The following is a 57,671-nucleotide window of genomic DNA, read 5'->3' as shown; positions in this document are numbered from 1 at the left end:
TGCTGCCCGGGATTTAGCAGGGTACTGGCGCGACAGTCGGTGAGTACCTAGATGTGCGCCTTGAGTACCGCTTCCGTCACCATCATCGACGCCAGTCTCGATCTCAACGCCTGGTCGCGGAAAGCGGTTCAGGAAGGCTTCATATCCATTTCATTTGTAAGCCGGTTTTTCCCGATAAGACTACTTCGCAATATTGCCGCATGCTAAACCATCGGTATGTAAAACCATATTCCCAGCCAAGCCATGACGAGTTGTGCCGAAGTTGAACCTAGCAAAGGAAGTCACCACTTCACCTGCGACCCTGCGCCATGATCTGACCCTTGTCGCAACACCGTTTTCGATCGTCGTGCTGATCGTGGCGGCCATTGCATTCGCCCTGATGGCCATCGGCCGCGGGCAGGACAAGGAAACGCACCAGGCCATCCTGACGGAGTTGCGCGGGCTGGATCTCAACAACGCGTCCCTGCAGCGCGACGTATTGCGCGCGCGCGCCGGGCTTCTGGAAAACTACGATCCGCTGGTTGATTCCGTTGTTGCCTTGCACCGGAACGTCGCGGCACTGCATTCCCTGTTTTCAATGCCGGAAACGGTCAAGGCCGATAATATCGAGAAGCAACTGAACGAGGTCCAGCAGTCGATCGACACGGACGAGACGGCCGTCGAGACGTTCAAGACCCAGAACGCCTTGCTGCAGAACTCACTGAATATCTTCAGCCATGCCCTGACCAACCTGCATCTGAACGATACCGGCGAGGCCCGCCTGGCGTTGGACGGGCTGGATGATCTCGGCAACCTGATGCTGCAATATACGCTGCAATATAATCCCGCCATCGCGGATCAGATTTCATCGGAACTCGACACGCTCGCAAGCAGGGGCAGCGCATCCTCGCCCTATGTCCGCCTGCTGGAGATCCACGGCCGGTTGATCCTGTCCGTTCTTCCCGAGGTGAGGGCAACCGTCGGCGACGTCCAGGCCTCCGATACGATCAGCCGCGCCCAACGCCTTCAGCACGATTACCTGGATGCCTATGGCACCGCCAATGTCCGCTCCCAGTGGAGCCGCGTCTTCCTTGGCTCGGTCTCGATCTTTCTCTGCGCCTATGTGGTGGTCCTCGTCGATCGGCTGCGACGCCAGACGGAACGGCTGAGGCGGCGCCTGGATTTCGAACGGATGCGGCGCGACGTCGAAGGCTGCTTCGCCGAGAGTGCGGCAACGCAGGAAAGCCGCGCCATCTCCATGGAAAATGCCGTGCAGATCATCAGGGTCTTCTTCGAGGGCAGCCGCTGTGGCTTCGCCCTGATCGACACGAACACGATGACCGTGGAAATGGCGTTCGGCGACGATTTCGAACTGCTGAGCGATCCCGCGCGCATTGCCGAAGTGCTCAGCGAGACCGATAGCGCGACCTACCGAAACCTGCAGAAGCCGGACGCGATGAACTTTGCCATCGATGCAGCCTATTCCGGAAGTGCTCTGGGCCTGCGCACCTCCGACAGGCTTGCGGCCCTCTGTATCGTCGAGTTCTCCCATCCGCGGCTACGGCCAAGCAGCGATGAGATATCCCTGTTGGAGGCCGCCGTCCGGCTGCTTTTTCAGACATTCGACTATCACCGAAAGCAGGACGAGCGCGAGACGCTGGAGAGGCGCCTCGAGCATGCCGAAAGGCTGCAATCGGTTGGCACGCTGGCAAGCGGCATCGCGCATGAGTTCAACAACATTCTCGTCGCCATCCTGGGCTATGCCGAGATGATCCTCGACCTGCTGCGCAGGCGTTCGACGACGCGCCAGTATGTCGAGGAAATCGTCAAAGCCGCCCAGCGGGCCCGGCTGGTCATAGACCAGATCCTGGCTCTCAGCCGGACGAGGGATTATATCAGCAAGCCGATCGATCTCGTCGATATCATCGAGGACATCGCACCTCTGTTGCAGGTCTCGCTACCCAACGGCGTCGAGCTGCAGATCCAGGACATGACCTCCGACAACGTCGTCGAAGGCAATGCCGTCGATATCCAGCATATCCTGATGAACCTCTGCAAAAATGCTGCCGAAGCGATGAACGGCTCGGGCGGCGTGATATCGATCGCATTGCAGCGGGTAACGATTTCATCTCAACAGGTAATCTCGCACGGGCTTCTGCCCGCCGGGCAATACGTCGTTCTTACCGTCGCGGACACGGGCAGAGGCATTCCGCCGTCCGTGCTTCCCAAGATCTTCGAGCCCTTCTACACGACCCGCGCCAAATCCGGCGGAACCGGCCTCGGATTGGCAGCAGTACACGGCAATGTCGAAGCGCTCGGTGGGCGCATCAATGTCACCAGCGTTCCCGGCGTGGGCACCAAGTTCGAAATTTACATGCCGCGCTCGGTGTCCAAGCCGGTTCCACTCAGTCAGATTTTCGAGCAGGAGCAGGTTCCCCTCGGCCGCGGCGAGATCGTCGCCGTCGTCGTCGACGACGACAATACGGGGCTCGCATTTCTTGAAGATCAGGTTGCCGCACTCGGCTACGAGCCCGTTGGTTTCACAAGTTGGGACGAACTGACGAAATGGCTTTCCGCCGCCAATCACACGGCCGACCTGGTGCTGATCGACGAGGCTATCAAGACCGACGAATTGAGCCATGGCGATATCGAACGTTTCCTCCGGTCGACCCCTTACCTGTTCATGTCCGAGCAAACCGAAGACCGCGGCCTTGAACCCCACAAGACCATGATCTTGCGAAAGCCGGTTGCCTCCACAACGATGGCTTTGGCGATCCGGTCCGGAATGCAGAATGGGCGGAACCGACAGGCGCTGATGTTGAACGCGAGTGAATTGTGACTGCGGTAGCACGAGGGGCAGAAAACGTGAAAGGAAAACGTATCGCCACCGCCCAGACGGCTCGCCAAGGCGGTGCGCCGGAGATTGCCGCGACTGGAGAGCGTGGGACAAGCAACGCGCCCGCCGCTTCATCCCTCGTCCACAAGCCCAAGCCGCTGGATCTGCGGCTCATTCTGCTGACATCGCTGGGCGGAGCAATGGAATTTTACGATTTCACGCTGTTCGCATTCCTGTCCACGACGTTGGCAAAGGCGTTCATCCCACCTGTGGCCCCGACATGGCTCGGAACCTTCGAGGCCCTCGGTGTCTTCGCCGCCGCCTATCTCGCCAGGCCGCTCGGTGGCCTAGTGCTCGCCAATTTCGGCGACATTTTCGGCCGGAGGCATATTTTCCTGTTCTCGATCGGCCTAATGACCTTCGCGACGTTCTGCGTCGCCTGCATGCCGACTTACGAGACGATCGGTATGGCGGCCCCCATTCTGCTGATGCTCCTCCGTTGCCTTCAGGGTATAGCCATCGGCGGCGAAGTTCCCGGCAGTTGGACCTTCATCTCGGAGCATGTGCCCCCGAACGTCGTGGCCTGGCGTGTGGCATCATATGTTCGGGCCTTTCATTCGGCATTTTGCTCGGCTGCAGCACTGCCTTGTTGTTCGAGACCTTCATGGATTCCGGATGGTTCGACAGGGAAGGCTGGAGATATCCCTTCATCCTCGGAGGCGCTCTCGGCCTTATTGCCATGGCGGCGCGGCGGTCTCTCCTGGAGACACCGGTATTTCATGAGGCGCGGGGAAAAGCCGCGCTTATCCCGCATCTGCCGCTGGAGATCGTCCTGCGCGATTTCCGGCTGAACATGACCATCTGCATCGCATTGATGTGGCTGCTCTCCGCCACCTTGGTAATGACTACGGTGCTCAATGTCAGTTACCTCCACCGATTTGTCGGATATTCGACCTTTGACGCGCTGCTCGCCACGGGCTGCTGCGCGCTCGCGCTGACGATTGCTACCTGTCCGGTAGGCCTTCTCGTCGACCGCTATGGTCCCGGTCCGGTGATCATGATCGGAAGCACCATCCTTGCCGTCTCCGCCATGCTGTTTTATGGCCATGCGCCTCTTTCCCGAACGCATTTACTACTGCTGAACAGCCTTCTTGGCGCCAGTGTCGGCGTCTGCGGAGCGATACCCTACGTGCTCGTCACCGCTTTCCCGACGCAGGTTCGCTATACCGGCGTATCACTGTGCTACAATATCCCGCTCGCCGTCTTCGGCGGCTTGACGCCATTCGGGGTCAACTGGCTGATGCAATTCGAACCGATGAGCTACGCCTATTATCTCACAGCCCTTTGCGGCATAGCATTCCTGGCTGGGCTCTACGTTTTTCTTTATGGGATCAAGGCAGAGATGCCGGCAATCAGGAAATAGTTTCGCAAGTTCGACATCGCCACAAGCATAATCCTGACATCGTCCATCCCTCAGTTCGCGCCTACTCAGACCCGCATGATGCAGGGGAAGGATTGGCCCCTTATTTACATAAATACGGGGCCAATTGAGCGACGGGCAGCATGTGGATTTTGCCTTTATGTGGCCCATCAATTCGGCGGGGCAAGAAGCTTCATGACGGGAACGGTCGGCGTCTCCGAAGGGCCGAAAGGACCGGCCACCTCATGCTTGGTGGGCGGCAGCGAGCGCAGATAGTCGGCGATCGCGTAGGCGTCCTGCCTGGTCAGGTTGGCAAAGGCCCGCCACGGCATGAGCGGCGACAGTTCTCTCCCTTCCGGAGTAACGCCGGTCTGCAGTGCCGTGACGATCTCGTCCCGGCTCCACTTTCCCAACCCCGTCTCTGGATCGGGCGTAAGGTTCGGTCCGACGAACGCCCCGAGCCCGGGAATGAAGAAGCCGACGTCGGAACCGCCCAGGAAGCGCTCCATATCCGGCTTGCCCACGAAGTACCCGGGTGTATGACAGTCATTGCAGCCGCCTAGGTTTACCAGGTAGCGGCCCCGCTCGACGGAGCCTCCGGCAGCAGATTGGCCGGCGAGAGCCAGGGATACAATGCCGGCATATAGACATAGGATGCTGGATTTCTGCAATGTCGGGCGAAAGGGCATGAATGGTTCCTCATATTGATGACCATTCAGTGCTACGAGGCACGCACTTGCCGATGATTACAATTTATCCGCTAGATTGGTTGCAAATGAATTGCTTTTGTATCCGGGATACCTTTCTGAACCGATCGAAAGCCAAATCGTCCAAATGGGCAGCATCGTAGCAAACGCAGTCTATCGATCGCCACGCTAGGCCGTGAGGAAATTGCTGATTGATCGCGAACAAGCCTAAAGCCTGTCCCAAAGTTTTCTCATCCCACGCGGCGATCAGAAATGCCGACAGAGTATCAGGAACAACTATCCGAACTGCAACTTACGCGCTATTATGATAGACTCGTTACCGGTAGGCGTTTATTTCACTTGTAGTCAAAATTCCCTGTTCCGTAACAGTTGCGCATGACACTGAGCCTAGCGGTTTCGCCTCGTTGCAGAGGAAACGACAAGGGCAAGATTTTGAAACACGTACTTATTGTAGACGATGATAATGCCATTCGCGGCCTGTTGACTGATTACCTCAGCCAGTTCGCCATGCGGGTCACCGCGGTTGCCAGCAGCGTGGAAGTAACGCGCGTCATGTCGACTGAAACCGTCGACCTGGTTGTGGTCGACCTCAATCTCGGGCACGAGGACGGCCTGGAAATCGTTCGTGGCCTGGCGAGCAAATCGGACGCGCCGATCATCATCATCAGCGGCGACAGGCTCGATGAGGCCGACAAGGTTGTCGGGCTTGAACTCGGCGCTGTCGACTACATCACCAAGCCATTCGGTATGCGCGAATTCCTCGCACGCGTGCGCGCGGGCCTGCGCGACCGCCCCAAACGCGTTGTCGACAAGGACCGTAAGGCCTATCTTTTCAACGGCTGGAGACTGAGCCTCAAGCATCGCAGGCTCGGCACCCCGGAAGGCGAGGAAATCAAGCTGACCGCGGGGGAGTTCAATCTTCTGGTCGCATTCCTGCGCTCCCCGAAGCAGGTACTGAGCCGCGAGCAGCTCCTGTCGGCAAGCCGCGTGCACGACGAGGAAGTGTTCGACCGCAGCATCGACGTTCTCATTCTGCGCCTGCGACGAAAGCTCGAAACGGATTCTGTCCAAGCCTGACCTGATCAAGACCGAACGCGGCGTCGGATATTTCTTCAATGCCGAAGTGGACGTCGAAGTGAATCGGCGAAACGGTACCCAGTAATGTCACTACCCAAAGCGGCCAGCGTTTTTGCTATCATCTTCATGGCCGTATTCGCCCTGATGTTCAGCGTCAGACTGACAACCGGGCTGACGATCGTGCATGCCGACGAACGGCCGCAAAACAAGATAACGCCGCTTGAGGAGAGCCCCGAACTGGATCCGAGGAAACTCGACCTCGGCGGCAGGCTGTTTACCGACACGATCATGTCGGGCAAGGGCAAGCTTGCTTGTGCCACCTGCCATGATTTGCAGACGAGCGGCACGATCGGCCTCAAGCGAACGATTGGATATGACGGACGGGTCCATCGCTTCAATGCGCCGACCATTTTCAACGTCGCCAACAATTACAGGCTTGGCTGGAGAGGCAATTTCACGTCTCTGACGTTCCAGAACGAGCAGATCCTTCTCGACGCCAACATCATGGCAAACAGCTGGGACGGTCTTCTCCAGCGGCTGAAGATGTCGCCAAACTACAATCGCGACTTCCTCGCCATTTATGGACAGGAACCGAACAAGGACAATGTGCTCGATGTCCTGACCACATTCCAGCAATCACTGGCGACCACCGGATCCCGTTTCGACCAGTATCTGGAGGGCTCTCTCGAGGTTCTTTCGGCAACCGAGAAACGTGGCTATCGGCTGTTTCAGGACTACGGTTGCATATCCTGCCACCAGGGCTCGAATATAGGGGAAACCTGTTCCAGAAGTTCGGGGTGTTTTCCTCCCCGCCGGGAGGAGATCCGAGCAATGACGGGAATCTCGGCCGTTTCACGACGACCCGCAACGACAAGGACCGGGGATACTTCCGAGTACCGAGCCTGCGCAATGTCGCCGTAACCGCCCCCTACTTCCATGACGGCCGGGCGGCGACACTGGAGGAGGCCGTCAGGGTGATGGCCCAGACCCAGGTCGGCCAGGACATGCCGAAGGAGGATATCGACGCCATCGTGCAGTTCCTCTCCTCGCTGACCGGCAATTACAAAGGCCAGGCGCTGCAGACCAACCCCGCAAAGTCCGAAATGAGCCTTGGAGATTGAAAGTCCGGCTCAAGGCGATGCAGCGATACGATGGCGCCCCAGCGGAAGCATCATCGGTCGGCCCGAGGTCGGGTCGGTGACGATCCGGCTGTCGAGCCCGAAGACCTCCCGAACATTGTCCTCGGTCAGCACCTCTTCCGGCTCCCCGCCCTGTGCACGCGGCCATCGAGCAACGTCACCAGATAATCCGCATAGCGTGCCGCCAGGTTAAGGTCGTGCAGCACCATCACGACAGTCGTGCCGCGCGTATGGTTGAGGTCGGTCAGGAGATCGAGAACCTCGATCTGATGGTTGATGTCCAGAAATGTCGTTGGTTCGTCGAGCAGGAGGATGTCGGTCTCCTGGGCAAGCGCCATGGCGATCCAGACCCTCTGGCGCTGCCCGCCGGACAGTTCGTCGACCGAGCGCTCTGCAAGATCGGCGGTCTTGGTCGCGTCGAGCGCCGCCTCGACGGCCTCCTCGTCCTTGCGCGTCCAGCGGGAGAACAGGCTCTGGTGTGGGTGGCGGCCGCGGCTGACGAGATCGGCCACCGTGATGCCTTCCGGCGCGATCGGCGACTGCGGCAAAAGCCCCATCGTGCGGGCGAGTTCCCGCGGCGGCATACGGTGAATCGACCTGCCGTCGAGCAGCACTTCGCCATGTTTCGGCGAAAGCAACCGCGACATGGTGCGCAACAGGGTAGATTTGCCGCAGGCATTGGCGCCGACGATCACGGTGATCCTGCCCTGCGGCACCTGAAGGTCGAGATCGCGAAGGATATCGGTGTCGCCATAGCCGGCCGACAGATGCTTGATATCCAGGGAATGGCTGGTCATAGCGAACCTCCGGCCCGGTTGACCCTGATGATCAGGTAGATGAGATAGGGAGCGCCGAGCGCGCCGGTGACGACGCCGACGGGATAGCGGGTCGTCAGCAGGAACTGGCCGACATAGTCACCGGCCACGACAAGAACCGCCCCGACGAGTGCCGAAGGAATGAGAAGCGATCCCCTGTTGCCGATGAGCCGCGCCGCGATCGGACCGGACAAGAAGGCGACAAAGGCGATCGGACCCGTCACCGCAGTGGCGCAGGCAATCATGCCGACGGTGGCGATGATGACGATCACCCGGGTTGCCGATACTCGGACGCCCAGGGCCGCTGCCATGTCGTCGCCGAGCCGCAGCGCTTCCAGATCCCGCGACCGACTGAGCAGCAGGCCGCCGAAGACGACGAGCGAAAGCAGCAGCGAAAGGGACTGATTAAGTTGCGCGCCGTTGACGCTACCCGTCAGCCAGCGCATCGCCTCCTGCAGCGTATAGGCTGGGGCCTGGGAGAGGATATAGGCGACGACGCTTTCGAGCATGGCCGAGACAACGATCCCGACCAGGATCAGCCGCGTGCCTGCCACGCCATTGCGGAAGGACAGGCCGTAGACCAGCACCGAAACGCCGAGGCCGGAAACCACCGCCATAACGGAAACGATCGGCCCCTTCAGCGACAAGACGACGATAGCGAACACGGCGGCAGCACTGGCGCCTGAGCTGATGCCGATAATGTCCGGGCTCGCCAGCGGATTGCGCAGCATGATCTGGAAAGCCACGCCGCCCAGCCCGAAGCTCAGGCCGGCGAGAATGGCAAGGACAACACGCGGCAGCCGTAGTGTTCCGACGGTGAAGCTCGCGCCCGGAACGTCATGGCCGAGCAGCACGCGGATCACGTCTCCGGGCGGCGTGAAGGACTGGCCGAGCGACAGGGTCAGCGCGAAGACGCCGATGACGAGAAGCAGCAATATGGCGATCGCCAGGCGATAGCCGCGCTGGCGGCGGCGGCGGTCGGTGACGATCCGGTCGAGGGTGGAGGATGGCATAGTCACAGTTCGCGCACCCTCTGACGCCTGACGATCCAGATGAAGAAGGGCGCGCCGACCAGCGCAGTGACGATGCCGACATCGAGCTCGGCCGGCCGCGCGGCAATGCGCCCGACGACATCGGCGGCGAGCAGGAGACAGGCGCCGCCGAGCGCCGAGAAAGGCAAGAGCCAGCGATGATCGACGCCTACGAGCAGGCGGCAGACATGCGGCACGACGAGGCCGAGAAAGCCGATCGGGCCACAGACCGCGGTCGTTGCACCACAGAGCAGGATGGCGCCGAGCGAGGCCGTCGCGCGCGCAAACGCGACGCGTTCGCCAAGCCCGGCCGCGAGATCATCCCCGAGCGCCAGCGAATTCAGCTTGCGCGCAGACAGGAGGCTGATGAGAAAGCCGACCGCGAGAAAGGGCAGAACCGGCACGATGCGCTCGAACGTCGCGCCGCCGATCCCACCGATCTGCCAGGAGCGGATGCCGCCGGCAATGTCGGCGCGTGGCAGCACGACGGCGATGACCATGGAGGAAAAGGCGACGGAGGTCGCGGCACCGGCAAGCGCGAGTTTCAGGGGTGTCGCCCCTCCCCGCCCGAGCGAGCCGATGGTGTAGACGAAGACGGCGGCGATACCGGCGCCTGTGATCGCGGTCCAGATATAGGCCTCGGCGGAGGTCATGCCGTACCAGGCAACGCCCACGACGACGGCAAGCGAGGCGCCCATGTTGACGCCGAGAATGCCGGGATCGGCAAGCGGATTGCGTGTCACGCCCTGCATGATGGCACCTGCAAGCCCGAGGGCTGCACCGGCGAGCAGGCCGAGCACGGTGCGCGGAATGCGCAGCGCCACTGCCGCCTGGCCGATGCTGTCGACATGGCCCTGGAGCGCCGCCCCGATGTCAGCCCACGCCACGTCGCGCGTGCCTATCGTTACCGAGGCGAAGCACAGGAGCCCCAGAAGCGCGATAACGCCCAGCAGCCAGAAGCTTCGTGTGCGGTTCGATCGATTGCGCATCGGCGGCGGAGCGGCCTTGCGTGAGCCCGCGCGGGAAGATGTTATGCTGTCGGATGTCATTGGGCTTTCTTGACGGCGTTGGCCAGCAGCTCAACGTAGTCTTTCAGTACCCAGGAAATCGAAAGCGGCGTCGGATTGGCGGCCGTCCCCAGTGTACCGCCCGGGAGCGTCACCAGCGCGCCGCGCTGAACTGCCGGCATTCTCGCCGTCAGTGGATTGGCCAGCAAGGCGTGAAGCAGTCTCTCGTCGCCATAGGTCACGACGATATCGACATCGTCGAAATCGTCGATCCGCTCGGCGCTGACGGAACCGGCGAACTTGCCGGGCTGCGAGGCCTTCAGCACGCTCTTGGGAGAATTCAGGCCGAGATCGGCGAAATATTTCACCCGCGTGTCGTTGGTCGTGTAGAAATTGATGGTGCTCAGATCGGACGCGTTGAGATGGGTGATGAACATCGCCGACTTGCCGCGCAGTTCCGGATGTCCGGCGACCGTTTCGGCAATCTCCGCCTCCAGCTTTGCGATCAGTGCGTCCCCTTCGGCGGGCATGCCAAGGCCGAGACTGTTCATCTTGATCATCGTGCGCCAGTCGGTCGACCAGGGCGCCTCGGGATAGGCTACGACCGGCGCGATCTGGCTGAGCGTCTCGTAGTCCTGTTTGCTGATGCCCGAATAGGCGGCAAGAATGACGTCCGGACGCGCAGCCGCCATCGCCTCGAAATCGACGCCGTCGCCTTCATCGAAGAGCACCGGCGTTTCGGCATTGAGCTCGGTCAGCCGCTGCTTCACCCAGGGCAGCAGCCCATCGCCGTCCTCATCGCCGAAATTGGCCTTGGCGAAACCGACGGGAACGATGCCGAGCGCCAGAGGGACCTCGTAATTCGCCCAGTCGACCGTTGCCACGCGTACCGGTTTCTTCTCGATCACCGTGGTGCCGAAGGCATGCTTGATGGTGATCGGATAGGTTACCCCTCTTCCGCCCTGGCAAATCCGGCCGAAGCGAAAAGAATGAACAGGACAATCGCGCGCAGCACAGCGCGAAACGAAGAAAACATGGCGAAGCCTCCGCCTGACATGACGATAAGTGGACTTCCAGTTTCAGGTTAATCAGATTCAGTCAACCGCAGCACCGATGGGTACCAAAAAGTTTTATTATCTTTCCGTTGAATCCTACAAAACTCCAAAAAATTACAATACTGGATAAAAGCGGTCAGGTTATTGGCCACATTGGGGACACAAATATGAAGCGTTCGGTTCATCCGGATCGAGGAAACCTCGATCGCTGGGCCAGCCTTATGCATCCATGTTTTTCCCCGCCAGATATCGATTGCGGGCCTGACTCCCACGGGCCTGTCGTCGTCGGATCAACGTTGGAAGATGAACATGGACATGGAAACCACCGGCGGAACCACGAAACGATCCCTTAAGCGTTACCGCAAAGCGATCCTTCTCGGCTGCACCGCGCTCGTCGCGCTCGCGCCTCGTTTTGCAATCGGCCAGGAGGCCGAAGCCGCGAACTCGGATACGACGCTCGCACCGATCGTCATCCAGGGTACCGGTAATGTCCTCGATACCAGCAACGATTCAAATTCCATCGTTGCGACCCAGACGACTGTTGGTAGCGGCATCCCGACCGATATTCTCGTGACGCCTGCCTCCGTCTCCATCGTCACCGCAAAGGAAATCCAGGAACGGGCCGCGCAGGATCTCGAGCAGATTCTCCAGTATACGCCAGGCGTCACCACCGACTTTTACGGCACTGACGACCGCTTCGATTATGTCAGGATCCGTGGGTTCGATGCCTTCGTCTATCGGGATGGCATTGCCGTCGGCGACCCCTTCGGAGGAATTCGAGAAGAGCCCTATGCCTATGAACGTGTCGAAGTGCTGAAGGGCGCCAATTCGACGATCTTCGGCGTCGCAGATCCCGGCGGCTCCATAAACTACGTCTCCAAGCGGCCTAAGAGCGAGCGCTTCGGTGAGGTATATGCGACTGGTGGATCGTTCAGCCACAAAGAGGCAGGTTTTGATTTCGGCGACAACATCACCGAAGATGATACGCTTTCCTATCGCCTGACCGGGAAGGTCCGCGATGCCGACACTGAATATGACTATGGTCAGAACAACGAGAAGTTCTTCATGGGTGGCCTCACCTGGCGCCCGACCGACGTCACCAGCCTGACGGTGACCTATGACCACCTGAACAAGGATGGCTCCCCCGGCGCAGGCGGACATCCCGTCAACAGGGACTTGGACCGGGAACTGTTCCTCGGCGAGCCCGACTATAATTACGACGACACGAACCGAAACACGGTCAGCGTGATGTTCGACCACGACTTTGGCAATGGCCTGAGCTTCGGCTCCACAGCCCGTTACAGCAAGTCCAACACGGGCTTCGGCTACGCTTATATTTCCGGAGACCCGGTTATCAGCGATACGCTCGCCAACCGGGATTATTATGGAAACAGAAGTTCGGAAGAGCGTTTCATCATCAACAGCCATCTGAAGTATGACTTCAGCGCCGACCAATTCGACAGCACGACGCTCGCAGGCTTCGAGTACAGCAAGACAGATTCCGACGGTGTCACCTACTACATGCCTGCGGATCCCATCAATTGGGCAGATCCGGTCTATTTCGGTGCTCCCGACTATCCTGGCCCCTACTCCACCGAACGGGTGAAGCAGAACACCAAGGCGATCTACGCTCAGCAGAATTTCACCTTTGATGAAAGGCTGACCGTTTCGCTTGGGGCCCGCAATGACTGGATGGATATTTCGCGGGACGATTGGAACGCGTTTACCGGAGCATCGGCCAGCGAGACAGATCTCAGCGAGTTTACCAAGCGCGTCGGCGTCTCCTACAAGGTCACCGATGAGATCGCGCCCTATGCCAGCTATTCCGAATCCGTCGCTCCTCCGACAAACGGCAACAAGCCGGAACGCGGCAGGCAGTACGAGATCGGCGTGAAATATCAGCCGGAGGCATTTCCTGCGCTGTTCACGGCCTCGGTGTTCGATCTTACCAAGAACGACATCAGCTACACGAACCCCAATCCGCCGTTCACCGAAACAACGACGGGTGAAGTTCGCGTCAGAGGCTTCGAGCTGGAAGCCAAAGCGGAAATCACAAACAATATCAGCCTGACGGCGGCCTATGCCTATCTGGACGGAGAAATCGTCGAGAACGCGGGCGTAAACGAAGGCAATACTCCCGAACGCATCCCCGAGCATCAGGCATCCGCCTGGGTCAACTACACCGTACCGGCCAACGGCTTCCTGGGTGATATGACCTTCGGTTTCGGCGGCCGATACATGAGCTCGTACTACTTCAGCGACGCCAACACTTCGAAGACGGACTCCAGCGTGATCTTTGACGCAGCCTTCAGCTACAAGATCCGCGAGAACACCACGTTCCAGCTGAATGCCACCAATCTCTTCGACGAAAAGCACGTCGCGCAGGGCGGCTTCGGATCGGAATATTACAATCCTGGCCGGGCTATCTACGCAACGCTGCGTCAGACCTGGTAAACAAGATCAAGGCCCGCTCGTTAAACCGAGCGGGCCTTTCTCGTAAGAGAACGTCAAGAATTGCAGGAATGGTGCGCGCCACTCGTTCTCAGTGGGCGATCTGTATCCGCCGCCATGCGGCCGGCGTATCTCCCACGACCTGTCTGAATGCCTTGGTCAGGTGGGCCTGATCGGTGAAGCCGAGCTGCACCGCGATCTCCGCAACGGAGAGATCCCTTTCCAGCAACAGTTTCTGGGCCAGCTCTATACGCTTGGCCAATTGCCACTGAAGCGGGCTCTTGCCGGTGGTCTGCTTGAAGACATTTGCAAACCAGCTTTCCGACAGTCCGACAGTCTTCGCCATTTCGGAAATCGTCAGCTTGTAGTCGCCGCAGGCATCGACGCGGGACATCAGCTTGTTCATCTGCGCCTGGGTCAGCCGGCCATTCTGTGGCTTGTCGTCCTCGGACGGGATATTGAGCAGCCCGGCGACAATGCTGCCGACCAGATTTTCGGCATAGACGGCGTGGCGCGACGGGGCGGCGATCTCGTCCACGAGCAGACCTGCCAGGGTCTCGATCGGGCCGATATCCTGGATCTCGACCGGGCGGCGAAGGGCCGTCAGCGCAGCGGATCGCCCGACCGAAGGCGACAGGAAACGCAACAGCCTGTCCCGGTGCATATGAAGATTGAGATGCGAGAAGCGGTGCATGCAACGGCTGGTCGTCCACATGGGCACGCCGGCCGGTATGTATATCGCGCGTGTCATCGGCCGGTAATTGCGTGAAAAATCTCCGTTTTCGTTGGAAATCCGCACGCGCGAAGACACGTCATTGAAGAAGATCATGATGCGCGGGTCTTCGGCGAGATAGTAGCCCTTCGCGCCGAGCTGGCTTTCCGCCTGCCAATGGACCGTGACGAGACCGTCAAAGCAGCGCCACTTCGGCGGGGCAACCACCTGAATGCCCTCCGTGCTCCATTCCATGGAATGCCAATAGCTCAATTCGTCATCTACCCGCCGTCACGACACGATCTCAGGCCCTCCGAACTCACAACGGAGAACGGACGGGGCAATGGATGGCAATCTGTCGATGCGACACCCATTGGCCTGCAATCGACACGGTCATATTATGATGACAATTATCATCTTTCCCGCAAGCCGCAAGCCGCCGGCACATCCGGAGCCCGCAGATGGCGGACGGATGTTGCAGTTCGGCACGGCTTGCCGGACTTGTGACGACCTCACGCCGCCATCGGTCTGCCGGTCTCGCAACGGGCAAACGGTGCAAAGGCGTGGCGGATGCGGATCACGGTCTCGGGTTCGGCAGGCACCAGGGGCAGGCGCATATCCGCCGGATATTGATGAATGAAGGACGCTGCTTCCTTGAGGGCTGCAATGTCGTCCTGCCCAAGCGCGGCAATGGCGCCGGATACGGCCATGCCGAAGGAACTGCATGTGTCGACGCTGCCGCGCAGTCCCACCATGGTCTGGATCGGCGACGGAATGATGTTGGCAATGGGCGAAATCGCACCATTGCCGCCAAGCGCCAGAAATTGCGGCAGGTGGGCATCGTCGCGCGTCAGATGCAGGAAACGGGTTTCGAGCTTGGACGGCAGGCCGGCGAAATGGGCAAGGCGATCCGCGCCATGGCAGACACCGGCGATCGCATGGCAATCGGCAAGCGACTCCAGCAAGGCCTGGCCGAAATCCTTCGCCGTGCGGCCCGGGTCGTCGTCGATCAGGATCGGCAGGCCGACTGCGGCCGCCACCTGGCGGAAATGATCCACCACACCGGCAAGCGTCGGTTTGGAATAATAGGGAACCGTGACCAGCAGCGCATCGGCGCCGAGAGCTTCCGCGCGACGGGACCGTTCAATCGTTGTGCGCGTGCAATTCGTGCCGGTCGCGGCGATGATGCTGAGATGCGGCTTGGCATGGCCGACTGCGGCGCGCAGCAGCGCATCGTGTTCTTCGGCGGTGAGGACCGGGCCCTCACCGATCGCGTCGCCAACGACAATGCCGTCCGTCCCGGCGATGATCTGCCGGTCGATCGCCGCGTTGAAAGCCTTGAGATCCACGCCCTTTTCGCCGAACGGCGTGAGCAGAGGGGTAAAGGTCTGACGGGCGGCGCGATGGAACGGTGTCATGTCACTTGCTCCTGTTTGACAGAAACAAGGTGATCCGTGTCGCATAGGATTTCGATAGGGGAGAGGAGACTATGACATCAAAGTCTTATAAGCATCCATTTGCCTTGGCCGCGGCAGTGCACCATATTGCGCGGCAACACACCATCTTGGCCTTGTGCCTGGAGATCTTATGACTGCTACGCATGCCGCCGCTCCGGATAGCCAATCGGAGACCCGCAAGTTCCTCGGATTGCTGATTGGATCGGTGGGGGTCGTTTACGGCGACATCGGGACCAGCCCTCTCTATGCCTTTCGCGAGTCGCTTCGACCTTTCGCCGCCAACGGGGTGCAGCCGGAGCATGTTATCGGCCTGATCTCCTTGATGGTCTGGACGCTGACGGTCATCGTGACGGTCAAATATGTCCTCTTCCTGTTGCGTGCCGACAATGATGGCGAGGGCGGGACCCTGTCTCTCCTGGCGCTTCTGATGAAGAAGACTGGCGGCTATATGCCCGTGCTGTTCTTCGCCGGCCTGATCGGCGCGGCACTCTTCATCGGCGATGCGATGATTACCCCTGCCCTGTCGGTCATGTCGGCGCTTGAAGGCATGAAGCTGGTGACGCCCGCTTTCTCCGACTACGTGCTGCCGCTCTCGGCCGCGATCATGGTAGGCCTGTTCATGGTGCAGTCGAAGGGTACGGAAGCCGTCGCCAAATTCTTCGGCCCGATCACCGTCGTTTGGTTCCTGGCCATGGCCTGGGGCGGGCTCATCCATATCGGCGACGACTGGACGATCCTGGAAGCACTCAATCCCATCAACGCGCTCTGGTTCATCACCCATGCCGGCTGGGCCGGGCTTATCGTGCTCGGCGCGGTCTTCCTGACGGTGACGGGCGCGGAGGCACTTTACGCGGACCTCGGCCATTTCGGCCGCAAGCCGATCAGCTGGGCCTGGTTCATCCTGGTCTTCCCGGCTCTGGCGCTCAACTATCTCGGCCAGGGCGCTCTGGTCCTGACCGATCCGTCGGCGATCGAGAACCCGTTCTACCTGCTCTATCCGGAATGGGCGCTGCTGCCGATGGTCATCCTTGCGACCATGGCGACGATCATCGCCAGCCAGGCCGTCATCACCGGCGCCTTCTCGCTTGCACGCCAGGCCGTCCATCTAGGCTTCCTGCCGCGTCTGGCGATCAAGTTCACCTCGGAAACGAATACCGGGCAGATCTACGTTCCGGCCGTCAACATGCTGCTGTTCCTCGGCGTCATCGTGCTGATCTTCGCCTTCGGCGATTCCGAGTCGCTGGCAACTGCCTACGGCATCTCGGTCACCGGCGCGATGGTGGTGACGACTCTCATGTCGTTCCAGTTCCTGCGCGCCGTCTGGGGTTACAAGGCAATCACCGCAGCCATCATCCTCGGACCGCTCTTCGCGATCGAGGCTGTGTTCCTGGCCGCGAACCTACTGAAGATTCATGACGGCGGCTGGGTGCCGGTCATGCTGGCGCTGGTCATCATGCTGACCATGTGGACCTGGACCAAGGGGTCACGGTACCTGAAGGAAAAAACGGCCAAGAACGATATCCCGCTCGAAACCTTCATCGCGTCGATCGAAAGCTCGATCGATCGGGAGTCCGCCAGCGCGCCGGCGACCGTGCCCGGGACCGCGATCTTCCTGACCAGCGTGCCCGATCGCACGCCGGCCGTCCTGCTGCACAATCTCAAGCACAACCACGTCCTGCACGAGCAGAACGTGATCCTCACCATCTGGACGCAGGACAAGCCCTATGTGCCGGCCGAGGAACGGGTCGAGATGACACGGCTGTCCAAGCGCTTCATCCGCCTCGACATCACCTTCGGCTTCATGGACGAGCCAAACGTGGCGAAGGCGCTGACCGTCTGCAAGAAGAAGGGCTTCAAGTTCGAGATCATGCAGACCTCCTTCTATCTCGGACGGCGCAACCTGATCGAGACGCCGAATACCGGCCTGCCCCGCTGGCAGGAAAAGCTTTATATCGTGCTCGCCGATTTCGGCATCGATCCGTCCGCCTATTTCAAGCTGCCGCCGAACCGCGTCGTTGAACTCGGCGAACAGGTTGCGATCTAGGATCGGAGGCGAGCGCCATGACCGTCGTCGCCTCCTACGTCTACAGCAACGGCAAGCGGGGCCGCGCGCTCTCGATCGAAGACCAATGTCCGGCGCTCACCGGCGATGAATTCGTCTGGATCGGCCTGCACGAGCCGACCGACGACCAGTTGAAGATCCTGGCAAAGACCTACGGACTGCATGAGCTGGCGGTCGAGGATGCGCTGCATGCCCACCAGATCCCCAAGGTCGAGGTCTATGGCGAGCAGCTCTTCGTCGTGGCCAAGACCGCGCATCTGGAAGGCGACAAGATCTGTTATGGCGAGACCGCGATCTTCGTCGGACGCCACCATATCATCAGCGTCCGCCACGGCTCGATGCGTACCCATAGCGGTGTCCGCGCGCAGCTCGAGGCCTCGCCGAGGCTTCTGGCACAGGGACCGGACTACGTGCTGCACGGCATTCTCGATTTCATCGTCGACGGCTATCTGCCGACCGTCCAGACGATCGAGGACCGGGTTCTGGAAATGGAGCAGAAGATGCTCGCCAATTTCCTTGAGCGCGACCAGATCCGCCGGCTTTTCCGCCTGCGGCGGCAGCTGATCCTTTTCGGCCGTATTCTGGGGCCGATGTCGGAGCTTGTCGGCAAGCTGGTCAATCTCGACCTCCCCTGCATCGACAAGCATGCCAAACCCTATTTTCGCGACGTTTTCGATCACATCCGGCGGGTGGAAAGCATGGTCGGCGGGCTTCGCGAAGTCATGACCTCGGTCTTCGAAGCCTCCAACCTCCTGGAACAGCAGCGGCAGGGCGTCATGACCCGGCAGCTTGCCTCCTGGGCTGCAATTCTGGCCGTGCCGACGGCCGTGGCCGGCATATACGGGATGAATTTCGAGAATATGCCGGAGCTCAAGACCGAGTACGGCTATTATGTCGTACTCGCTGTGATCATTATGTTCTGCGGTATTCTCTACTATCGCTTCAAGAAGACCGGCTGGCTCTGACGTTCTGATTTACGCAAAACCGGTTTCCGGTTTTGCCGGAATTGCTTTAGCCGTGAAGCAGTTCGACTGCGCAGATGACCACCAGGACAGCGCTCATGAGGGCAAGGATCGCGTTGGATCCACACCATCTTTCGCGCGCGCCGGGAGACTTCCTGCTGCGCGGCTGGGATGCGAGGGTGGCCTGTTTTCGAAGGGCCTGACGGATACTCATGATATTACTCCAACTCAGGACGACATCGTCCTTTGACCCTATATATGGGGTCTGTCCGCATAGGAGTTCGAGAGCGAAGAACGCCCGAAGATATTAAGATTTCGTAGGGATTCTGCGCCGGAATGCCGGGCTTAGAGCCCGGCGAGAATGGTCAGCCCGTAGGCGACGGCAAGCACGGACGAGAGCACGGCAACAACGCCCAGAACCGCGTCCGTTGCGCTGGTGTGAAGGCTCCCTGAAAAGGGCGCTTCGTGGCGGGGATAGACATATCCCCGCAGATACCGGATCGGGTGGAACATGGCCTTGGCCTTACGCCCTGCCGGCGACCCTGCTGGTCGCGCTGAGCCTGCGGCCGTCGAAGGCCTCGCCGAATTTGACGACGACATGCTCAGGCAGGCACCAGACGGCGCCCGGCGTGTGATCGCTCTCGAACATGGCGAAATGGACGGCCGAGGCGCGGTCGGTGAACAGTCCGCCGACCTTGCCGAGCGTATCGGTGACGATCCAGCGACCACTGACATCGCGGCCTACAGTGAAGCGGATACCTGTCGCGGGAGGCTCCCGATCTGTCATTGCAAACTTGCCCATCGGGATCTCTCCTTACTCGATCATGATTGCGAGCGCGGCAATCGCCGCGAAGGCGACGCCTAGGACGGCAATGAGCCGGATGAACATGCCGAAGCCTTCCGCCGGGCGGCTCGCGCCCGCAGTGCCGACGGAATGACTGGACTCTGCATGACTGGATTGCGCGAGACGGCGACGCTGCGCGCTGGCTTCCGTGAGGTGCAGGAAGTACATGCCTCCCAAACGACCATACATGGTTCTACTCCTTCTGAAGGATGGCCCCGCCGCGAGGCGAAGCCGGACATCAATCGCGATGTCTGATCAGAAGGTAGCGGGAGGTTCATAGGCTTTCGATTGGACGAGGAAGCCTAAGAAATAGGGAAGTCATATAGGTTCGGCGGGCAAAGCTGCACCCGCCGAAAGCTTATGCCCCTAGGTCAGGCATAACGGGCGACGGCAAGATCCGTCGCGTCGATTTCCGGTCGCTTGCCGCTGACGACATCGCTGATGACCCTGGCCGAGCCGCAACTCATCGTCCAGCCGAGCGTGCCGTGGCCGGTATTGAGGAAGAGACCGCCGACATTGGTGGCGCCGATCACCGGCGTGCCGTCCGGCGTCATTGGCCGGAGGCCCGACCAGAAATTCGCCTGGCTCACATCGCCACCCGGGAAGAGATCAGTCACCGAATGCTCCAGCGTGGAGCGGCGCTTCTGGCCAAGATCGTTGGTATAGCCGGAGATTTCCGCCATGCCGCCCACACGGATGCGGTCGCCGAGACGGGTGATGGCGATCTTGTAGGTCTCGTCCATGACCGTCGATTCCGGTGCGCGCGAGGCATCGGTGATCGGGATCGTCAGGGAATAGCCCTTGACCGGATAGACCGGCAGCGAAATGCCGAGCGGCTTCAACAATAGCGGCGAATAGCTGCCGAGTGCGACGACGATAGCGTCGGCGCGGAGCGTCTCGCGGTCGGTCACGACACCGCGGACCTTCCCCGCCTCGACATCGAGCGCCTTGATATGGGTGCCGTAGGAAAAGGTGACGCCCAACTCCTTCGCCTTCAGCGCCAGCGCATTGGTGAACTTGAAGCAGTCGCCCGTCTCGTCCTTCGGGGTCAGCAGGCCGCCGACGATCTTTTCGCGCACATGCTTCAGCGCCGGCTCGACGCGGATGCAGCCTTCGGGGTCGAGCACTTCATAGGGAATGCCGTCGGCGGCGAGCGCCTTCACGTCCTTGGCCGAAGCTTCGAGCTGCTGCTCGGTACGGAAGAGCTGCAGCGTGCCCTGCATCCGCTCGTCATAGGCGATGCCGGTTTCCTGGCGGACATCGGCAAGCGCGATGCGGCTGTAGTCGGCAAGGCGCAGCATGCGGCTCTTGTTGATCGCATAGCGCTCCGACGTGCAGTTGGAGAGCATCTTGACCATCCAGGACAGCATGGCCGCATCCATCTTCGGGCGCAGGATCAGCGGCGCATGCTCCATGAAGATCCATTTCATCGCCTTCATCGGAATGCCGGGCGCGGCCCAGGGCGAGCAGTAACCGAAGGAGACTTCGCCGGCATTGGCAAAGCTGGTTTCCAGCGCCGGGCCGGCCTGGCGGTCGATGACCGTCACCTCATAGCCGGCCTTGGCCAGCTGGTAGGCCGTGGTGACGCCGATGACGCCGGCTCCCAATACGATGACTTTCATGATGTTCCCGCTTCTTTTGTTCTGGTGATCATAGATATTGACGGTGATAACGCCAGCCGAGGCTGGTCAGGATCTCGTAGGCGATCGTGCCTGCGGCTGCCGCAAGATCCTCTATCGACTGATGCGGGCCGATGACCTCGACGAGACTGCCGAGCGACAGCGTGCCTTCCGGCAGCGCGCTCACATCCACCGTCATGCTGTCCATCGACACGCGACCGACGATCGGGAGACGGGTATCGCCGAAATAGACGGCCCCGCGATCGCCCAAGCAACGCGGCAGGCCATCGGCATAACCGGCGGCGAGCGTTGCTAGCCGCATCTCCTTGGTCGCGACATAGGCGCCGCCGTAACCGATCCTGGCGCCCGCCTGGACCGTGCGGGTCTGGGCGACCGCGACCTTGAGCTCGACCACAGGTTCCATGGGATTTTCAGGCAGCCCCGTCGGATTGCCGCCGTAGAGCGCGATGCCGGGCCTTGCGAGTACGGAGTGGTAACCGGACCAAAGAAAGACACCGCCCGAATTGGCGAAACAGGGCGGAAACTCGGAAAATTTCTCACTAACTGCCGCAAATGCCGCCAGCTGGTCGGCGTTCTGCACGCTTTCCGGCTCGTCGGCCGATGCCAGATGGCTCATGACGAAGCGGATGTCGACGGCGGCGGAATAGCGGCCGAGATCGGCCGCGATACGGTCGGCTTCCTCCGGCGTCAGGCCGAAGCGCGACATGCCGGTATCGAACTGCAGGACGCAGGGCAAGCGACGGCCCTGATCCAGCGCCACCGCCGTCCAGCGGTCCAGCTGTTCGAGACAGTTGATAATGGGAATGATGCCAGCGGCCGCGCATTCGAGCGCGCTCCCGGGCTGCAGGCCGTTCAATACATAGAGACGGGCGTCATCGGCGAGCGCCGACCGCAGGCGGATCGCCTCGACGAACTGGGCGACGAAGAAGTCGCGGCAGCCTGCGCCATAGAGCGTGCTGGAAACCGGTTCGGCGCCGAGCCCATAGGCATCCGCTTTGACGACGGCAGCCGTTTTGGCCGGCGCCAGCATGGCAGCAAGCTTCTGGTAATTGCGGCGAATGGCCGACAGATCGATGGTCAGATAGCCGGACGCGCCCAGCGCCAACGGAGCACCCGTGCCCTTGAACAAACCCGCATTCATATCGATCCCCTTTTTGGAGAACGGTATTGAAATTATCCTAGAATTTCCTGCCGATCATTGATCGTTTGTGCGATGATGTTGCAATTGTCACAACGTTCTACGAAAAATCGGAATATTCTCCATGATGGCTCTGGATGCGATCGACCGCAACCTTCTCCGGCTCCTAAGGCTCAATGCACGCGCGACAAATGCCGCCCTTGCGGCAGACGTCGGGCTGTCGCCATCGGCCTGCCTTAGGCGCATCAAGCTGATGGAGGATTCGGGGATTATCCGCGGCTACACCGCCATCGTTGACAATGGCGAAGGGCAGAACACGATCGCCGTCATCATCAACATCACGCTGGAACGGCAGACGGAAGATTACCTCAACCGTTTCGAGGCCGCCGTGCGTCGCTACCCGGAAATCCGCGAATGTTTTCTGATGACAGGCGGCTCGGACTACCTGCTGCGCGTCGAGGTGGCCAATGCCGGCGAGTTCGAGCGCATCCACAAGACCATCCTCTCTGCCCTGCCGGGCGTGCTACGCATCCATTCCAGCTTTTCCATCCGCAACGTGCTGGTCACCCGCCTGAAATAAATGGGAAAACCGGTTGAAACCGGCCCGTCAACGGATATGGTCGGTGTGCCCTCGAGACGGGCCGCATTCGCCGAAAAATCCGGAGCTCGCATGACCCTCGACACCGTTCGCCTGTCCTATTCAGACCTCGTTGCCCTGCTCGAACGCATCTTCACGAAGAACGGCGTCTCGGACCACAACGCAAAGATCCTGGCGGAGAATTGCGCGAGCTGCGAACGCGACGGCTCGCTGAGCCACGGCATTTTTCGCATGGCGGGCTATGTGTCTTCGCTGAACAGCGGCTGGGTCGACGGCAAGGCCGTCCCGGAAGTCGAGGATGTCGGACCGGCCTTCGTCCGCGTCGATGCCAAGGGCGGCTTTACCCAACCGGCCATGCTGGCTGCGCGGCCTTTGCTGATGGAGAAGGTAAAGGCCAACGGCGTCGCCGTGCTTGCCATCCGCCGCTCGCATCATTTCAGCGCGCTCTGGCCGGATGTCGAGCCGTTTGCCGACGAGGGTTTCGTCGCGCTCAGCGTCGTCAACAGCATGGCCTGCGTCGTGCCCCATGGCGGCAAGAAGGCGGTATTCGGCACAAATCCGGTCGCGTTCGCCTCGCCGCGTGCGGGTGCAGCACCCTTCGTCTTCGACCAGGCATCTTCCGCCATCGCCCATGGCGACGTGCAGATCGCCGCCCGCGCCGGCCACGACCTGAAGCCCGGCATGGGCGTCGACCGGGACGGCCAGCCGACCAATGACCCCAAGGAAATTCTCGATGGTGGCGCGCTTCTGCCCTTCGGTGGCCACAAGGGCAACTCGATCGCGCTGATGGTAGAGATCCTCAGCGCCGCGCTGACCGGTGGCTATTTCTCAGGCGAGTTCGACTGGAGCGGACATAAGGGCGCGCAGACGCCGTTTACCGGCCAGTTCTTCATCGTCATCGATCCGACGCGCGGTGGCAATGACGTATTCGCCGAACGCGTCGCCGGCATCTGCGACCTCGTGCTCGAAGCTGGCCAGGAGCGTCTGCCTGGCGATCGCCGCCATGTGACCCGCGCCAAGGCAGAGAAGGACGGCATTCCGCTTTCGGCCGAGAACTACGATAAGCTGAAGGCACTGGCCGAAGCCTGATCGATCCAATGACAGATCCCCTCTGGGAGGAGCCGCGATGCGTACGTCAAAAATCATCCATGTCGTCAGCTGCCATGCCGAAGGCGAGGTGGGCGATGTCATCGTCGGCGGCGTCGCCCCTCCCCCGGGCGAGACGATCTGGGAGCAGTCGCGGTTCATCGCCACGGACGAGAGCTTACGCAATTTCGTGCTGAACGAACCGCGCGGCGGCGTCTTCCGCCACGTCAACCTGCTGGTGCCGCCGAAGGACCCGCGGGCGCAGATGGGCTGGATCATCATGGAGCCGGCCGATACGCCGCCCATGTCCGGTTCCAACTCGATCTGCGTCTCCACCGTCCTGCTCGACAGCGGCATCATCCCGATGACCGAACCGGTCACGAAGATGGTGCTGGAAGCACCGGGCGGGCTGGTGGACGTCACCGCGGAATGCAGGAACGGCAAGGCCGAGCGGATTACCGTGCGAAACGTCCCCTCCTTTGCCGACAAACTCGGCGTTTCGCTCGAAGTCGCGGGGCTCGGGACGCTGACGGTTGATACCGCCTATGGCGGCGACAGTTTTGTGATCGTCGATGCCAAGGCACTCGGTTTCGAGGTGAAGCCGGATGAGGCGCGCGAGATCGCGGAAGCGGGCGTGAAGATCACCAATGCCGCCAACGAGCAGCTTGGCTTCACCCATCCGGAAAATGCCGGTTGGGACCACATCTCCTTCTGCCAGATCGCTGCTCCCTTACCCGCGAGAACGGCGTGCTGACCGGTGCCAACGCCGTCGTCATCCAGCCGGGCAAGATCGACCGCTCACCGACCGGAACCGGATGCTCGGCGCGGATGGCAGTGCTGCATGCCCGCGGCGAGATGGCCGTCGGTGAGACCTATATCGGTCGCTCGATCATCGGCTCGGAATTTCACTGCAGCATCGATGCGGTGACGAGGATCGGTGAGCGGGATGCGATCTACCCGCTGATTTCCGGCCGCGCCTGGATTACCGGCACGCATCAGCTGATGCTCGACCCGTCCGATCCGTGGCCGGGCGGCTATCGGCTGTCGGATACATGGCCTAAGATCGGCGGCTAAATCTCAGCCGAACCGCTGCGGTGAGAATGGCGCCAGATCGACCGATGGCGCCTGGCCGGTCAGGATATCGGCAACGAGACGCGCCGTTCCGGCCGATTGGGTCAGGCCAAGATGGCCATGGCCGAATGCGTAGACGACGCTCGCAGTTGCCTTCGAGCGGCCAATCGCCGGCAGGCTGTCGGGCAATGACGGACGGAAACCCATCCACTGGGTGCCGCCATGCGGCTTGAGACCCGGCAGGAAAGCCTGGGCCTTTTTCAGCATCGCATCCGAGCGGGCGAAATTCGGCGGCAGTTTGAGGCCGCCGAGTTCGACCGCGCCACCGACGCGTATGCCGCTTGTCAGCCGGGTGACGACGAAGCCGTGGCCGCCGAACGTGACCTGGGTGCGCAGGTCGAAGGCATCGGTCGGAAGCGTGGTGTTATAGCCGCGCTCGGTCTCCAGCGGGATATTTTCACCGAGCGAGCGGGCGATCTGATGGGAAAAGGCGCCGGCAGAAAGCACGACCTTGCCTGTCTTCATCACTGTGCCGGTCGCGGTGACGATCTCGACGCCGTCTCCGACCGGACGCAGCGCCTTGACGTTAGCAATCTCGATCACTCCGCCGCGGGCGCGAAAATTCTCGGCCAGCGCGAGCGTGTAGAATTTCGGATCGGCAATCGAATACCAGCCCGGCGTGAAGGTGCCATGGGTGAAGCGCGGGGCAAGTCCCGGCTGGATCGCGGCCATCTCCGTCGCGTCCATATGGCTGAACTCGATCCCGTGGCGGGCCCTCGCCTCCCAGCCGGGCATCGAGGCCTGCAGCTCGGCATTGCTTTCATAGACCTGGAGATTGCCTTCCTTGCGCAGCATGGAAAGCGTTTCGGTGGCGGACAGAAAGTCTTCGAGCGCCGCCTTGGAGAGATCCATCAACGAGGTCTGCGCTGCGACCGAATGATCGACCCGCGACGGTTGGCAGGCCCGCCAGAAACGGTACATCCACGGCGCGATGTTCAGCGCATAGGCCGGCGGGATCGACAATGGGCCGAGCGGATCAAGCAGCCACTTCGGCGCCTTCTTCAGGATGCCCGGAGAGGCGAGCGGCAGGATGTCGGTAAAGGCGAAGGCTCCGGCATTGCCGGCAGACGCGCCCGCCGCCGGGCCTTCACGATCGACCACCATGACGCTGAGGCCACGCATCTGCGCAGCAATTGCCGCCGACAGGCCAACCACGCCTGCACCGATCACGACGACATCCGATCTCATCATTCTCTCATGCTTCCCGGCTGTCATGCCTGCGTTTCGATGAAGCCTAGGCATTGTATCTGTATAGATGGAAAACCCGTCTCGCGGAGGTATCGAACGAAGCTCGAAAATCCACCGCCGTCATCCTCGCCCTTGTGGCGAGGATCCAATCACGTCGATAAAACCTCACCGTTGCAGATCCTCGGGACAAGCCCGAGGATGACGGCGGAAACGTCGTATGCCACTCTTTGACAGATGGAACCTTTCTCGCGAAGGGCTCCCAAATATCAGGCCGCAGCCTTGCAGGCCTGCACCGCGCCAGGCAGCTTGCTCCAGTCGGCGTACCACTTATCGAAGAGCGCGAGCTGCGCTTCGACATAACCTCGCTGGCTGTCGCTCAGCACGTCGGTCTCGATAAAGTTCAGCGCGTATTCCTTGTCCCCCTTCAGTACCATCATGTGCTTGAAGTAGAGAACCAGATCCGGGCCTTCGTCGAAGGAGGAAAGCACGCCGAGCGCTTCTTCGAGTTCCTTGGCACGGGCGCGGGCGTCGGCGTCGCCGGCAGCAGCCGCTTGGGCGAGGTTGCACAGATGCAGCACTTCCTTCGGCAGGACATTGCCGATACCGGTGATCGCACCCGTCGCGCCGCAGTTGACATAGCCGTGGAAGACGGCGGTATCGACGCCGATCATCAGGGTGACGTCATCATCGCGGCTGGTGATGTTTTCGGCCGCATAGCGCATGTCCGCAGGGCCGCCGAATTCCTTGAAGCCGACGAGGTTCGGGTGTTCGGCGCGCAGCGCGAAGAACAGGTCGGCGCGGGTGGCGAAGCCGTAATAGGGGCTGTTGTAGATGACGGCCGGCAGATCTGGTGCGGCCGAGAGGATCGCCTTGAAGTGGGCCTTCTGGGCGGAGATGACAGAGCCGCGGGAAAGAACGCGCGGGATGACCATGAGGCCCTGGGCGCCAACCTTCTGGGCATGGGCGGCGAGTGCCACGGCGGAAGCCGAGTTGATCGCACCCGTGCCGACGATGACCGGAATGCCGGCCTTGACCAGGCGCTCGACGCCTTCCATGCGCTGCGCATCCGTCAGAAGCGGCCAGTCGCCCATCGAACCGCAATAGACGACGGCCGACATGCCGGCTGCGATCAGCTGCTTGGCCTTGGCGACCAGCGCGTCAAAATCCGGGCTGCGATCCGCCTTGCAGGGGTCATCAGGGCCGGCACGACGCCGGAAAAGATACTGGCCTTCATCTCTCAGAACTCCTTGAAGCAACTGACGGGCATGACATCCCGCGTTTTCTGGAAGAGAGAATACTCCTTCCAGAAGCGTTGTCGACAAAAAATACAAGAGATCAAAGTTCGATATCGACGCGGTCGTTGCGCGTCAGAAGACGGCCGATCTGCTCGACGATCTGCTCACCATGGGCGTTGCCGAGACGGTCGGCGGACGCGACATCGCGGGCCTTGATGGCTGCAATGAGTTCCTCGTGTTCATCGACAAAACGCGGTGGCAGACGATCATCATAGGACTGGTAGTAGAGCCGCAGCATGCGACGCCCCTCGCCGAGCAGCCGATCGAAGAAGGCCGCGTAATAGCTGTTGCGGGCCGCAGCCGCGATGGCGGAATGGAAGGCCGCATTGGTCGCGATCATCGCCAGCGCATCCTGCGCCTCGACGGCCGCCGTGAACTCGGCCTGGTGCTCGCGGATGATTTCGAGATCTTCCGCCCGGTGGTGCTGAGCCGCCAGCCGCGTGGTCACGCGATACATCAGGACGAGCGCATCGAAATAGGCCGGCATGCCGAGGAAATCGATATTCGACACCATGGTCGAACGGTTGGGCAGCGTCTCGATCAGGCCCTCGCCGGCAAGTCGTACCAATGCCTCGCGGATCGGTGTGCGCGACATGCCGAAACGGGCCGCGAGCTGTACCTCGTCGATGGCACTGCCGGGCGCCAGCTTCAGGTCGAGGATTTCGTCCCGCAGCAGGTCGTAGACCAGCTTTACGCCGGACCCGCGTTTGCGTTCGATCGTCAGACCCTGATCATTGTCCGCCATCCGCTTCCCTCTTGTCGACATGATGTACCATGCCCTTAACGCATCGGCGCGTTTCTTCATAGGTGAGCTGCGCGGCAAAGCTTGCGTCGCGCCGCCGCGGCGCCTAAATAGCGGCCTGTCGCAGGTGGCACGCATCGCTGATGCCCAGCGTTCGGCATAAGACTAATAAATCCAAGGTATCGGGTGCGTTCATGAGTGATGTTCTGGCTGCAAGCAACGGCGTCAAACAGGTAATCTGCATCAGCTGGGGCACCAAATACGGACCTGTCTTCATCAACAAGCTCTACGGCATGGTGAAGCGCAACATCACGCCGCCGTTTACCTTCACCTGCTTCACCGACAGCCGCGAAGGCCTGCACCCGGAAATCCTTTGCGAAGACCTGCCGCCGCTCGGTATCGAGAACATGCCAACCAATACAAAGGGCATTTGGCAGAAGTCGCGCCTCTGGGGGCCAACGCTCGGATCATTGCGCGGCCCGGTTCTCTTTCTCGACCTCGATCTGGTGATCGTCGGCTCGCTCGACGAATTCTTCACCATCGGCCAGGCCGATGACGTGGTTCTCGCCCGCAATCAGACGACGCCGTTCGAGCGTCTCGGCCAGACCTCGGTCTTCCGCTTTCCGGTCGGCAAGCTGGTGTCGATCCAGGAAAAATTCCGTGCCAACCCGCAGGCGGTCGCAGACGAGTACAAATTCGAGCAGCGCTATGTCACGCGCAACGCGCCGGGCGGCATCAAGCTCTTCCCGCGCAAATCCGTGCTTCATTTCAAGCAGGATTGCCGCTGGCCCTTCCCGCTCAACTATTTCTTTGCGCCTTCACTGCCGAAGAATGCGAAGATCGTTCTCTTCCCGCGCAACTTTCATCCGCAGAATGCCGCCAAGGGCATCTTCGGCCAGAGCGGGCAAGTTCTTTCGCCGCTCTCCCATTTCATGAATGTATTCGACAAGAGCAAGCGGCCGAAGAAATCTGCCTTCCGGCACTTGCGTCACTATATCCGGCCTGCCCCATGGGTTGCCGATAACTGGCGAGAATAGTCTCCCGCGACAGATCATCTGACTTAGATTATCGGAACGGAAAAGCGCATATCGCCCGTCCGACGCCCTCGTTCATGCCAGGACAAGGCTTCCTCCAGCAGGTGCGGCGTATGTCCGCCGCGGGCGCAGGCGCGAGCGAAGTAATCTTGCAACTCGGCACGGAAGTCTGGGTGACAACAGTTCTCGATGATCCTTGACGCCCGCTCACGCGGCGCGAGTTCCCGTAGATCCGCCAGTCCCTGTTCGGTGACGATGATATCGACATCATGCTCCGTATGGTCGACATGCGGGACCATCGGCACAATGGCGGAAAGCCGGCCGTTCTTGGCAAGCGATTTGGTGACGAAGATCGAAACATAGGCGTTGCGGGCGAAATCTCCCGATCCGCCGATCCCGTTCATCATGTGGGTGCCGTTGACATGGGTCGAGTTGACGTTGCCGTAGATATCCACTTCGAGCGCCGTGTTGATGCCGATCACACCGAGCCTTCGGATCACTTCCGGGTGGTTGCTGATCTCCTGCGGTCTGAGGACGAGACGATCCTTATAACGTTCGAAATTGCCAAACACCCGCTCCGCGCAAGCCGATGACAGGGTGATGGACGATCCCGAGGCAAATGAGAGCTTCCCTTCGTCGAACAGGTCGAACGTGCTGTCCTGCAGGACTTCGCTATACATCCGCAGATGATGGAAGGGACCGGCGGCCAATCCTTTGAGAACCGAGTTGGCGACCGTGCCGATCCCGGCCTGCAGGGGCTGCAGCGTCAGATCCAGCCTGCCGGCCTCGACTTCGCGTTCGAAGAAGCTGACGAGATGCGCCGCGATCGCCCGGGTCTCGTCGTCTTCCGGCTCGACGGTAGAGGCACTGTCCTTTTCGTTGGTGACGACGATCGCCGCGATCTTTTCAGGATCGATCGGCACATAGTTGAACCCCACCCTGCTGTCGCAGGCGACGACCGGAATGGGAACGCGCGTCGGGCGCCGGCCGGGAATATAGATGTCGTGCAGGCCTTCGAGCCCAGCCGACTGGCCGAGATTGATTTCGACGATGATCTTTTTCGCGAGGATCGCGAAACTTGCCGAATTGCCGATCGACGTCGTCGGCACGATGCCACCCATTTCGTTGATCGCCGCCGCCTCGACGATCGCATAGTCCATTGGGCCGAGCTGATTGGAGCGAAGATGCTCGACGGTTTCCGACAGATGCTGGTCGATGAACATGACCTCGCCGCGATTGATCGCTGCACGCAGAACCGCGTCCGACTGGAAGGGCATGCGCCGCGCCAGGACATTGGCTTCGGTCAGCACCCGGTCGATATCGTGGCCGAGCGACGCGCCGGTGATCAGCGTGATCTGGAACGGATCGACCTTCGCCCGGTCGGCCATGGCGAAAGGCACCGCCTTTGCATCCCCGGCGCGGGTGAAGCCACTCATCCCAACGATCATACCATCGCTTATCAAGGATGCCGCCTCCGCCGGGCTCATCATGCGGTCAAGCAGTTCGGGACGGCGTATGCGGTGTTCAATCATGGTCTTACCCGATTGGTGATGCGTCACCTCTACATGAACCCGATGCCCCGGCCTTGATCAACGTCAACAATGACGCAATCCGGCCGGGTGGACGCTGCGGGCTTTAAACCCGCAGCGCATTGAGCATCGGCCGGATCGAGAAGCGGTTGAGCTGCGCCTTGCGGGTCAGTTCGCGCAGATATCCGCCGGCGGACCGAATTGAATCAGCTTTTTCGAGCATGGCCGCGATGACGATGGCCGCGGTTCTATCCCCCATGGCCTGTCGTGCTTCCGCCCAGGCGCTCGGGCTGACCCCCAGCATCGAGCGGACCAGTTCGGCCGCCGACAGCACATCGCGCCAATCCTTGACGCCGCCCTTCACGTAATCGGCTATCTGCGGGCAGCGCTGCAGGAATTCCTCCAGCGGGATCGCCTCCTCCTTCGACTTCCGCTTGGGCGATGCAGGTGCCGCCGCCCGCCTATTTTGTTCATTGCCGTTTAATTCAAGATTTAGCTCTGTGTTTGAATTCTGAATATGGCGCTCAAAAAGTACCTCATTGGCGCTCATTTCCTGCTCAGAGAGAGAATTGAGGTATTCGGTCTCCACCTCTGCACGAAGACGGACGAGCTCGGTGCAGCGTGCCTTGAGCGTTTCCTGGTCCAGCAGGCGCATGTACCGTCCTGAGAGTGCCGCCAGCCGCTCCTGAAACTCCATCCAGTCGCCCCGGCGCTCTTCGTGCAGTGCCGCCTCGATGATCTTGGCCACGTCGCGCAGGTGAAGGGTCATCTCGGCCCTCAGCGCAGCAAGACGCTTGGTCTCCTCCTCACCTTCTCGGCCGATGCCAGGATTTCCTCGGCACGCAACGCGAAGGGCGCGAGGTCGAATCCGAACGCATCCTCGACCTTGCCGTCACCGTCACGCCTGCAGAAGCGCTTGCCGTTGGCGCTGTCGCGGCGGAAGATGAAGCCACCCTCGACCAGTGCCGCCAGATGCCGGCGCAGCGTCGGCGGCGACATGCCGCGCGAACGGATCGACAGTTCCACATTAGACGGGAAGACGATAATCGGCGCGCTGCCGTCTAGTTCCCGGTCCTGGTGGAAGCTGGTCAGCGCCTCAAGCACGCAGATCGACCGGTCGGAAAGACCATAGACCTCGCGCGCCTCGCTCAGCGCCCGTATCAGTTGCCACTTTTCAGCCTTGCCCTTGTAATTTCCGGCGTCACCCGAGCGCAGGCTTTCCTGCCGGCGCTCGACTTCGGCCTGGAGGGCAAAAATTCGCGCAGTAAAGCGCGCGCCGCCGAAAGGCGTCGTTGCCATTCTCTCTACCATCTGCGTCTCCGTGCGGAGGCAAGTGCCCGGCAGACGTACCTTTCAGCCATAAATCATCGTGCCGAAGCCGGCATTACTGCCGTCGACTCTTGACTTTGGGCATTGGAAGTGATTCTCTTGAACTGCTTAGATTGAAGAGGGCTTCCAGGACGGTGACGTTTTGGGGGCCTTTTTTCTTGCTCTCTTGGCTTCCTTTTCTTTCTCTCGATAAACCTTCGTTTTCTCCGCCCTATCCCTTGTTCGGGGATCGGCCGGCGAGAAATGCGTTGTAATGTTCGACCAGAGCCTTGGCGGCCTCGTCGACGAAATCCCTGTCCACGCCTGCGGCAAACTCGATACGGCTCGCCTTGCCGTCCCTGCGCAGCTGGGCAAACATCTTGCCGTTGCGGTCGGTGAGCGCCAGAGGTTCGGCGCGCTCCACCTTCTGCGGCTTGGACGACAGCCGGTCGAACAGGCGCTGGAAACGCTCGTCGCTGCCGGCCATCTGGAAGGCCTGGCTTCCGGTTTCCTCGCCGGCCGAGGCCTGCGCCTTTGCGGAGCCGAGCAACTCGCCGAGTTTCATCCAGCGATCGCGCCCGGCCTTCGGCGCGGCACCAACGGCGCGGATGACCGTATCCGGAACGCTTTCAACCACCTGCAGCAGTCGCGACAGCTCGCTCTTCTGCACCGACAGCGCGTCACCGATGACCTTGCGGTCGAAACCGTGGGTCAAAGGTTCTTCGCAAAGACCGCGCGCTCGATGAAGGAGAGGTTGCGGCGCTCGGCATTCTCCTTGCCCTGCGCCAGAACCAGTTCGTCATCGGACAGGGCGCGGACGATCGCCTTGACCTCGATGCCGAGCCGCGATGCAGCACGGATACGACGGTGACCGTAGGCGGTCTGGTAGCGGCCCGGCTTTTCCGGATGATTGCGCAACAGGACCGGCACCTGCTGGCCGCTTTCGCGCATGCTGTCGATCAGCGCCGCAAGATCCTCGTCATCCTGTTCGCCCAACCGCAGCCGGTCTTCGACGAAGGAGGAGTCGATCTTGTCGGGATGGATGGTGACGACGCGTTCGCCCTCACTCAGCGCCTGGCGCAGAAGGCGGGCCTCCTCGACCTCGCGGCTCATCGCATTGAGCGACAGCCCCATGGCCTTAACCGCGCCGGAAGAGGTTCGCGCACCCTGATTGGCGCCGGGTCCGGTCTGCACCGGCGGCGTTTCGGCAACCGGCTTCGGCACCGACGTGGTCTCGGGCGCAGGATCGGCGCCGGGCGCAAGCCCGCCTCCGAAAAGCGCTTTCAACTCGTTCTTGCGGCTGCCTGCCATGTCCGAAAACCTTCCTTCCGTTTATCGGCCCAAGGCCGCATGCCCTCTATCGGCCCCAGGCCGCATGAATCAGTGCCTCGACTTCGCCATTGACCGCGTTCATCGCCTCGACGGCGCGGTCATAGGTGGAGCGGGTGAAATTCTCGCGACCGACCTCGTAAAGCGTCTGCTTGGTCAGGCCCGCATCGGAGACCGCCGTGGATTTCAGCATCGGTGCCGTCAGCACGCGGTCGCCGAAAAGCGAACGCATGAAGCCGACGATCTGCGCCTGCGGTCCGTCATTGGGCTCGAAGCGGGTGACCAGATAGCGGAGGAAATCGAAATTGAGCGTGCCGCCTGCTTCGCGCACCACCGACAGAAGGTCGGAGGTCATGAACAGGAACTGGTTCATCGACGCAACGTCGAGCATCTGCGGATGAACGGTGACGATGACCGACGTAGAGGCGCAGAGCGCCGACAGCGTCAGGTAGCCGAGCTGCGGCGGGCAGTCGATGACGACGATGTCGTAATCGTCCTGGACGGTCGCAAGCACCGCCTGGATGCGGGCAAAGAACATCGGCCCGCGATCCTTGCCGTTCTGCCGGTCGGCCAGCGCCTGGGGCGTCACATGCTCGAATTCCTGCAGTTCGATATTGCCCGGAATGAGATCGAGGCCCGGGAAATAGGTGCCGCGAATGATATCGGACAGAGCGCGCTGCTCGTCGTCGTAGCGGATCGCGCCATAGAGCGTATCGTTGCCGGTAAGGTCGAGCTCCGGCTGGTAGCCGAACAGGGCAGACAGCGAAGCCTGCGGATCGAGATCGATCGCGAGCACCCGGTGACCAGTAAGCGCCAGATGCTGGGCGAGATGGGCGGCCGACGTCGTCTTGCCGGAGCCGCCCTTGAAGTTGGTGACGGAAATGACCTGCAGGTGTTCGCCCTCGGCCGCATCGCGGCGGGGCAGATATCCTTTCGCCTTGGCGACATTGCCCTTGGCAATCGCCTGCTCGGCCAGATGGGCGCGCAGGGCGTTGATATCCGCCAGGGAATAGAAGCGACGGCCGCCGGCGCCGGTCTCCGGCTGCGGCCCCTCGCCGGCAAGCGAGAGCTGGCGCAGATAGCCGTCCGAGACGCCGATGAGCTTGGCGGCCTCGCCTGAGGAGAAACTGCGCAGCGTCTTGCTTGACAGTGGCGGGAACAGCCGCTCGCGCATCGCCTTCAGCTGCTCGGACAGCGCGCGTGCGTCACGGGCGATCGTCTCGTCCGCGAGCTGGCGCTCCTCCAGCATGCCCGCGCCCTTCGGCGCTCCAGATTTCTTAGCCGATACGGCCATCCCCAACGTCTCCTTGATGTCCATCAGCCCCTCCTGGTATCCGTGACCACCATGGACCGCGGATGCGAAGGGACATTGACAGACAGCGATCTCGCAGGCGCCATACGCTCCAAACTCGAATTAACAGCGGAGCGATCCGGTTACGCCAAAAAGCAAGATAATCGCCTGCAACCGTTACGGACGGTGGACGTAAGCTTGAGTCGCGTCAAGAAATTTCTGTCACATTTGCGCCTTGATGGCGCTCCGAGGCCCAAAAGGACCGAAATTTACGTTCCGTTGACACAAGCGCATTCGAAACTCATGCCCATTCCGCTGCCTCGAGCGTGCCGTTCCCATTATAAAGAGGAAATATGATTCGGTGCGGCTTGAGGTGGAGATCAGCAAATGGAGCCAATCTGGGCGGTCGGCCTGATGACGGGAACGGTGCTGGACGGCAATATCGATGTTGCCCTCATCAAGACCGACGGCGAAAGCGTGGAAACCTTCGGCGCCTATACGCTCGCCCCGTATTCGACCGAGACCTTGAGGATGTTGGAGGAAGCTCTTCGACAGGCCCGTCTGTGGAATTTCGACGGACCGGAGCCAGCGATCTTCGCACAGGCGGAAGAGGCCTTGACCCGCGCCCAGTCGAAGGCAGTGCAGGATCTTGTGGCGAGTGCCGGGTTGTCGATGAAGGATGTCGGCATCGTCGGCTTCCACGGACAGACGGTGCTTCACCGCGCACCGACAAAGGATCGCCTGGGCGATACGCGCCAGCTCGGCGACGGGCAGTTAATGGCCAGGATAGTCGGCACCGATGTTGCCTATGATTTCCGGACCGCCGATGTCCGGGCTGGCGGACAGGGCGCGCCGCTTGCCGCGATCTATCACACGGCGCTTTTGCGCGGCGTCGACCGGAGCGGCGACAGCGCCATCCTCAATCTCGGCGGCGTCGGCAATATCACATGGTGGGACGGCGAGGATCTGCTCGTCGCCTTCGACACGGGCCCTGCCAATGCGCCGCTCAACGACTTCATCAAAGGGCTGGGCCTCGGCGAGATGGACCGCGACGGCGCGCTCGGCGCCTCAGGCACGGTCGACGAAGAGAGGCTCGAACGCTTGCTGCAGCATCCCTATCTGGCGGCGCCCTACCCCAAGTCGCTCGACCGGTTCGATTTCACTGCGGCCATGGCGGATGGGCTTAATGCGACCGATGGTGCCGCTACGCTCTCCGCCTTCACAGCCTCCGCCGTCGGCAAGGCGCTGGATCTCCTGCCCCGGCGGCCGAAACAGCTGATCGTCAGCGGCGGCGGGCGACATAACCCGACGATCATGGCGATGCTGGAAGATCGGGCGCGGGTGAAGGCAGTCTCCGCCGACAGGTTCGGATGGCGCGGCGATGCCGTGGAAGCCGAGTGTTTTGCGTTTCTTGCCGTCCGCGCGGCGCGCGGATTGCCAATCAGCTTTCCGACCACGACCGGCGTTCCGAAAGCTCAGACCGGCGGCCGGCTGGCAAAACCTTGATATTTTTCGTCATATTTCTGTGACAATCGCGACTGCATCGCACCACAAAAAAGTAAATCGATTTAAAAACTTGAGACCTGCGACACATCGCCCTAGTGTCCTGCCGACTCTAAAACTGCATCGAGAGGCTTACACATGCAGATCGGAATGATGGGACTTGGCCGCATGGGCGGCAATATGGTGCGACGCCTGATGCGCGCCGGCCATGAATGCATCGTCTACGACGTCAACCCGGCAGCCGTTCAGACGCTGGTCGGCGAAGGCGCGACCGGCATTTCGTCCGTCGAACAGTTCCTTGAGAAGCTTACGCCCCCGCGCGCCGTCTGGGTGATGCTGCCGGCAGCGATCACGCCAGCCATCGTCGACCAGCTCGCCACCTTCATGGAACCAGGCGACATCATCATCGACGGCGGCAATTCCAACTATCGCGAAGCGGTCGACCAGAGCGCCAAGCTTTCCGAAAAAGGCATTTCCTATGTCGACGTCGGCACGAGCGGCGGTGTCTGGGGCCTGGAGCGCGGCTTCTGCCTGATGATCGGCGGACCGGACAAGGCCGTCCAGACGCTCGACCCGATCTTCGCGGCCCTGGCGCCGGGAGCAGATCTGGATCCTTCGCTTCGCCCGGCCGAGCGCGGCTACCTGCATTGCGGCCCGAGCGGCGCCGGCCACTTCGTCAAGATGGTCCATAACGGCATCGAATACGGCATGATGCAGGCATATGCCGAAGGCTTCAACGTGCTGAAACAGGCCAATGCCGGCCACAGCCATCGCGAGGCCGATGCCGAAACCACGCCGCTGCCGGACAAGCAGTATTACCAGTTCGACATGGATATCGAGGCGATCAGCGAAGTCTGGCGGCACGGCAGCGTCGTCGGCTCCTGGCTGCTCGACCTCACTGCCGATGCGCTGAAGGGCGACCCGTCGCTTAGCGCATTCAGCGGACGCGTTTCGGATTCCGGCGAAGGCCGCTGGACGATGAAGGCGGCGATCGACATGGGCGTTCCGGTTCCGGTTCTCTCCGCAGCCGTATTCAGCCGCTTCGACAGCCAGGGCAATGCCGACTATGCCAACAAGATGCTGTCTGCGATGCGCAAGGCTTTCGGCGGTCACGTCGAGAAGCCGCACAACAAGTGACGCCTAGCAGTGGCGCTTGTATAAACATCTGTTGACACGATAGTCAGATGTTTGCATGAATAACCGGAGCGGAGGCAATGCCTTCCGCTCCGATTTCGTTTCTGCGCATGTCACTGATAAGACATGCCGAGGCCCATGCGATGAACCAGCCGCTTGCACCGCAGGAAAGCGCCGTCCTGGCGCTGATCAGGAAAACCCCTTTGTCGGGCAGCAGGAAATCGCCGATGCGCTCGGCCTCGCGCGATCGACGGTGGCGGCGCATATCGTCCAGCTGATGAACAAGGGGCACATTCTCGGGCGCGGCTATCTGCTGGCCTCGGAAGCACGGGCGGTCTGCATCGGCGGCGCGGTTCTCGACCGCAAGTATCACGCGCGGGCGAAGATCGTGCTGGAGACCTCCAATCCGGTCGACAGCACCCGCAGCCTCGGTGGCGTCGCCCGCAATGTCGCGGAAAACCTTGCCCGGCTCGGGTCTTCCACCGGCTTCATCTCGATCGTCGGTGACGATGATGGCGGGCACGCGCTTCTCAAATACATGCGCGAGATCGGCATCGATGTCAGCCAGGTGGTGACGACGAACGAGCGCCCGACGGCAGAATATGCGGCAATCCTCGATGCCGCTGGCGATCTTGTGCTCGGCATTGCCGACATGAGCATTTTCGACCTGTTCCAGCCCGACCACATCGAGCGCGCCTGGCCGCATCTGGCTTCCGCCGGCTGGGTGTTTGCCGACTGCAATCTTTCGGCCGATGCGCTTTCGACGCTGATCACCAAGTGCAGATCTGCATCCTGCAGGCTCGCGATCGACGCGGTCTCCACCCACAAGGCGGCGCGCCTGCCGAAGGATCTCGCCGGCATCGACCTTCTGTTCATGAATATCGACGAGGCGAATGCCATTCTTGGTCTCTCGAACGAGCATACGCCGGATGGCGCTCGGCAGGCGGCGCTCGCGCTGCAGCAGACAGGCGCGGCAATGGCCGTCGTCAGCGCCGGGGCCCGGGGCATGGCCGTTGCAGGATCTGAAACCGAGACCTTCATCGAGGCGGTCAAGGCAACGCCCGTCGACATGACCGGAGCCGGCGACGCGATGATCGCAGCAACACTTCACCGCCTTCTCGAAGGCGACGACATTTTTGATGCGGCGCGCACAGGCGCGCTCGCTGCCACACTGACAACGGAATGCGCATCGAGTGTGCATCCCGGCCTCTCCGCCGCGTTCCTCGAGGAACATCGGCACAGGCTCAAATCTTGAAAGGACATGCCGACATGCAGCTCTTGAAGCCGAAGCTCAACAAGGAAGTCGCCGATGCCGTCGCCAAGGGCGGCCCGGTCGTCGCGCTGGAATCGACGATCATCACCCACGGCATGCCCTATCCGGCGAACCTCGAAACGGCAAAGGCCGTCGAGGCCGTAGTGCGCGCAAACGGTGCCGTGCCCGCGACGATCGCCGTCATCGACGGCGAGCTGCGCGCCGGCCTCGACCCGGAGGAACTGGAAACGCTTGCTCAGGCGAAAAACGTCGTGAAGGCCTCCGGCCGTGACCTCGCCGTTGCCATGGTGCGCGGCCAGACGGCCGGCACGACGGTGTCGGCCACCATGCTGCTTGCCGATCTCGCCGGCATCGACATTTTCGCGACCGGCGGCGTCGGCGGCGTGCATCGCGGTGCCGAGCAGACTTTCGACATTTCCGCCGACCTGACCGAACTCGGCCGCACGAAGACAGCGGTCGTCTGCGCCGGCGTGAAGTCGATCCTCGATATCGCCAAGACGCTCGAATATCTGGAAACCCAGCGCGTGCCGGTCATCGCTTACGGCACCGAGGATTTTCCGGCCTTCTTCACGCGCAAGAGCGGCTACAAGGCCGACCACAAGCTGGACAGCGCCGCCGAGATCGCCAAGGCGATGTGGCTGCACCACCAACTCGGAACCGGCACCGGCCTGCTGATCGCCAACCCGATCCCGGAAGCCGCGGCACTGACGCCGGAATTCATCGACGGCACGATTGCCGACGCGGTGCGCGAGGCGGACGAGCGCGGCATCGGCCGCAAGGAACTGACGCCCTTCCTGCTCGCCCGCATCAACGAGCTTTCCAGGGGCGAGAGCCTGAAGTCCAATATCGAGCTGGTGAAGAACAACGCGACGCTGGCCGCCAAGATGGCCGTCGCCTATTCCGCCCTGAAGAAGGCCTGACCTCCCGACGCCTACGGCTGGGCCTCAGCCCAGCCGTATATGCGGGACGTCGCCGCGCTCCGCGGCTTTCTCCGCCTCGTCATAGCCGGCATCCGCATAGCGGATGATGCCAAGCGAGGTGTCGTTGGTGATCGCCATGTCGAGCCGCTCGGCCGCAGCCTCCGTGCCGTCGGCGACGATAGTGACCCCGGCGCTCGTCATGTAGCCGGCATAACCGCCACCGCCCGAATGGATGACGACGAGATCGGCCTGTGACGAGCAGAGCGTCATGGCATTGATCAGCGGCCAGTCGGCGATCGCGTCCGAGCCGTCCTTCATGTTCTCGGTCATGATGTTGGGATGCGCCATGGCGCCGGCATCGAGATGGTCGCGGGAGAAGGCGACCGGGCCTTTCAGCTCGCCATTCGCCACCAGATCGTTGACCGCCAGCGCCAGCTTTGTCCGCTCGCCATGGCCGAGCCAGGCGATGCGCGCCGGCAGGCCTTCGAAGGGCACGTTCTCCCGCGCCAGCCGGATCCAGTTGGTGACGATGTGATTGTCCGGGAAAAGCTCCAGAACCAGATCGTCGATCCGGGCGATATCGCTCTCCTCGCCCGAGAGCGCCATCCAGCGGAACGGGCCGATCGCCTGGCAGAACAGCGGTCGCAGATAGGCCTCGGTGAAGATCGGGATATCGAAGGCGTTCTCGATGCCGCCCTGTTTGGCCTGGGTACGGATGAGATTGCCGTTGTCGAAGACTTCCGCGCCTTCTTCCTGCAGGGTGAGCATTGCGCGGACGTGGTCTGCGATCGAGGCGCGGCTCGCCGCCATCAACTGCCCCTGCCCCTCTTTTCGCAGCCGGCGGACTTCTTCGAGGCTCATGCCCTTCGGCACATAACCGTAGACGAGATCATGCGCCGAGGTCTGGTCCGAGACGACATCCGGCACGATGCCGCGCCTGACGATCTGCGGATAGATATCGGCGGCATTGCCGACGAGGCCGATGGAAACGGCTCGCTTCTCCTTCACCGCCGCGTCGATCATCGCGAGCGCGGCATCGAGATCGGGCGCCACCTCGTCGAGGAAGCCGATCTGCTTTCGCTTTTCGACCCGGTCGGGATCGATATCGACCACCAGGATCGCGGCCCCCGCCATTCGGCCGGCGAGCGGCTGTGCCCCGCCCATGCCGCCGAGACCGGCGGTCAGCACGAAGCGGCCGGCCAGCGTGCCGCCGAAACGCTTTTCGGCGATGCGCATGAAGATCTCGTAGGTGCCCTGGATGACACCCTGGCTGCCGATATATTGCCAGGCGCCAGCCGTCAGCCCGCCCCAGCAGATCAGCCCCTTGTCCTGCAGGTCGTAGAAATATTCCGCCTTCGCCCATTGGCCGACGATGTTGCAATTAGCCATGATGACGAGCGGCGCCTTGGCATGGGTTTTCAGAAGGCCCACCGGCTTGCCGGACTGGATGATCAGCGTCTGATCTTCGTCCATCTCCTTCAGCGCCTTGACGATCGCGTCATGTGCCGCCCAATTGCGCGCCGCCTTGCCGAGCGCGGCATAGACGATGAGATTGTCCGGATCCTCGCCGACCGACAGGACGTTTTCCAGAAGCCGCAGCAGTGCCTCCTGACGCCAGCCTCTCGCGCGCAGGTCTGAACCGCCGGGGATCGGGAATTTCGGATGGCGCGGGTTCGGCTTCGGCATGATCTACTCCATCAGAATTCTTCGATGACGAACGGAGCTTCATCATCGAAATCATTGTCAAAGAAATTCATGCGCTTGAACTTGCCGGTCAAATGGCCCCTCTCACGAAAGACCTCGATAAAATAATCAGCGCCGCCGGTTCGATGAGTTGAAAAGGGGATGCCAATGTCTCGAAGAGTTTCACACATACGAAACACGCAATTCTTCTCATGTGATCTGAACTCAAAGAGGTTCAGATGTTTGTAATGTTCACTTTCGTTCCTATTGAATCCTAGCGATGAAAATCGGGGAGCTTCGGATAGAGAACCCAACTCAATCAGTAACCTACCGGATTCTGCTATGGTTACGCGTGTAGGCTTCATCTACCGCTACCCCAGCGCATAATCCGCGATGCTGATACCCAGCGCCTTCTCGACGACCGGATAAACCGACGGATCCTTGACGCTCGACGACAGCGGAATGATCGTCTTCGGCACATGCAGCAGGAAGACGGCCATGCCGACCTCCAGTTGGCCGACGCTCATCGGCTCGCCCTCAGCCGATAGCGTCGCGATGATGTCGGGGAAAGTCGCCAAGCGCTTTCCGTCAGCACCGTCCACCGCCATGTATTCGTTCATCACATGCAGCTTCACGGCGCTGTCGCCGCTGCCAAGCGTGATCGTGCCAATATCGAAGGCTTCCTTCGTGTAGACCACTGATTTGTCCGTGACATGGCCCTCACCGATGATCGTGCCGCCGGTCGTCTTGACGATCGCGTCGATGATCGCGTGGCCGCCCTTTTTGTCCGCCTCGATGATCGCCTCGCCAAGCTTGAGTGCTAGGCTGATGCCGCCGAGGGCTGCGTTCTGGCGGACGTAAGAGGCGCGCAGTGGATTGCGGCAGGAGGCGATGAAGCCGCCGGACATGTCCGAGGCCGTGCGCAGGACCGGCGAGACCTTGGCGGTTGCGCCGCGCACGACGAGTTCGATATAGCGGTTTTCAGCACGGTTGCCGCCGACGGCGGTCTGGATCATCTGTTCAGGGAATTGGCCATGCCGATCGAGCCCATGTCGCCGGTCGGGTGGGCGCGGACGTCGCCCACGGCATCCAGCACCTTGGTGCCGAGGATGGCCGACGGCAGCCAGCCGTTCAGCGTAGAGGATTTTCCGTTCTGGCCGATCATCAGCGCCGAGACCTTTTCGCCGAGCGCATCCTGCAGCAGCTGGACCGCCTTGACGTAATCGATGCCCTGCATTTCCCAGGCGGTGGTCGAGGCCGGGGCGCCGATCGCCGCGGCGGTGGCGACCCAATCATTGTCTTCGAGTTCGTCGATGGAGATCAGCTCCGGCTTGCCGATCGAGACGGCGGCATAGCCCAGCATGCGCCCGTGATCCGACCATCCGCCGCCGCCCGCGGCATAGACCGAACCCCGCGGACCGCAGCCTCGACATCCTTTTCCGTCAATATGCGGCCCATCTTGCTATCTCCCTATTTCCTGTCGAGTTCGAGAACGGCTTCGTAGAGTACCGCGGCGCCGAGCGTGATGGCATCGTTTTCCGACCACTCTTCCGCGGCGTGGCTGCGACCATCCTTGCTGGCGATGAAGATCATCGCAGCAGGGGCGACCTTGGAGAGGAAGGCCGCGTCGTGACCTGCGCCGGACACCATCGGTCGGCTGGTGGCACCGATGCGCGCGGCACTTGACGCCAGAAGATCGGTCATCATCTCAGACATCGGCGTCGGCGCGGCATTGGAGACCCGGCGCGGTTCGGCGATCGTCACTTGGCGCGCGGTGGCGGTCTCGGCGCAAAGCTCGGAAAGCTGCGTGACAAAACTCTCCATCACGGCGGGCTCGACGGCGCGGGCGTCGATCAGCATGCGGACATGGGAAGGAATGACGTTGGCCGCATTCGGCTCCATCGAGAATTCGCCGACGGTGCCGGCGAAATAGCTCGGTCCGGCGGCCAGTTCACGCGCGATGCGTTCGATGCCGAGCACGACCAGCGAGGCAGCGCTCAGCGCATCGTAACGCGCATTCATCGGGGTCGTGCCGGCGTGATCCGCGCGGCCCTCGATGAGGATTTCGTAGCGGGAAATGCCGGTGATCGCGCCGACAATGCCGATATCGATCTTCTCGCGCTCCAGCACCGTGCCCTGCTCGATATGCAGTTCGAGGAAGGCCTTGATATCGGTGCGGCCACCGGCATCGGCCGGATCGCCGCCGACCCTGCGAATGCCTTCGGCGAGGTCGATATTGCCGTCGTCCGTATCGGCCGTGCGCTCCAGCCATTCCTGCGGCCTGACCCCTGTCATGCCGCGGCTGCCGATGCAGGAGACGCCGAAGATAGACACTTCCTCGGCGAGGAAATCGACGATTTCCAGATCATGCTCCAGTTCGATGCCGGCGTCACTCAGGGCGCGTGCCACTTCGAGCGCGGCGATGACGCCGGCAATGCCGTCGAAGCGTCCGCCATTCGGGACCGTATCGGTATGGGAGCCGAGCATCAGCGTGCCCTTGCCTTCGGCCTTGCCCTTGCGACGCCCGATCAGGTTGCCGGCGGCATCGATGCGGGTCTCAAGTCCTGCCTCGCGAAAGATCTTTTCCGCATAGTCACGGCCGCGCAGAAACATCGGGGTGAAGGCACGCCGGGTCCAGGGCCGGTCGGGCTCGGTGATTGCCGCAAGCGCGTCGATATCGGTTGCGATCCGATCGGCGTTGACGGCGATATTCGATGTCATGCGGCATGTTCCTGGATTGCGAGACTGATGGGAGGACGGACGAAACGGCCGGTGCCGGGTTCGGCAAGCACGGTTGTGCCGTCATAGGCGAGCGTGCCGCGAAGATAGGTTCCGGCGACCTTGTAAGGCAAGGTCATGCCGTCATAGGGCGACCAGCCGACGACGTTGTTGCCGGTCTTGGACGCGTCGAAGAAATGCTCTTCTTTGATCAGCACGGTGATATCGGCATGCTTTCCGACTTCCAGCGCGCCCTTGATATGGTCGATGCGGAAATGCCTTGCGGGGTTGAGCGTCATCAGCTTCGCTGCCCAGGTGAGCGACACGCCGCGTTCCAGCGCACCCTTGACGAAAAGCGGCACCATCGCCTCCAGCCCCGGCAGGCCGGACGCGTTGGCGAGCATGTCCGAATTGGTCTTGCGGTCGAGCGACCAGCTGACATGATCGGTCGACAGAAGCGTGACATTGCCGGCCGCGAGCTGCCGCCAGAGCTTTTCCACCTCGGCGCGCGGGCGGATCGGCGGATTGCATTTCGACTTGCCGCCCAGCCGTTTCGCATCCGTCTCCTGGTCGAGCGTCAGGTAATGGATCAGGCATTCCACCGTGGCGCGATGGCCCTGCGCACGATAGCCGGCGGCGATCTCGTAGCCGCGGCCGAGCGAGCAATGGACGACATGCGCCGGGCAGCCAGTGGCGGCGCCGATCTCGTAGATCTCCGTCATCGCCAAAAGCTCAGTCAGCGGCGGGCGCGACATTTCATGGGCGCGGTAATCGGTGATGCCGGAGGCCTTTACCTGCTCCATTGCCCAGCGGACATATTCGTCGTTTTCGTTATGGACGCCGGCGGTGAGGCCGGTCGGGGCAATGGCAGCAAAACACTCGGCCATCAGAGGCGCGAAAATGCGGGGAAAACGCTTCGGGTCGGTGCCGAAGGTGGAGAATTTGAAGGCGGAGACGCCTGCTGCGACCTGTTCGAGGATGCGCTTTGCCCCTTCCTGCGGATCGACCGTGCCGTAGAGCGCGAAATCGACGCGCGCCTGGCTCTCGCCGTGCAGCGCCTTGCCGCGCACGGCCTCGGCGGAGCAGACGAGATTGCCTTCGTCATAGGGCATGTCGACGATCGTCGTGACGCCGCCGGCCGCTGCCGAGCGGGTCGACCAGATGAAATCCTCCTGGTTCTTCTGCGACAGGGAATGGACCTGGGCGTCGATCGCGCCGGGAAGGATCAGCGATTCGCCGAGATCATGGCTCTCGCGCGCCGCCGGCATGTCGCCCTGCCCCACTGCCGCGACCAGACCATCCCGAACCGCGACGAAACCGCCCGGCACGATGCGATCGGGCAAGATCAGCGTGCCTTTGAGAACGAGATCGAAATCGGACATGGCAGTGCTCCCTTGCAGTTCTCATCGTGCCGTAACGGCAAAGTCAGAGCCTCACCATGGCGGCGGGGCGCCGATATCCCGATCCCGACACACGCCGTCCGGACCACGACCAACCGCCAAACTTTATGCCCAACCGCCATCGATGTGCGCCGTTGACCAGCCAGCGAACATCGGTCTATTTGTATAGTCAATAACGAGAGCGGCGAAAAATCGCCGACATGGATGGGAAACAGCCGGACTGCGGATTTGAGACTAAACAAAGCGGAGAAATCACCAATGCTCAAGAGAAAATTGATGAAGGCTGTCGCCGCCGGCGCCCTTCTGCTTGCCACTTCGCTTTCGGCCCATGCCGAAGACGTGCTGGCCAAGGCCAAAGCGGCCGGCGTGCTGAAGGTCGGCACCGAGACTGCATTCGCCCCCTTCGATTTCATCGATGCCGGCGAACACAAGGGCCTCAACGTCGACTTCTTCGAAGCGCTCGGCAAGGACCTCGGCGTCAAGATCGAATGGGTCGAGCTTCCCTGGGACAGCGTCCTGCCGAGCCTTGAAGCCGGCAAGTTCGATGTCGTCGCAGGCCCGGCCACGATCACCAAGGCCCGTATCGCCCGCTACCGCATGAGCGCCCCGGTTGCCGAAGCATCCGTCGCGATCCTGAAGAAGGCCGGCGACAGCTCGATCACCAAGCCGGAAGACATTGCCGGCAAGGCCGTCGGCGTCGGCAAGGCAACCGCGCAGCTCGCCCAGCTGCAGGAATATTCCGCGACCCTCTCCGAAAAGGTCAACGTGCGCGAATACGTGTCGTTCAACGACGCCTATGCAGACCTTGCCGCCGGCCGCGTGGTTGCCGTCGCCAACTCGCTGCCGAACATCGCCTTCGTTGCCAAGCAGCGCAACGGCATGTTCGAAGTCGTGACGCTCTGCCTTCGGCAAGAAAACCTATTTCGGCTTCATCGGCACCAAGGACGACGATCACAAGGCGCTGCTCGACTATATCGACAATGAGATCATTGCGATGAAGAAGGACGGCCGTCTCGGGAAGCTGCAGGAAAAGTGGTTCGGCACCACGTTCGACACGCCGGATTCCGTTCCGGACCCGGCGTTCTGAGCCCTGCTTAAAAGCTGGGGATGCGCATCGCGCATCCCCTCTCCCGTTCGCTGCAGCCGGTGGACTTAGAACCGGCGACGGATGATACGTAGCCGATGACGCTGAAACTTTTTACGCTTCTACTGGAAGCGGCACTCAAGACGCTTGGCATCAGCCTGGTCTCGATCGCGATCGGTTTCGTGATCGCGATGCTGCTTTCTGCCGCGATCCAGTCCGGAAAATCGATCTATCTCCTGCCCGCAAGGCTGTTCATCAGCTTTTTCCGCGGCGTGCCGCTGCTCGTCCAGCTGCTCTTGATCTACACGCTCCTGCCGGTGATCGGCATCAACGTGCCGGGTATCGTCGCGGCAATCGTCGGTCTTTCGCTCTGCACCGCAGCCTATCAGGCGGAAAACCTGCGCGGCGGGTTTGCGAGCGTACCGCGCGGGCTGGTCGAGGCGGCGGATGTCGCCGGCTTCAACGGCGTCCAGACCTTCCTGCGCATCCGCGCGCCGATCGCGCTCAGGCTGACCTTCCCGGCGCTGGTCAACGAGGCGATCATGATCCTCAAGGCCTCGTCGCTCGTGTCGGTGGTCGGCATTATCGAGATCACCAAGATGGCGCAGGATCTGGCCTCCAGCACCTATATGCCGATCCCGATCTTCGCCAGCGCGGCGCTCATCTATTTCGTCATCAATTCCGCCATCGCGCTTCTGGGGCGCTATGCCGAGAAATCCCTGAGGGGAGCCTCGGCATGATGTTCGATCCGCAGGTCATCATCGAAAAGCTGCCGGAGATCGGCAGCGGTCTGTTCGTCACGCTGTGGCTGTGGGTCGCGGGCGTGCTGGGCGGCGTGGTCGCCGGCTTCATCGTCGCGACGGCACGGCGCTTCGGCGGCTTCGTCGTCAATACCGTCCTCGGCGCCGTCGTCGAGGTGCTGCGCGGCACGCCCTTCCTGATCCAGATCTTTCTGCTCTATTACGGTGGCCCGTTCGTCGGGCTGATGCTCGATCCCATCCCCTGCGGGCTGATCGGCCTCACCGTCTATAGCGCGGCCTATTACAGCGAGGTGTTTCGCGCAGGCTATGCCTCGGTTCCGCATGGCCATGTGGAAGCGGCCGAATGCCTCGGCATGTCGCGGCTGCAGACCATCGCGCGTATCCAGATGCCGGAAATGGCGCTGATCGTGCTGCCGCCGGCGATCAATCTGGCGATCATCCTGCTGAAAGAGTCCGCCGTGCTGTCGATCATCACCGTGCCGGAACTGACGGCGACCGTCAGTGCCATCGGCTCGCAACAATATGCCTTCCTCGAGGCGATCTTCGTCCTCGCCGTCACCTACTGGATCATCGTTGAACTGACGGATCGGCTCGGCCGCCAGGCTGAAAAACGTCTTTCCCGACTGAGGTTTTCAAAAGCATGAGTGTACCCGCGATCACCATCCGCAAACTGGTCAAGCGCTTCGGGGAAACCACCGTGCTGCAGGACATCGACCTGGAGATTCCGGAAGGCAAGGTTTCCTGCCTGATCGGCCCGTCCGGCTCGGGCAAGAGCACGCTGCTCCGCTGCCTCGCATTTCTGGAGGAATCGACCAGCGGCATGATCACCATCAACGGCGAGGCCCTCGGCTTCTTCGAGGATGCGAACGGCAAGCGCGAACGGCTGCCGGCCGCCCAGATCCGTGCGGTGCGGGCGAAGACCGGCATGGTCTTCCAGCAGTTCAATCTCTGGCCGCATATGACGGCGCTCGGCAATGTCAGCGAGGCGCTGAAGATCGTCCGCAAGGTGCCGAAAGCGGAAGCGGAAGATCGTGCTATGGTGCAGCTCCGCAAGGTGGGGCTGGAAAACCGCGCCGGCCACTACCCGTCGCAGCTTTCCGGCGGGCAGCAGCAGCGTGTCGCGATCGCCCGTGCGCTGGCATTGGAACCGAAAATCATGCTGTTCGACGAGCCGACATCGGCGCTCGATCCGGAACTGACCGGAGAAGTGCTGAACGTCATGCGCGATCTGGCGGCCGAAGGCATGACCATGGTCGTCGTCACCCACGAGATCGGCTTTGCCGCGAGCGTCGGCCAGCAGATCAGCTTCCTCGATCACGGACGCCTGCTGTTCTCTGGCCCGCCTGCCGAAATCTTCGCAAAGCCGCGGCATCCGCGCCTGGAGCAGTTCCTCGACACCTATCTCGATCGCGGAGCCAGCATGCTCGCATGATCCAGGAAAAGGTGACTGCTCACGATATAGCCGATCCGACCATCTCGCTTCACCAGCGGATCCTCTCCGATATCGAGCAGAATATCCTGACCGGCCGCTGGCCGCCCGGCTATCGCATTCCCTCCGAGCAGCAGCTTGCCGAGCAATACGGATGCTCGCGCATGACGGTCAACAAGGTCGTCACCCAGCTCGCCCGCGCCGGCCTCGTGCAGCGGCGTCGCAAGATCGGCAGCGTCGTCCTGCCCCAGAAGGCGCAGAGCGCGATCCTGGAGATCTATGACATCCGCGAAGAGGTGAAGGCGGCGGGCAGAAGCTACAGCCACCGCATCCTTGCCCGCACCGTGCGGCCCGCGAGTGGCAAGGAGGCTGAAATTCTCGGGCTGTCGGCCGGGCAGAAGATCATCGATATCACCTGCCTGCATCATGCGGGCGACGCCCCCTTCTGCCTGGAGCAGCGCCTGATCAATCTCGATGTGGTGCCGGAGGCGGACGCGGAAAGCTTCGAGCTTCTGTCGCCCGGTCCCTGGCTTCTCGACCATGTGCCGTGGAGCGCCGCCGAACACCGGATCGCAGCCCAAGGCGCGGGCGCCACCGAGGCTGCGCATCTGGCTATTGCGGCGGGCAGTCCCGTCATGGTCGTCGAGCGCCAGACATGGCGGCTCGATCAATCGGTCACGGCGGTGCGCCTGACCTATCCCGGCGGCAGCCACACGCTGACCGCCCGTTTTACCCCGTCACAGGCGATCTGACATAACATTCGACGCAAAGGAGCTGACAGTCATGGCCCGCGAAGACAAGCTGAAACTCGGAACATTTGTCTATACATTCGGCTTCAACCCCGCGAGCTGGCTGCATCCGGCCGCCGACGTCAACGGCGCCAACAAGATCGACCATCTCCTGAACGTCGCGCGGATTTCGGAACAGGCAAAGCTCGACTTCATGTTCGTGGCCGATTCACCGGCCGCCGCGATCGGTGATCCGGAAGCGCTCTCCCGCTCGCCGACCAAGATGAACCGCTTCGAGCCGCTGACGCTGATCACCGCGCTTGCCGCCATGACGGAAAAGCTCGGCTTTGTCGCCACCGCCTCGACCAGCTATTACGAGCCCTTCAACATCGCCCGCATCTTCTCTTCCATCGATCACCTGAGCGGCGGCCGCACCTGCTGGAACGTCGTGACCTCCGACCATGACGAGACGGGATACAACTTCAACCGCGAAGGGCTCGATCCGCACGCGACCCGCTACGAACGAGGCGAGGAATTCGTCGATGTCGTCTTCGGCCTGTGGGACAGTTTCGAGCCGGATGCGCTGCTGCTCGACCGGCAGAGCGGCGTCTATTACGACAAGGACAAGCTGCATACGCTGAACCACAAGGGCAAGCATTTCCAGGTACGCGGTCCGCTGAATATCGCCTCGACGCCGCAGGGCCGGCCGGTGATCGCGCAGGCGGGCGGCTCTGAAGCCGGCATGGAACTCGCGGCCCGCACGTCGGAAATCGTCTTCAGCCTTGCCTCCAGCATCGAGCGCAACGGCGCCTTCTACCAGAACGTCAAAAGCCGCATGGCGAAATACGGCCGTCGCCAGGACGACCTGAAGATGATGCCGGGCATCGTCGTCAATGTCGGGGAAACGAAGGCGGAAGCGCAGGCCAAGGTCGGTTTCCTGATCGACAACCTGCATCCCGATGTCGGCCGCTGGATGCTGGGCGAATTTCTGGAAACCGATCTTTCCGGCGCCGAACTCGACAAGCCCTTCCCGATGGAGCGCCTGCCGCAGCAGCCGAAGGGCTCCAAGGCGCTGTTCGAGGAACTGACCGACTTCATCAAGCAGGGCCACACCCTCGGCCACCTGATCCGCCATTATGCGGAAAAGAGCACCGGCAACGGCATTACCGGCACGCCGAAGGAAATCGCCGACTTCATGGAGGAATGGTTCGAGGCGCGCGCCGCCGACGGCTTCATCCTGATGTTCCCGACGCTACCGGCAAGCCTGACCGACTTCGTCGAACTGGTCGTGCCCGAACTGCGCCGCCGCGGGCTGTTCCGCGAGGAATACGAAGGATCGACGCTGCGCGAAAATCTCGGCCTGTCGATGCCGGTCAACCGTTATGCCGCAGCTCGGCAAAACGGCGGTTGAGCCGTAAAATGGAAAGGCACCCGGAGAGATCTCCGGGTGCCTTCCATTTCGAAGTGCGGCAACAGCTTATTCGATGACCTGCACGACCGTGTGGGTCTGCGGATCGACGATCACGCGCTGCTCGTTGACCACGGCATAAGCGTAAGCCGGGTCTTCCGGGATCGGCGTCAGCACGACCTGCTGCGGGATCGGCTTGCCGACCACGACGCGCTCCTGAACGACGACGCGCTGTGCCGGCATCGGCTGGGTCTCGACATAACGGACGACGCGTTCCGGCGGCGGATCGATGGCCGTGCCGGCGGCAGCGCCGACGATGCCGCCGACTGCCGCACCTACTGGACCACCTACGATTGCACCAGTCACAGCACCGCCGACTGCGCCGTTTACCGTGCTCTGCTGGGCCATTGCGCCGGTTGCGAAAGCTGCGATGGCAGCAGATACGAGAATGATCTTTTTCATGACACAACTCCCTGTTTGTGATGGGCAAAGAACGCCGTCCCGATAAAGCGGTTCCGGTCTTGGACCTTTGCGGCGCGCTATCCGACTTTGGTCCCGATCCATCGAAAACAGTGGCCACATGGCCCATTGACCGGCGGAAACCGAGCCATACTTACGTCGCGCAAACTGCGTTCATCCGAGGCTTACGTGCGGCTACCCAACGTCATCGCTCATTGGAACAGCCAATCGCTCGCCCGCCAGTTCATCATCGCCGGCGGACTGGTGTCGGCTGCTGCCATCCTGATCGTCGGTGCCTTCGTCGCAAGCCTGATCGAGGATGCCGTCACCCGCAATTCGGCGGCCTCGACAGCGCTCTATGTCGACAGCATCATCGCCCCGATCCTTCCCGACATGACGACGACGGAAAAGCTCGACGAGACGATCGAGCGGGCGCTGGACGAAACCCTGTCGCAGGGCGCGCTCGGCCGTCGCCTCGTCTCCTTCCGGCTGTGGCGCAAGGACGGCACCATCCTTTATGCCAATGACAAGACGCTGATGGGCAAGAAACTCACACCGAGCGAGGACCTTCAGACGGCCTTTTCCGGAAAGATGGTGTCGGAGTTCAACCAGATCGATCCGGAGGAGGCATCGGCTCTGGGGGATGATCCACCGCCGCTCCTGGAAATCTACAATCCGGTGCTGCAGCCCTGGTCCGGCGAAGTCGTCGCGGTGTCGGAATTCTACGAGATTGCGACCGATTTCCAACATAGTCTTTATAATGCGCGATTGCGGGCATGGCTGGCGGTCGCAGCAGTGATCGCGGCGATCTTCTCGCTTCTCTCATTGATTGTTTTGCGCGGCAGCCGGCTGATCGACCTGCAGCGCGGCCTCCTCAATGCCCGTGTCGGAGAGCTCTCGGATCTCTTGAAGCAGAACCGCGCGCTCCACGCCCGCGTGAAAAACGCAAGCCAGCGAACGACGGCGCTGAACGAACGCTTTCTCAGGCGCCTTGGCGCCGATCTGCATGATGGGCCGGCGCAGCTGATTGCATACGCCTCGTTGCGCATCGACAGCCCCGCCATGCTGGGCGCTCAGGTGTTGCCGGAAAAACGGGAGGCGGAGGTCGCGTCGATCAAGACCAGCCTGCAGGAAGCGATGCGCGAGATCCGCGGCATCTGCCACGACCTCATCCTGCCGGAAATCGAGGCCGCGACCCTGCCTGAGGTGATCAAGCAGGCCGTTCAAAGATACCGCGATCGCACGGGTTTCGACGTTCGCCTTTTACTTGCCGCCATTGAGTGGCAACCGACGCCTGCGGAAAAAATCTGCATCTACCGTTTCGTGCAGGAGGCACTGAACAACGGCTGGCGACATGCCGGCGGTGTAGGGCAGCAGGTTTTGCAACGTTTGGAGGATGGCTGCGTTGTCATCGATGTCATTGATGGCGGATCCGGTTTCGATCCCTCGTCGATCAAGTCGACGAGCCTTGGGATTGCCGGATTGCGCGAACGGGTCGAAAGCCTCGGCGGGCGTTTCGAAATCGCCTCGGGCAAAGACGGGACAAAGGTGACGATGTCGCTGAAAATGAGTGAGACGGAGAAGGCTTGATGGCAGATCTACGGGTTGCCGTATGCGACGACCACCCCTGTTCAGGGAGGGTGTGACGCGCACTTTGACGGAAATGGGCTTCGATATCATCGCCGAGGGCGGCAGCGCGGAGGACGCGATCCATATCGCCCAGCAGCATCGCCCCGACATTCTGCTGATGGATATTTCCATGCCTGGCAGCGGACTGGAGGCGATTGCGCCGATCCTTTCCGGCTGCCCGGACCAGAAGATCGTCATGCTGACCGTGTCGGAGACGAGTGACGACATTCGCCGAGCGCTGCAGGATGGTGCGAGAGGCTATGTGCTCAAGGGCATCGGCTCGGCATCGCTGGCGGAAATCCTCCATTCGGTGGCGCGGGGCGAAGGCTATGTCGCGCCGTCGCTTTCCGCCAAGCTTTTGGCGGAACCGCAGACGGCCGCGAACGACGACACCTCCCTTGCCGGAATGAGCGAACTGACGACGCGCGAGCGCGAAGTGCTGGAACTTGCGGCGAACGGGCTGAGCAACAAGCAGATCGCAATCGAGCTCGATCTGCACGAGAAGACGGTCAAGCATCACATGACGCGGATCTTCACCAAGCTCAACGTCAGCAACCGCACGGCCGCCGCTATCGCCTGGAACGAGGCGATGCGTGACGGATCGATGCGCGCCGCATCCTGACTACGCATCTCAATCCGTAAGCGAGCGAAGCCGATCGAGATCGGATTGCGTGGCCGAGCGGTTGACGATCGTCCGGCCACGATTATCCCGCATCACATAGCGGCCCTGGCTGTCGATTTCTTCCGCCATGCCGTTGCTGTGTCTGACGCTGAGGCTCCTGTCCGTGGCCTGTCCCGGGGTCATATTCACGCCCTGAGCTGGGCCGTTCTCCTGGGTTCCCGACGACTGACCGCCGGCAAGGCCGCGGGGATCGGCACCTCTTGCTTTACCGCCTGCGTTACCGCCGCTGCCACCTCTGTTGTCGCCACGGCCATCTGCACCTCCACCGTTTCCGGAACCGTTACCGCCGCCGCGACCACCTCCGCTGCCGTCACCGCCACCATGGCCGCCTCTGGCCAGCGCGGAATTGGCCTGGAACGGCAACAGGATCGCCAATGTGGAGAAAGTCAGGCTCGCAATAATCTGTCGGCGGGAGTGAATGGCAGCCTCCATCGCGCATATCTGGTTGAACATCCATATGGTCAGGCAACACCTGAACCACGGCCATAGTTCCGCCATTGGACCTTTGCGAAGGCCTCAACCAGACCATGGTCCGACCATAATTGGTCGGGCTGTGATCAGTCGGGCGAAATGCTTTCCTCCGGCCCGCGCTCCCGCTCCTTTTCGAACAGGGACCAGGCGGCGATGAACAGGGCTGCGATCAGCGGCCCGATGACGAAGCCGTTGACACCAACCAGCGAAATGCCGCCGATCGTCGAGATCAGGACCACATAGTCCGGCATCTTCGTTTCCTTGCCCACCAGCGGCGGGCGTAGGAGATTGTCGACCAGACCAATGACGAAGACGCCCACAGCGACGATGATGACGGCCTGCAGAACCGCTCCGGTCACCGCGAGATAGATCGCCGTCGGCACCCAGACCAGTGCCGCGCCGACGGCCGGAACCATTGACAGGATGACCATCAGCACGCCCCAGAGCAGGGCCGGCTGTACGCCGAGCGCCCAGAAGGTCACGCCACCGATCGCGCCCTGAATGATGGCGATGATGATGTTGCCGCGCACGGTCGCCCGGACAACGGAGGCAAACTTCGCCATGAACTGGGTCGTATGCTCGTCGCTCAAAGGCGCCGCGTCGCGGATCGTCTTTGCCAGGCTTCGCCCGTCGCGGAAAAGGAAGAAGAGCAGGTAAAGCATCAGGCCGAAAGCGATGAAAAACTCGAGTGTGCTCTGACCGAAGGTCAGCGCTCTACCCGCAAAGAAGCTTCCGCCCTGCATGAGCGAGGACGAGAATCGCTCCCGGAAATCCGCAAAGCCACCGGTTTCCAAGCTGCGCACGCGGTCCTGTAAGAAGACCGGCAAGGCGTCGATGACCTGATTGAACATCCGGGGAAGATCGATCTGGCCGCTCGATATCTTCTGGTAGACGCTGGCTCCCTCCTGAATGAGCGAACTCAGGATCGCAAGGCCTGGCAGGATGACGAGGCAAAGGCAGATCAAAACCGTCAGAACGGCGGCAGTGTTGCGCCGGCCGCCGAGCTTTTTCTCAATCCAGCTATAGAGTGGGAAGAAGAGAATGGCGAAGACAACAGCCCAGAAGATGGCCGAATAGAAGGGAAGAATGACGGCGATGAACGCCAGAGTCACCAGAACCAGCAATATATAAAAACTGACGCGTTGAACCACTATCCCTGCCCTGTCCTGAAAACCGTCCAGTCGGGGAAGTAAGGCAAAAGCCCATTCCGTCCATGCCTTTCCTCATGCACGGGTCAAAATCGGATGGATTTCAGGGAAAACGGCCGCCTCGGATGTCTCCGGGCGGCCGTTTACGCATCATGCCTGCGTGTATGCGGTCTTCACCACGGTAAAGAACTCGGCGGCATATTTGCCCTGCTCGCGCGGCCCGAAGGAAGACGCCTTGCGCCCTCCGAAGGGAACATGGAAATCCACGCCGGCGGTGGGCAGGTTGACCATGACCATGCCTGCTTCCGAATTCCGCTTGAAGTGTGTCGCATATTTCAGGCTGGTCGTGGCGATGCCGGCCGAGAGACCGAATGGCGTGTCATTGGCCATCGCCAGCGCCTCGTCATAGTTTTTGACGCGGATGACGCTCACGACAGGGCCGAAGATTTCCTCGCGGGAGATCCGCATCGCATTGGTCGCCTCGGTGAACAGCGTCGGCTGCAGGAAGAAGCCGGGCGTATCCCGCTCGACGCGCTCGCCGCCGAAGGCCAGCTTTGCACCTTCCTTGACGCCGATATCGATATAGTCGGTATCCTGCTTCAGTTGACGGGCATCGACGACCGGGCCGACATGGGTTTCAGGCTTCAGGGCGTGGCCGACCTGAATGGTCTTAAGCCTCTCTGTCAGCGCATCGACGAACCGGTCATGGATACCTTCGGTGACGATCAGGCGGGAGGACGCCGTGCAGCGCTGGCCGGTGGAGAAGAAGCCGGAATTGGCCGCAGCCTCGACCGCGACCGTCAGGTCAGCGTCATCGAGCACGACCATCGGGTTCTTGCCGCCCATTTCCAGCTGGAACTTGCGGTTATGCTCGATCGACGCGGCGGCCACGCGCTTGCCCGTGCCGGTAGATCCCGTGAAGGTGATGCCGGCGAGATCGGGGCTGTGGAGCATCGTCTGACCAACCACGGAGCCCGGGCCCATGACGAGGTTGAGCACGCCCTTCGGCAGGCCTGCGCGATGCAGGATATCGACGATCGCCCAGGAGCAGCCGGGCACGAGTTCGGCCGGCTTGAACACGACCGTGTTGCCGTAGCAGAGCGCCGGCGCGATCTTCCAGGCCGGAATGGCGATCGGGAAATTCCAGGGCGTGATGATGCCGATGACGCCGAGCGGCTCGCGGGTAATCTCGACGCCGATCCCGGGTCGGGCGGAAGGCAGAACCTCGCCGGCTAGACGCAGGGTTTCGCCGGCGAAGAAGTCGAAGATTTGCGCCGCGCGCGTCACTTCGCCAATGCCCTCGGCCAGGATCTTGCCTTCCTCGCGGGACAGCAGCTCGCCGAGTTCCTGCTTGCGCGCCAGGATTTCGTCAGACGTCTTTCGCAGGATTGCATGGCGCTCCAGAATGCCGGATCGCGACCATGCCGGGAAGGCAGCCTTCGCCGCGGCGATCGCCTGGCGCGTGTCATCGGCGCTCGCCTGCGCATAGATGCCGACGACGTCCTTGGTGTCGGAGGGATTGATGTTTTCCGAGCCGTTGCTGCCGACCCACTCGCCGGCAATCAGGTTCTGACGGATGGTCATGGTGAAATCCTCCTGCGGCCATTCCTTCGGCCGCTGATTATATATGACTGGAAATTCGATAATCCTATCAGGTGTCGGCCGGATGACCAGCGCTCGTGAACGCGCCGCCCTGATAGATCACGGCCGGATCGTTGGGATCCTGCCTGCCGGCCGCAGTTTCCACCTCGACGCGCCACTTGACGGAACTGTCCTGCGGGCGCCAACCCAGGAAGGCGGCATTGCGGTTGTCCCACCACTGCTCGTCATTCGCCGAGGCGCCGTAGATGATCGTATGCGCGAGACGCGGCGTGTCGAAAGCCCGTCCGCAGAGCGAGACGAAGTCGCGGACACTCAGCCACGTCGCCAGCATGCGGGGATTGGCCGGCTTTTCAAAACAGGAACCGATCCGGACCGACAGGGTCTCCTGGCCGAACTTGTCGTAATACATGCTGGCAATTGCCTCGCCGAACACCTTCGAGACGCCATAGAGCGAGTCCGGCCGCGGATAGACGGTATTGTCGATATGCTCGTCACGCCGGTAAAAGCCAACCACATGGTTGGAACTGGCAAAGACGATGCGCGGCTGGCCGTGATGGCGGGCCGCCTCGTAGAGATTGTAGAGACCGACGATATTGCCCTGCAGGATCTGGTCGAACGGACGCTCGACCGACACGCCGCCGAGATGGATGACACCATCGACGCCCTCGAACATGCGCGAAACGCCCTCGGCATCGGCAAGGTCGCATCGGACGAAGGTCTCGCCTGCGGCCAGATCGCTGATCTCACCGATATCAGAGAGGACGACCGTCTCCGCA

43 protein-coding genes and 11 pseudogenes (1 of these 54 running past the window's edge) are annotated in these 57,671 nt (G+C 61.5%); 25 read left to right on the top strand and 29 right to left on the bottom strand.

Features of this window, described 5'->3' with window-relative positions; translation table 11 throughout:
- Positions 1-262 precede the first annotated feature (262 nt).
- The 3 genes and pseudogenes from N7E02_RS01085 (at position 263) to N7E02_RS01080 (ending at position 4,238) form a co-directional block, all read left to right on the top strand.
- Positions 263-2,818, top strand: a complete 2,556-nt coding sequence (locus N7E02_RS01085; protein WP_286578268.1) for a two-component system VirA-like sensor kinase — start codon at positions 263-265, stop codon at positions 2,816-2,818.
- Positions 2,819-3,015: 197 nt separating this feature from the next.
- Positions 3,016-3,330 (top strand): annotated as a pseudogene (locus N7E02_RS29330) (MFS transporter); the annotation flags it as partial.
- Positions 3,315-4,238, top strand: a complete 924-nt coding sequence (locus tag N7E02_RS01080; RefSeq protein WP_353622767.1) for an MFS transporter — start codon at positions 3,315-3,317, stop codon at positions 4,236-4,238. The pseudogene N7E02_RS29330 and the gene N7E02_RS01080, both read left to right, overlap by 16 nt.
- Positions 4,239-4,405: 167 nt before the next feature.
- Here N7E02_RS01080 and N7E02_RS01075 read toward each other — a convergent pair whose 3' ends face one another.
- On the bottom strand, positions 4,406-4,924 hold the full coding sequence (locus N7E02_RS01075) for a c-type cytochrome (protein WP_286578266.1): 519 nt from the start codon (positions 4,922-4,924) through the stop codon (positions 4,406-4,408).
- 450 nt (positions 4,925-5,374) lie between these two features.
- On the opposite strand from N7E02_RS01075, the pseudogene N7E02_RS01070 reads away from it, so the two are divergent.
- From N7E02_RS01070 to N7E02_RS01060, 3 genes and pseudogenes are all read left to right on the top strand, one after another.
- Positions 5,375-6,104, top strand: a pseudogene (locus tag N7E02_RS01070) (response regulator).
- Positions 6,104-6,643 (top strand): annotated as a pseudogene (locus N7E02_RS29325) (cytochrome-c peroxidase); the annotation flags it as partial. The pseudogenes N7E02_RS01070 and N7E02_RS29325, both read left to right, overlap by 1 nt.
- Positions 6,644-6,759: 116 nt before the next feature.
- The gene (locus tag N7E02_RS01060; protein WP_286578263.1) at positions 6,760-7,140 is read left to right on the top strand and encodes a cytochrome-c peroxidase; all 381 of its coding nucleotides are present in this window, start codon (positions 6,760-6,762) and stop codon (positions 7,138-7,140) included.
- 9 nt (positions 7,141-7,149) lie between these two features.
- On the opposite strand, the pseudogene N7E02_RS01055 reads toward N7E02_RS01060, so the two are convergent.
- The 4 genes and pseudogenes from N7E02_RS01055 to N7E02_RS01040 all read right to left on the bottom strand — a co-directional run bounded on the left by N7E02_RS01055 (position 7,150) and on the right by N7E02_RS01040 (position 10,982).
- Positions 7,150-7,955, bottom strand: a pseudogene (locus N7E02_RS01055) (ABC transporter ATP-binding protein).
- Positions 7,952-8,986 carry a FecCD family ABC transporter permease gene (locus N7E02_RS01050; protein WP_286578262.1) on the bottom strand — a complete coding sequence of 345 codons (1,035 nt, stop codon included), beginning with the start codon at positions 8,984-8,986 and terminating at the stop codon, positions 7,952-7,954. Before N7E02_RS01050 ends, N7E02_RS01055 begins: the two are co-directional and overlap by 4 nt.
- 2 nt (positions 8,987-8,988) lie before the next feature.
- Positions 8,989-9,993 (bottom strand): FecCD family ABC transporter permease, encoded by a 1,005-nt coding sequence (locus tag N7E02_RS01045; RefSeq protein ID WP_286578390.1) that lies wholly within the window; start codon positions 9,991-9,993, stop codon positions 8,989-8,991.
- 56 nt (positions 9,994-10,049) lie between these two features.
- Positions 10,050-10,982 (bottom strand): ABC transporter substrate-binding protein, encoded by a 933-nt coding sequence (locus tag N7E02_RS01040; RefSeq protein WP_374730617.1) that lies wholly within the window; start codon positions 10,980-10,982, stop codon positions 10,050-10,052.
- A 393-nt stretch (positions 10,983-11,375) separates the two neighbouring features.
- On the opposite strand from N7E02_RS01040, the gene N7E02_RS01035 reads away from it, so the two are divergent.
- Positions 11,376-13,520 (top strand): TonB-dependent siderophore receptor, encoded by a 2,145-nt coding sequence (locus tag N7E02_RS01035; RefSeq protein ID WP_286578261.1) that lies wholly within the window; start codon positions 11,376-11,378, stop codon positions 13,518-13,520.
- A gap of 88 nt (positions 13,521-13,608) precedes the next feature.
- Here the strand turns inward: N7E02_RS01035 and N7E02_RS01030 are convergent, their stop codons facing one another.
- Positions 13,609-14,502 carry a helix-turn-helix domain-containing protein gene (locus tag N7E02_RS01030; protein ID WP_286578260.1) on the bottom strand — a complete coding sequence of 298 codons (894 nt, stop codon included), beginning with the start codon at positions 14,500-14,502 and terminating at the stop codon, positions 13,609-13,611.
- 239 nt (positions 14,503-14,741) lie between these two features.
- The gene (locus N7E02_RS01025) at positions 14,742-15,647 is read right to left on the bottom strand and encodes a dihydrodipicolinate synthase family protein (protein ID WP_286578259.1); all 906 of its coding nucleotides are present in this window, start codon (positions 15,645-15,647) and stop codon (positions 14,742-14,744) included.
- A gap of 169 nt (positions 15,648-15,816) precedes the next feature.
- Between N7E02_RS01025 and N7E02_RS01020 the strand changes: the two genes are divergently transcribed.
- Positions 15,817-17,730 (top strand): potassium transporter Kup, encoded by a 1,914-nt coding sequence (locus N7E02_RS01020; protein WP_286578258.1) that lies wholly within the window; start codon positions 15,817-15,819, stop codon positions 17,728-17,730.
- Positions 17,731-17,747: 17 nt separating this feature from the next.
- A complete protein-coding gene (locus N7E02_RS01015; RefSeq protein ID WP_286578257.1) occupies positions 17,748-18,713 on the top strand; it encodes a magnesium and cobalt transport protein CorA in 966 nt (321 codons plus the stop codon).
- A gap of 342 nt (positions 18,714-19,055) precedes the next feature.
- Here the strand turns inward: N7E02_RS01015 and N7E02_RS01010 are convergent, their stop codons facing one another.
- The 5 genes from N7E02_RS01010 to alr form a co-directional block, all read right to left on the bottom strand.
- Positions 19,056-19,223 (bottom strand): hypothetical protein, encoded by a 168-nt coding sequence (locus tag N7E02_RS01010; protein WP_286578256.1) that lies wholly within the window; start codon positions 19,221-19,223, stop codon positions 19,056-19,058.
- A gap of 10 nt (positions 19,224-19,233) precedes the next feature.
- Positions 19,234-19,512 (bottom strand): hypothetical protein, encoded by a 279-nt coding sequence (locus N7E02_RS01005; RefSeq protein ID WP_286578255.1) that lies wholly within the window; start codon positions 19,510-19,512, stop codon positions 19,234-19,236.
- Between the two features lie 12 nt (positions 19,513-19,524).
- Positions 19,525-19,743, bottom strand: a complete 219-nt coding sequence (locus N7E02_RS01000) for a hypothetical protein (protein WP_286578254.1) — start codon at positions 19,741-19,743, stop codon at positions 19,525-19,527.
- 182 nt (positions 19,744-19,925) lie between these two features.
- Positions 19,926-21,176 carry a D-amino acid dehydrogenase gene (locus N7E02_RS00995; RefSeq protein ID WP_286578253.1) on the bottom strand — a complete coding sequence of 417 codons (1,251 nt, stop codon included), beginning with the start codon at positions 21,174-21,176 and terminating at the stop codon, positions 19,926-19,928.
- Positions 21,177-21,204: 28 nt separating this feature from the next.
- Complete coding sequence (gene alr / locus N7E02_RS00990; protein WP_286578252.1) at positions 21,205-22,335, bottom strand: alanine racemase; 1,131 nt, start codon at positions 22,333-22,335, stop codon at positions 21,205-21,207.
- A gap of 121 nt (positions 22,336-22,456) precedes the next feature.
- Here alr and N7E02_RS00985 point away from each other — a divergent pair, with 121 nt between their 5' ends.
- The 3 genes and pseudogenes from N7E02_RS00985 (at position 22,457) to N7E02_RS00975 (ending at position 25,090) form a co-directional block, all read left to right on the top strand.
- Positions 22,457-22,912, top strand: coding sequence for an Lrp/AsnC family transcriptional regulator (locus N7E02_RS00985; RefSeq protein WP_286578251.1), 456 nt, complete (start codon positions 22,457-22,459; stop codon positions 22,910-22,912).
- 90 nt (positions 22,913-23,002) lie between these two features.
- Entirely contained in the window at positions 23,003-24,019 is a 1,017-nt protein-coding gene (locus N7E02_RS00980; RefSeq protein ID WP_286578250.1) for an Ldh family oxidoreductase, read from the top strand.
- Positions 24,020-24,056: 37 nt separating this feature from the next.
- Positions 24,057-25,090, top strand: a pseudogene (locus N7E02_RS00975) (trans-3-hydroxy-L-proline dehydratase).
- A 3-nt stretch (positions 25,091-25,093) separates the two neighbouring features.
- Here N7E02_RS00975 and N7E02_RS00970 read toward each other — a convergent pair.
- The 3 genes and pseudogenes from N7E02_RS00970 to N7E02_RS00960 all read right to left on the bottom strand — a co-directional run bounded on the left by N7E02_RS00970 (position 25,094) and on the right by N7E02_RS00960 (position 28,375).
- Complete coding sequence (locus N7E02_RS00970) at positions 25,094-26,338, bottom strand: NAD(P)/FAD-dependent oxidoreductase (protein ID WP_286578249.1); 1,245 nt, start codon at positions 26,336-26,338, stop codon at positions 25,094-25,096.
- A gap of 263 nt (positions 26,339-26,601) precedes the next feature.
- Positions 26,602-27,569 (bottom strand): annotated as a pseudogene (locus tag N7E02_RS00965) (dihydrodipicolinate synthase family protein).
- 101 nt (positions 27,570-27,670) lie between these two features.
- Positions 27,671-28,375, bottom strand: a complete 705-nt coding sequence (locus N7E02_RS00960) for a GntR family transcriptional regulator (RefSeq protein ID WP_286578248.1) — start codon at positions 28,373-28,375, stop codon at positions 27,671-27,673.
- A 191-nt stretch (positions 28,376-28,566) separates the two neighbouring features.
- On the opposite strand from N7E02_RS00960, the gene N7E02_RS00955 reads away from it, so the two are divergent.
- Positions 28,567-29,409 (top strand): glycosyl transferase, encoded by an 843-nt coding sequence (locus N7E02_RS00955; RefSeq protein WP_286578247.1) that lies wholly within the window; start codon positions 28,567-28,569, stop codon positions 29,407-29,409.
- A gap of 23 nt (positions 29,410-29,432) precedes the next feature.
- Here the strand turns inward: N7E02_RS00955 and scpC are convergent, their stop codons facing one another.
- The 4 genes and pseudogenes from scpC to repA form a co-directional block, all read right to left on the bottom strand.
- The gene (gene scpC, locus N7E02_RS00950; protein WP_286578246.1) at positions 29,433-30,938 is read right to left on the bottom strand and encodes a succinyl-CoA:acetate CoA-transferase ScpC; all 1,506 of its coding nucleotides are present in this window, start codon (positions 30,936-30,938) and stop codon (positions 29,433-29,435) included.
- A gap of 103 nt (positions 30,939-31,041) precedes the next feature.
- Positions 31,042-32,234 (bottom strand): annotated as a pseudogene (gene repC, locus N7E02_RS00945) (plasmid replication protein RepC).
- Positions 32,235-32,475: 241 nt separating this feature from the next.
- Positions 32,476-33,554: pseudogene (repB, locus tag N7E02_RS00940) on the bottom strand (plasmid partitioning protein RepB).
- A gap of 46 nt (positions 33,555-33,600) precedes the next feature.
- Positions 33,601-34,866, bottom strand: a complete 1,266-nt coding sequence (repA, locus tag N7E02_RS00935) for a plasmid partitioning protein RepA (RefSeq protein ID WP_286578389.1) — start codon at positions 34,864-34,866, stop codon at positions 33,601-33,603.
- A gap of 384 nt (positions 34,867-35,250) precedes the next feature.
- Between repA and N7E02_RS00930 the strand changes: the two genes are divergently transcribed.
- The 4 genes from N7E02_RS00930 to N7E02_RS00915 all read left to right on the top strand — a co-directional run bounded on the left by N7E02_RS00930 (position 35,251) and on the right by N7E02_RS00915 (position 39,693).
- Positions 35,251-36,369: an anhydro-N-acetylmuramic acid kinase gene (locus N7E02_RS00930; protein ID WP_286578245.1), complete on the top strand. Its 1,119-nt coding sequence runs from the start codon at positions 35,251-35,253 to the stop codon at positions 36,367-36,369.
- Positions 36,370-36,504: 135 nt separating this feature from the next.
- Complete coding sequence (gene gnd / locus N7E02_RS00925; protein ID WP_286578244.1) at positions 36,505-37,503, top strand: phosphogluconate dehydrogenase (NAD(+)-dependent, decarboxylating); 999 nt, start codon at positions 36,505-36,507, stop codon at positions 37,501-37,503.
- Between the two features lie 55 nt (positions 37,504-37,558).
- Positions 37,559-38,755 (top strand): carbohydrate kinase, encoded by a 1,197-nt coding sequence (locus N7E02_RS00920; RefSeq protein ID WP_286578243.1) that lies wholly within the window; start codon positions 37,559-37,561, stop codon positions 38,753-38,755.
- Positions 38,756-38,769: 14 nt separating this feature from the next.
- The gene (locus tag N7E02_RS00915) at positions 38,770-39,693 is read left to right on the top strand and encodes a pseudouridine-5'-phosphate glycosidase (RefSeq protein WP_286578242.1); all 924 of its coding nucleotides are present in this window, start codon (positions 38,770-38,772) and stop codon (positions 39,691-39,693) included.
- Positions 39,694-39,717: 24 nt separating this feature from the next.
- Here N7E02_RS00915 and ertB read toward each other — a convergent pair whose 3' ends face one another.
- From ertB to ertD, 5 genes and pseudogenes are all read right to left on the bottom strand, one after another.
- Positions 39,718-41,379, bottom strand: coding sequence for a thiourocanate hydratase (gene ertB, locus N7E02_RS00910; RefSeq protein ID WP_286578241.1), 1,662 nt, complete (start codon positions 41,377-41,379; stop codon positions 39,718-39,720).
- An 11-nt stretch (positions 41,380-41,390) separates the two neighbouring features.
- The gene (locus N7E02_RS00905) at positions 41,391-41,576 is read right to left on the bottom strand and encodes a hypothetical protein (RefSeq protein ID WP_286578240.1); all 186 of its coding nucleotides are present in this window, start codon (positions 41,574-41,576) and stop codon (positions 41,391-41,393) included.
- Between the two features lie 171 nt (positions 41,577-41,747).
- Positions 41,748-42,834 (bottom strand): annotated as a pseudogene (gene ertC, locus N7E02_RS00900) (thiohydantoin desulfurase).
- A 12-nt stretch (positions 42,835-42,846) separates the two neighbouring features.
- The gene (locus N7E02_RS00895) at positions 42,847-44,097 is read right to left on the bottom strand and encodes a Zn-dependent hydrolase (protein ID WP_286578239.1); all 1,251 of its coding nucleotides are present in this window, start codon (positions 44,095-44,097) and stop codon (positions 42,847-42,849) included.
- Positions 44,094-45,476, bottom strand: a complete 1,383-nt coding sequence (gene ertD / locus N7E02_RS00890) for a hydantoin-5-propionate amidohydrolase (protein WP_286578238.1) — start codon at positions 45,474-45,476, stop codon at positions 44,094-44,096. Before ertD ends, N7E02_RS00895 begins: the two co-directional genes overlap by 4 nt.
- A gap of 276 nt (positions 45,477-45,752) precedes the next feature.
- Here ertD and N7E02_RS00885 point away from each other — a divergent pair.
- The 6 genes and pseudogenes from N7E02_RS00885 (at position 45,753) to N7E02_RS00860 (ending at position 50,907) form a co-directional block, all read left to right on the top strand.
- Positions 45,753-46,581: pseudogene (locus tag N7E02_RS00885) on the top strand (transporter substrate-binding domain-containing protein).
- Positions 46,582-46,676: 95 nt separating this feature from the next.
- Positions 46,677-47,318: an amino acid ABC transporter permease gene (locus N7E02_RS00880; RefSeq protein WP_286578237.1), complete on the top strand. Its 642-nt coding sequence runs from the start codon at positions 46,677-46,679 to the stop codon at positions 47,316-47,318.
- A complete protein-coding gene (locus N7E02_RS00875) occupies positions 47,315-47,983 on the top strand; it encodes an amino acid ABC transporter permease (RefSeq protein ID WP_286578236.1) in 669 nt (222 codons plus the stop codon). The genes N7E02_RS00880 and N7E02_RS00875 overlap by 4 nt, the downstream gene beginning before the upstream one ends.
- On the top strand, positions 47,980-48,771 hold the full coding sequence (locus N7E02_RS00870) for an amino acid ABC transporter ATP-binding protein (protein ID WP_286578235.1): 792 nt from the start codon (positions 47,980-47,982) through the stop codon (positions 48,769-48,771). The genes N7E02_RS00875 and N7E02_RS00870 overlap by 4 nt, the downstream gene beginning before the upstream one ends.
- The gene (hutC, locus tag N7E02_RS00865) at positions 48,768-49,520 is read left to right on the top strand and encodes a histidine utilization transcriptional repressor HutC (protein WP_286578234.1); all 753 of its coding nucleotides are present in this window, start codon (positions 48,768-48,770) and stop codon (positions 49,518-49,520) included. Before N7E02_RS00870 ends, hutC begins: the two co-directional genes overlap by 4 nt.
- A gap of 31 nt (positions 49,521-49,551) precedes the next feature.
- Complete coding sequence (locus N7E02_RS00860) at positions 49,552-50,907, top strand: LLM class flavin-dependent oxidoreductase (protein WP_286578233.1); 1,356 nt, start codon at positions 49,552-49,554, stop codon at positions 50,905-50,907.
- Between the two features lie 66 nt (positions 50,908-50,973).
- Here the strand turns inward: N7E02_RS00860 and N7E02_RS00855 are convergent, their stop codons facing one another.
- Positions 50,974-51,366, bottom strand: coding sequence for a DUF1236 domain-containing protein (locus N7E02_RS00855; protein WP_286578232.1), 393 nt, complete (start codon positions 51,364-51,366; stop codon positions 50,974-50,976).
- A 186-nt stretch (positions 51,367-51,552) separates the two neighbouring features.
- Between N7E02_RS00855 and N7E02_RS00850 the strand changes: the two genes are divergently transcribed.
- Positions 51,553-52,953 carry a sensor histidine kinase gene (locus N7E02_RS00850; RefSeq protein WP_286578231.1) on the top strand — a complete coding sequence of 467 codons (1,401 nt, stop codon included), beginning with the start codon at positions 51,553-51,555 and terminating at the stop codon, positions 52,951-52,953.
- Positions 52,950-53,614, top strand: a pseudogene (locus N7E02_RS00845) (response regulator). The gene N7E02_RS00850 and the pseudogene N7E02_RS00845 overlap by 4 nt, the downstream one beginning before the upstream one ends.
- A 9-nt stretch (positions 53,615-53,623) precedes the next feature.
- On the opposite strand, the gene N7E02_RS00840 reads toward N7E02_RS00845, so the two are convergent.
- The 4 genes from N7E02_RS00840 to N7E02_RS00825 form a co-directional block, all read right to left on the bottom strand.
- Positions 53,624-54,106: a hypothetical protein gene (locus tag N7E02_RS00840; RefSeq protein ID WP_286578230.1), complete on the bottom strand. Its 483-nt coding sequence runs from the start codon at positions 54,104-54,106 to the stop codon at positions 53,624-53,626.
- Positions 54,107-54,231: 125 nt separating this feature from the next.
- Entirely contained in the window at positions 54,232-55,299 is a 1,068-nt protein-coding gene (locus N7E02_RS00835; protein ID WP_286578388.1) for an AI-2E family transporter, read from the bottom strand.
- 144 nt (positions 55,300-55,443) lie between these two features.
- Positions 55,444-56,877: an aldehyde dehydrogenase family protein gene (locus N7E02_RS00830; RefSeq protein ID WP_286578229.1), complete on the bottom strand. Its 1,434-nt coding sequence runs from the start codon at positions 56,875-56,877 to the stop codon at positions 55,444-55,446.
- Positions 56,878-56,944: 67 nt separating this feature from the next.
- Positions 56,945-57,671, bottom strand: the 3' portion of a protein-coding gene (locus N7E02_RS00825; RefSeq protein WP_286578228.1) for an NAD-dependent epimerase/dehydratase family protein. It continues 74 nt past the right edge of the window; the window shows 727 of its 801 coding nt (coding positions 75-801); its start codon lies off the right edge, out of view — the gene reads right to left on this strand; the stop codon is at positions 56,945-56,947.

Source organism: Terrirhizobium terrae (genome assembly GCF_030323265.1).
Classification (GTDB): Bacteria; Pseudomonadota; Alphaproteobacteria; order Rhizobiales; family Rhizobiaceae; genus Neorhizobium.
Note: the sequence above shows the minus strand (reverse complement) of the source record. Positions and strands in the feature narration are given on the sequence as shown.

What these genes read in the sequence shown, in the direction of transcription:
- N7E02_RS01075 (WP_286578266.1), bottom strand. Translation starts at nt 4,924, where the DNA reads ATGCCCTTTCGCCCGACATTGCAGAAATCCAGCATCCTATGTCTATAT.
- N7E02_RS01050 (WP_286578262.1), bottom strand. Translation starts at nt 8,986, where the DNA reads ATGCCATCCTCCACCCTCGACCGGATCGTCACCGACCGCCGCCGCCGC.
- N7E02_RS01045 (WP_286578390.1), bottom strand. Translation starts at nt 9,993, where the DNA reads ATGCGCAATCGATCGAACCGCACACGAAGCTTCTGGCTGCTGGGCGTT.
- N7E02_RS01035 (WP_286578261.1), top strand. Translation starts at nt 11,376, where the DNA reads ATGGACATGGAAACCACCGGCGGAACCACGAAACGATCCCTTAAGCGT.
- N7E02_RS01025 (WP_286578259.1), bottom strand. Translation starts at nt 15,647, where the DNA reads ATGACACCGTTCCATCGCGCCGCCCGTCAGACCTTTACCCCTCTGCTC.
- N7E02_RS01020 (WP_286578258.1), top strand. Translation starts at nt 15,817, where the DNA reads ATGACTGCTACGCATGCCGCCGCTCCGGATAGCCAATCGGAGACCCGC.
- N7E02_RS01015 (WP_286578257.1), top strand. Translation starts at nt 17,748, where the DNA reads ATGACCGTCGTCGCCTCCTACGTCTACAGCAACGGCAAGCGGGGCCGC.
- N7E02_RS01010 (WP_286578256.1), bottom strand. Translation starts at nt 19,223, where the DNA reads ATGTTCCACCCGATCCGGTATCTGCGGGGATATGTCTATCCCCGCCAC.
- N7E02_RS01005 (WP_286578255.1), bottom strand. Translation starts at nt 19,512, where the DNA reads ATGGGCAAGTTTGCAATGACAGATCGGGAGCCTCCCGCGACAGGTATC.
- N7E02_RS01000 (WP_286578254.1), bottom strand. Translation starts at nt 19,743, where the DNA reads ATGTATGGTCGTTTGGGAGGCATGTACTTCCTGCACCTCACGGAAGCC.
- N7E02_RS00995 (WP_286578253.1), bottom strand. Translation starts at nt 21,176, where the DNA reads ATGAAAGTCATCGTATTGGGAGCCGGCGTCATCGGCGTCACCACGGCC.
- alr (WP_286578252.1), bottom strand. Translation starts at nt 22,335, where the DNA reads ATGAATGCGGGTTTGTTCAAGGGCACGGGTGCTCCGTTGGCGCTGGGC.
- N7E02_RS00985 (WP_286578251.1), top strand. Translation starts at nt 22,457, where the DNA reads ATGATGGCTCTGGATGCGATCGACCGCAACCTTCTCCGGCTCCTAAGG.
- N7E02_RS00980 (WP_286578250.1), top strand. Translation starts at nt 23,003, where the DNA reads ATGACCCTCGACACCGTTCGCCTGTCCTATTCAGACCTCGTTGCCCTG.
- N7E02_RS00970 (WP_286578249.1), bottom strand. Translation starts at nt 26,338, where the DNA reads ATGATGAGATCGGATGTCGTCGTGATCGGTGCAGGCGTGGTTGGCCTG.
- N7E02_RS00960 (WP_286578248.1), bottom strand. Translation starts at nt 28,375, where the DNA reads ATGGCGGACAATGATCAGGGTCTGACGATCGAACGCAAACGCGGGTCC.
- N7E02_RS00955 (WP_286578247.1), top strand. Translation starts at nt 28,567, where the DNA reads ATGAGTGATGTTCTGGCTGCAAGCAACGGCGTCAAACAGGTAATCTGC.
- scpC (WP_286578246.1), bottom strand. Translation starts at nt 30,938, where the DNA reads ATGATTGAACACCGCATACGCCGTCCCGAACTGCTTGACCGCATGATG.
- repA (WP_286578389.1), bottom strand. Translation starts at nt 34,866, where the DNA reads ATGGCCGTATCGGCTAAGAAATCTGGAGCGCCGAAGGGCGCGGGCATG.
- N7E02_RS00930 (WP_286578245.1), top strand. Translation starts at nt 35,251, where the DNA reads ATGGAGCCAATCTGGGCGGTCGGCCTGATGACGGGAACGGTGCTGGAC.
- gnd (WP_286578244.1), top strand. Translation starts at nt 36,505, where the DNA reads ATGCAGATCGGAATGATGGGACTTGGCCGCATGGGCGGCAATATGGTG.
- N7E02_RS00920 (WP_286578243.1), top strand. Translation starts at nt 37,559, where the DNA reads ATGAATAACCGGAGCGGAGGCAATGCCTTCCGCTCCGATTTCGTTTCT.
- N7E02_RS00915 (WP_286578242.1), top strand. Translation starts at nt 38,770, where the DNA reads ATGCAGCTCTTGAAGCCGAAGCTCAACAAGGAAGTCGCCGATGCCGTC.
- ertB (WP_286578241.1), bottom strand. Translation starts at nt 41,379, where the DNA reads ATGCCGAAGCCGAACCCGCGCCATCCGAAATTCCCGATCCCCGGCGGT.
- N7E02_RS00895 (WP_286578239.1), bottom strand. Translation starts at nt 44,097, where the DNA reads ATGACATCGAATATCGCCGTCAACGCCGATCGGATCGCAACCGATATC.
- ertD (WP_286578238.1), bottom strand. Translation starts at nt 45,476, where the DNA reads ATGTCCGATTTCGATCTCGTTCTCAAAGGCACGCTGATCTTGCCCGAT.
- N7E02_RS00880 (WP_286578237.1), top strand. Translation starts at nt 46,677, where the DNA reads ATGACGCTGAAACTTTTTACGCTTCTACTGGAAGCGGCACTCAAGACG.
- N7E02_RS00875 (WP_286578236.1), top strand. Translation starts at nt 47,315, where the DNA reads ATGATGTTCGATCCGCAGGTCATCATCGAAAAGCTGCCGGAGATCGGC.
- N7E02_RS00870 (WP_286578235.1), top strand. Translation starts at nt 47,980, where the DNA reads ATGAGTGTACCCGCGATCACCATCCGCAAACTGGTCAAGCGCTTCGGG.
- hutC (WP_286578234.1), top strand. Translation starts at nt 48,768, where the DNA reads ATGATCCAGGAAAAGGTGACTGCTCACGATATAGCCGATCCGACCATC.
- N7E02_RS00860 (WP_286578233.1), top strand. Translation starts at nt 49,552, where the DNA reads ATGGCCCGCGAAGACAAGCTGAAACTCGGAACATTTGTCTATACATTC.
- N7E02_RS00855 (WP_286578232.1), bottom strand. Translation starts at nt 51,366, where the DNA reads ATGAAAAAGATCATTCTCGTATCTGCTGCCATCGCAGCTTTCGCAACC.
- N7E02_RS00840 (WP_286578230.1), bottom strand. Translation starts at nt 54,106, where the DNA reads ATGGAGGCTGCCATTCACTCCCGCCGACAGATTATTGCGAGCCTGACT.
- N7E02_RS00830 (WP_286578229.1), bottom strand. Translation starts at nt 56,877, where the DNA reads ATGACCATCCGTCAGAACCTGATTGCCGGCGAGTGGGTCGGCAGCAAC.